This window comes from Pseudomonas sp. Pse35 (assembly GCF_024519715.1).
GTDB lineage: Bacteria > Pseudomonadota > Gammaproteobacteria > Pseudomonadales > Pseudomonadaceae > Aquipseudomonas > Aquipseudomonas paracarnis.
Genome location: NZ_JALJRP010000016.1, coordinates 52,050 through 109,720 on the forward strand (window position 1 = coordinate 52,050; position 57,671 = coordinate 109,720).

The 57,671-nt window shown below is 58.5% G+C and carries 46 protein-coding genes, 1 tRNA gene and 3 pseudogenes (1 of these 50 only partly in view); 15 read left to right on the forward strand and 35 right to left on the reverse strand.

All coding sequences use genetic code 11. From position 1 onward, the window contains the following. Positions 1-159: 159 nt before the first annotated feature. Positions 160-549, reverse strand: coding sequence for a hypothetical protein (locus OC445_RS15300; protein WP_198790646.1), 390 nt, complete (start codon positions 547-549; stop codon positions 160-162). A 3-nt stretch (positions 550-552) separates the two neighbouring features. Beyond that, a pseudogene (locus OC445_RS15305) lies at positions 553-3,858 on the reverse strand (DUF637 domain-containing protein); the annotation flags it as partial. Positions 3,859-4,289: 431 nt separating this feature from the next. On the opposite strand from OC445_RS15305, the gene OC445_RS15310 reads away from it, so the two are divergent. Then, positions 4,290-4,538: a DUF6124 family protein gene (locus tag OC445_RS15310; protein WP_181123918.1), complete on the forward strand. Its 249-nt coding sequence runs from the start codon at positions 4,290-4,292 to the stop codon at positions 4,536-4,538. A 235-nt stretch (positions 4,539-4,773) separates the two neighbouring features. On the opposite strand, the gene OC445_RS15315 is transcribed toward OC445_RS15310, so the two are convergent. The 23 genes from OC445_RS15315 to OC445_RS15435 all read right to left on the reverse strand — a co-directional run bounded on the left by OC445_RS15315 (position 4,774) and on the right by OC445_RS15435 (position 32,161). Further along, on the reverse strand, positions 4,774-5,169 hold the full coding sequence (locus OC445_RS15315) for a hypothetical protein (RefSeq protein ID WP_072447133.1): 396 nt from the start codon (positions 5,167-5,169) through the stop codon (positions 4,774-4,776). A 250-nt stretch (positions 5,170-5,419) separates the two neighbouring features. Further along, a complete protein-coding gene (locus OC445_RS15320) occupies positions 5,420-5,899 on the reverse strand; it encodes a hypothetical protein (protein WP_054897996.1) in 480 nt (159 codons plus the stop codon). A gap of 3 nt (positions 5,900-5,902) precedes the next feature. Beyond that, positions 5,903-6,052, reverse strand: coding sequence for a hypothetical protein (locus tag OC445_RS15325; RefSeq protein ID WP_164919369.1), 150 nt, complete (start codon positions 6,050-6,052; stop codon positions 5,903-5,905). 262 nt (positions 6,053-6,314) lie between these two features. Then, positions 6,315-6,557: a hypothetical protein gene (locus OC445_RS15330; RefSeq protein WP_054897997.1), complete on the reverse strand. Its 243-nt coding sequence runs from the start codon at positions 6,555-6,557 to the stop codon at positions 6,315-6,317. Then, positions 6,554-16,783, reverse strand: a complete 10,230-nt coding sequence (locus tag OC445_RS27035) for a filamentous hemagglutinin N-terminal domain-containing protein (RefSeq protein ID WP_280089495.1) — start codon at positions 16,781-16,783, stop codon at positions 6,554-6,556. Before OC445_RS27035 ends, OC445_RS15330 begins: the two co-directional genes overlap by 4 nt. Positions 16,784-16,813: 30 nt before the next feature. After that, a complete protein-coding gene (locus tag OC445_RS15345) occupies positions 16,814-18,526 on the reverse strand; it encodes a ShlB/FhaC/HecB family hemolysin secretion/activation protein (protein ID WP_054897999.1) in 1,713 nt (570 codons plus the stop codon). A 398-nt stretch (positions 18,527-18,924) separates the two neighbouring features. Then, a tRNA-Lys gene (locus tag OC445_RS15350) sits at positions 18,925-19,000 on the reverse strand. Between the two features lie 123 nt (positions 19,001-19,123). Next, positions 19,124-19,771, reverse strand: a complete 648-nt coding sequence (gene queE / locus OC445_RS15355) for a 7-carboxy-7-deazaguanine synthase QueE (protein ID WP_034128580.1) — start codon at positions 19,769-19,771, stop codon at positions 19,124-19,126. 164 nt (positions 19,772-19,935) lie between these two features. Next, positions 19,936-20,766 (reverse strand): tol-pal system protein YbgF, encoded by an 831-nt coding sequence (ybgF, locus tag OC445_RS15360; protein ID WP_054898000.1) that lies wholly within the window; start codon positions 20,764-20,766, stop codon positions 19,936-19,938. Positions 20,767-20,772: 6 nt separating this feature from the next. Next, on the reverse strand, positions 20,773-21,273 hold the full coding sequence (pal, locus tag OC445_RS15365) for a peptidoglycan-associated lipoprotein Pal (protein WP_003193861.1): 501 nt from the start codon (positions 21,271-21,273) through the stop codon (positions 20,773-20,775). 55 nt (positions 21,274-21,328) lie between these two features. Further along, complete coding sequence (gene tolB, locus OC445_RS15370) at positions 21,329-22,609, reverse strand: Tol-Pal system beta propeller repeat protein TolB (RefSeq protein WP_032874245.1); 1,281 nt, start codon at positions 22,607-22,609, stop codon at positions 21,329-21,331. 17 nt (positions 22,610-22,626) lie between these two features. After that, positions 22,627-23,700 carry a cell envelope integrity protein TolA gene (gene tolA / locus OC445_RS15375; protein ID WP_003193863.1) on the reverse strand — a complete coding sequence of 358 codons (1,074 nt, stop codon included), beginning with the start codon at positions 23,698-23,700 and terminating at the stop codon, positions 22,627-22,629. Beyond that, entirely contained in the window at positions 23,700-24,152 is a 453-nt protein-coding gene (gene tolR, locus OC445_RS15380) for a protein TolR (protein ID WP_161793227.1), read from the reverse strand. The genes tolA and tolR overlap by 1 nt, the downstream gene beginning before the upstream one ends. A gap of 23 nt (positions 24,153-24,175) precedes the next feature. Then, positions 24,176-24,871, reverse strand: coding sequence for a protein TolQ (gene tolQ, locus OC445_RS15385; RefSeq protein WP_003193865.1), 696 nt, complete (start codon positions 24,869-24,871; stop codon positions 24,176-24,178). 1 nt (position 24,872) lies between these two features. Then, on the reverse strand, positions 24,873-25,328 hold the full coding sequence (gene ybgC / locus OC445_RS15390) for a tol-pal system-associated acyl-CoA thioesterase (protein ID WP_014719714.1): 456 nt from the start codon (positions 25,326-25,328) through the stop codon (positions 24,873-24,875). A 238-nt stretch (positions 25,329-25,566) separates the two neighbouring features. Beyond that, positions 25,567-26,625: a Holliday junction branch migration DNA helicase RuvB gene (gene ruvB / locus OC445_RS15400; RefSeq protein WP_159959467.1), complete on the reverse strand. Its 1,059-nt coding sequence runs from the start codon at positions 26,623-26,625 to the stop codon at positions 25,567-25,569. Continuing rightward, the gene (gene ruvA, locus OC445_RS15405; RefSeq protein ID WP_003193868.1) at positions 26,626-27,237 is read right to left on the reverse strand and encodes a Holliday junction branch migration protein RuvA; all 612 of its coding nucleotides are present in this window, start codon (positions 27,235-27,237) and stop codon (positions 26,626-26,628) included. Between the two features lie 70 nt (positions 27,238-27,307). Beyond that, positions 27,308-27,832: a crossover junction endodeoxyribonuclease RuvC gene (ruvC, locus tag OC445_RS15410; RefSeq protein WP_019821257.1), complete on the reverse strand. Its 525-nt coding sequence runs from the start codon at positions 27,830-27,832 to the stop codon at positions 27,308-27,310. A gap of 171 nt (positions 27,833-28,003) precedes the next feature. Beyond that, the gene (locus tag OC445_RS15415) at positions 28,004-28,750 is read right to left on the reverse strand and encodes a YebC/PmpR family DNA-binding transcriptional regulator (protein WP_034128583.1); all 747 of its coding nucleotides are present in this window, start codon (positions 28,748-28,750) and stop codon (positions 28,004-28,006) included. A 135-nt stretch (positions 28,751-28,885) separates the two neighbouring features. Beyond that, positions 28,886-30,661: an aspartate--tRNA ligase gene (aspS, locus tag OC445_RS15420; protein WP_005790914.1), complete on the reverse strand. Its 1,776-nt coding sequence runs from the start codon at positions 30,659-30,661 to the stop codon at positions 28,886-28,888. A 108-nt stretch (positions 30,662-30,769) separates the two neighbouring features. Then, the gene (locus OC445_RS15425; RefSeq protein WP_003193872.1) at positions 30,770-30,991 is read right to left on the reverse strand and encodes an FmdB family zinc ribbon protein; all 222 of its coding nucleotides are present in this window, start codon (positions 30,989-30,991) and stop codon (positions 30,770-30,772) included. Positions 30,992-31,153: 162 nt separating this feature from the next. Then, positions 31,154-31,507 carry a ribbon-helix-helix domain-containing protein gene (locus tag OC445_RS15430; protein ID WP_034128584.1) on the reverse strand — a complete coding sequence of 118 codons (354 nt, stop codon included), beginning with the start codon at positions 31,505-31,507 and terminating at the stop codon, positions 31,154-31,156. Between the two features lie 180 nt (positions 31,508-31,687). Next, positions 31,688-32,161, reverse strand: coding sequence for a Dps family protein (locus OC445_RS15435; protein ID WP_003193874.1), 474 nt, complete (start codon positions 32,159-32,161; stop codon positions 31,688-31,690). 427 nt (positions 32,162-32,588) lie between these two features. On the opposite strand from OC445_RS15435, the pseudogene OC445_RS27040 reads away from it, so the two are divergent. After that, positions 32,589-32,912 (forward strand): annotated as a pseudogene (locus OC445_RS27040) (cold shock domain-containing protein membrane protein); the annotation flags it as partial. Positions 32,913-32,969: 57 nt separating this feature from the next. Continuing rightward, positions 32,970-33,191, forward strand: a complete 222-nt coding sequence (locus OC445_RS15440) for a cold shock domain-containing protein (RefSeq protein WP_262020209.1) — start codon at positions 32,970-32,972, stop codon at positions 33,189-33,191. A gap of 73 nt (positions 33,192-33,264) precedes the next feature. Here the strand turns inward: OC445_RS15440 and OC445_RS15445 are convergent, their stop codons facing one another. Further along, a complete protein-coding gene (locus tag OC445_RS15445; RefSeq protein WP_005790924.1) occupies positions 33,265-33,471 on the reverse strand; it encodes a SlyX family protein in 207 nt (68 codons plus the stop codon). Between the two features lie 3 nt (positions 33,472-33,474). Beyond that, positions 33,475-33,900, reverse strand: a complete 426-nt coding sequence (locus OC445_RS15450; RefSeq protein WP_054898003.1) for an HIT domain-containing protein — start codon at positions 33,898-33,900, stop codon at positions 33,475-33,477. A gap of 740 nt (positions 33,901-34,640) precedes the next feature. Between OC445_RS15450 and OC445_RS15455 the strand changes: the two genes are divergently transcribed. Then, positions 34,641-35,921: an OprD family porin gene (locus OC445_RS15455; RefSeq protein WP_181123925.1), complete on the forward strand. Its 1,281-nt coding sequence runs from the start codon at positions 34,641-34,643 to the stop codon at positions 35,919-35,921. A gap of 182 nt (positions 35,922-36,103) precedes the next feature. Here OC445_RS15455 and OC445_RS15460 read toward each other — a convergent pair whose 3' ends face one another. Next, positions 36,104-36,946 carry a mechanosensitive ion channel family protein gene (locus tag OC445_RS15460; RefSeq protein ID WP_054898004.1) on the reverse strand — a complete coding sequence of 281 codons (843 nt, stop codon included), beginning with the start codon at positions 36,944-36,946 and terminating at the stop codon, positions 36,104-36,106. A 137-nt stretch (positions 36,947-37,083) separates the two neighbouring features. Continuing rightward, entirely contained in the window at positions 37,084-37,569 is a 486-nt protein-coding gene (locus OC445_RS15465) for a YajQ family cyclic di-GMP-binding protein (protein WP_003193880.1), read from the reverse strand. Between the two features lie 123 nt (positions 37,570-37,692). Here OC445_RS15465 and OC445_RS15470 point away from each other — a divergent pair, with 123 nt between their 5' ends. The 3 genes from OC445_RS15470 to OC445_RS15480 are packed head-to-tail and all read left to right on the forward strand — an operon-like array spanning position 37,693 to position 41,274. Next, the gene (locus OC445_RS15470) at positions 37,693-38,610 is read left to right on the forward strand and encodes a putative 2-dehydropantoate 2-reductase (RefSeq protein ID WP_054898016.1); all 918 of its coding nucleotides are present in this window, start codon (positions 37,693-37,695) and stop codon (positions 38,608-38,610) included. 46 nt (positions 38,611-38,656) lie between these two features. Further along, complete coding sequence (locus OC445_RS15475) at positions 38,657-40,693, forward strand: sensor histidine kinase (protein ID WP_054918432.1); 2,037 nt, start codon at positions 38,657-38,659, stop codon at positions 40,691-40,693. A 2-nt stretch (positions 40,694-40,695) separates the two neighbouring features. Continuing rightward, positions 40,696-41,274 (forward strand): cob(I)yrinic acid a,c-diamide adenosyltransferase, encoded by a 579-nt coding sequence (locus OC445_RS15480; RefSeq protein WP_032895497.1) that lies wholly within the window; start codon positions 40,696-40,698, stop codon positions 41,272-41,274. Between the two features lie 110 nt (positions 41,275-41,384). On the opposite strand, the gene OC445_RS15485 is transcribed toward OC445_RS15480, so the two are convergent. The 3 genes from OC445_RS15485 to secA all read right to left on the reverse strand — a co-directional run bounded on the left by OC445_RS15485 (position 41,385) and on the right by secA (position 46,550). Next, entirely contained in the window at positions 41,385-42,329 is a 945-nt protein-coding gene (locus OC445_RS15485) for a Nudix family hydrolase (protein WP_047711674.1), read from the reverse strand. A gap of 143 nt (positions 42,330-42,472) precedes the next feature. Further along, positions 42,473-43,690 carry a bifunctional glutamate N-acetyltransferase/amino-acid acetyltransferase ArgJ gene (gene argJ / locus OC445_RS15490; RefSeq protein ID WP_054918425.1) on the reverse strand — a complete coding sequence of 406 codons (1,218 nt, stop codon included), beginning with the start codon at positions 43,688-43,690 and terminating at the stop codon, positions 42,473-42,475. 124 nt (positions 43,691-43,814) lie between these two features. After that, positions 43,815-46,550 carry a preprotein translocase subunit SecA gene (gene secA / locus OC445_RS15495; protein WP_262020205.1) on the reverse strand — a complete coding sequence of 912 codons (2,736 nt, stop codon included), beginning with the start codon at positions 46,548-46,550 and terminating at the stop codon, positions 43,815-43,817. A 306-nt stretch (positions 46,551-46,856) separates the two neighbouring features. Here secA and OC445_RS15500 point away from each other — a divergent pair, with 306 nt between their 5' ends. Beyond that, complete coding sequence (locus OC445_RS15500; protein ID WP_034128591.1) at positions 46,857-47,312, forward strand: DUF721 domain-containing protein; 456 nt, start codon at positions 46,857-46,859, stop codon at positions 47,310-47,312. Between the two features lie 4 nt (positions 47,313-47,316). Here OC445_RS15500 and OC445_RS15505 read toward each other — a convergent pair whose 3' ends face one another. Next, on the reverse strand, positions 47,317-48,795 hold the full coding sequence (locus OC445_RS15505; protein WP_054898007.1) for a helicase HerA-like domain-containing protein: 1,479 nt from the start codon (positions 48,793-48,795) through the stop codon (positions 47,317-47,319). Positions 48,796-49,000: 205 nt separating this feature from the next. Here OC445_RS15505 and OC445_RS27140 point away from each other — a divergent pair. The 5 genes and pseudogenes from OC445_RS27140 to OC445_RS15525 form a co-directional block, all read left to right on the forward strand. Further along, positions 49,001-50,032: pseudogene (locus OC445_RS27140) on the forward strand (cache domain-containing protein); the annotation flags it as partial. Positions 50,033-50,125: 93 nt separating this feature from the next. After that, positions 50,126-50,890 (forward strand): methyl-accepting chemotaxis protein, encoded by a 765-nt coding sequence (locus tag OC445_RS27145; RefSeq protein ID WP_370694806.1) that lies wholly within the window; start codon positions 50,126-50,128, stop codon positions 50,888-50,890. Positions 50,891-51,097: 207 nt separating this feature from the next. After that, complete coding sequence (locus OC445_RS15515; RefSeq protein WP_054898008.1) at positions 51,098-52,219, forward strand: glycosyltransferase family 4 protein; 1,122 nt, start codon at positions 51,098-51,100, stop codon at positions 52,217-52,219. Further along, on the forward strand, positions 52,212-52,964 hold the full coding sequence (locus OC445_RS15520; protein ID WP_054898009.1) for a DUF2334 domain-containing protein: 753 nt from the start codon (positions 52,212-52,214) through the stop codon (positions 52,962-52,964). Before OC445_RS15515 ends, OC445_RS15520 begins: the two co-directional genes overlap by 8 nt. Continuing rightward, positions 52,952-54,061 (forward strand): YbhN family protein, encoded by a 1,110-nt coding sequence (locus OC445_RS15525; RefSeq protein ID WP_054898010.1) that lies wholly within the window; start codon positions 52,952-52,954, stop codon positions 54,059-54,061. Before OC445_RS15520 ends, OC445_RS15525 begins: the two co-directional genes overlap by 13 nt. A gap of 123 nt (positions 54,062-54,184) precedes the next feature. Here OC445_RS15525 and purU read toward each other — a convergent pair whose 3' ends face one another. Beyond that, entirely contained in the window at positions 54,185-55,033 is an 849-nt protein-coding gene (gene purU, locus OC445_RS15535) for a formyltetrahydrofolate deformylase (RefSeq protein WP_019821236.1), read from the reverse strand. A 352-nt stretch (positions 55,034-55,385) separates the two neighbouring features. On the opposite strand from purU, the gene mvaT reads away from it, so the two are divergent. Then, positions 55,386-55,760 carry a histone-like nucleoid-structuring protein MvaT gene (gene mvaT / locus OC445_RS15540; protein WP_019821235.1) on the forward strand — a complete coding sequence of 125 codons (375 nt, stop codon included), beginning with the start codon at positions 55,386-55,388 and terminating at the stop codon, positions 55,758-55,760. Between the two features lie 90 nt (positions 55,761-55,850). On the opposite strand, the gene sbcB is transcribed toward mvaT, so the two are convergent. Beyond that, positions 55,851-57,278, reverse strand: coding sequence for an exodeoxyribonuclease I (gene sbcB / locus OC445_RS15545; protein WP_181123931.1), 1,428 nt, complete (start codon positions 57,276-57,278; stop codon positions 55,851-55,853). 167 nt (positions 57,279-57,445) lie between these two features. Between sbcB and OC445_RS15550 the strand changes: the two genes are divergently transcribed. Further along, positions 57,446-57,671, forward strand: partial view of an RDD family protein gene (locus OC445_RS15550; protein ID WP_054898012.1) — the start only. Its footprint extends 467 nt past the window's final position; 226 of the gene's 693 nt are visible here — the first part of the coding sequence; its start codon is at positions 57,446-57,448; its stop codon lies beyond the right edge, outside the window.

Genomic DNA, 57,671 nt, shown 5'->3' on the forward strand with positions numbered 1-57,671 from the left:
CCACTCTGGGCATAGGTAACCTCCTTCCTTAGAGAATTACAGCCTAGCAAATGGGAAAAAAATAAATCTGCCCCCTTTTTTCGTCCCCTTTTTTCTCTTTTTTTCTGTCCCCTTTTTTTCTCTACTCCTTAGCAGTGGATACTGCGCGCCTTGTATCAATTAACCATTAAGAATACGCTTTAGTTCCTTTCTTGCCAAATGTCGGTTACTTTGTGAGACAGCCTTATCTACTGATAACTTCTTCAGGTCTTCTACAAAGGAAGCGACCTCTTGAGCCGAACTTTGCGCGACCCAAGAAATGGCAAGATTTATCCAATAATCAGAATCGTGCCTCAATCCAACCCTCACAACACTCATGTAGGGAAAGTCTAGTCCTAGAGCTAATTTAACGCTTTCAAAAGGTATCTCAAGTAATGAGATAACTCTTTTGAAATCTGACAAGCTAACCAAAGGCCATGTAGCTTCATCGCTTGATAGCTTCCAGCGACCAGACTCACATCTGCAAATTACGCCCCCCCCATCCAAAATAATTCTCTCAGAATCTTTCATACATTACATTCCAGGATGATGTTTGACATTGAGATCGTACTGCTTAAGAGTCTGCTCAAACTTAGCTCTGACCTCAGGTGTCCAATTTTTCCAGTAGTGCCCGCTAAACTCATTCGTTATCACCTCCCCGTTGGGTCCTCGCCGAAACATACCACCAACTAGAGCCGATCCGTCGGACTTTATAGTTTCTGCCAGCTGTTGATGAGGAGAGCCCCCAAGGTTAGTGGTAGGCTTACCGACAGCGAAAGTGCTAGTTTTAGGATCAAAAACAAACTCAATGGAACCGTTTTTTGTACTAGGAAAATAATTCTGTATAGCTTTAGATGATACAGACCCCGGCTCCAAGCCTAAAACCCCAGGCGCAGGGCCTGACCCCTGCCAGCTTGTGGGTGTTTTTACACCGCCAGTTTCGATTTTAACCTTACTCCAGTACGCCTCTGATTTACCAGCCTGCGCACCTGCTGTCTCACCCTCTCGAAGCGTAGGTTGCCTAGGACGCACGCCTCCAGCAACACCACCAGCTATGCCTGCAATATAAGGTTCATAGGTGTTAACCAACGTATGGAGCTTATCCAGATTCTCATACGCCCTAGCCTCCAATGTCTGCTTGTAGTTAAAACACACATCTGTTTGGCAGTTGAGCGATTTAAGCGCAAACAAACCACCTTCGAGCGTTGTTATCTGAGACTTTGCCCACGCCGGGCCAGCGGTTTTCATGGCCTCTTCATAATTTCCGAGGCTGATATCGTCGTACTTACCTGCCTTCCACGTTTTCTGCTGGCATGTCACGTCTTTCCCGCAGATATTCATATCTGCTACAAAATCGGCGGCATCTTCATGATTTAAGCTGTTGTAATTGGTGGCATTCTGAGCAGCCCATGCGGCAACTTGAAGATTTTTCGTGTCGACGCCACCATCAACAACTGCTGCTGCAGCGACACCAATCAGTTGAGCGGCGGTGGTTAGAAGGACGTCCCGCTTCTCAGGGCTTATATCGGTAGCCAAGCGGCGTAGCTGATTTGCCAGTGCTTCGTTAGCTCCGGCGGCGATAGCCCCGCTAACAAAATCTCCTCCGGCCACCTCCGCGATAAATCCACCAACGAGCGCGTGGGTAGCTACTTTTTCGATACTGCCCGTCTTCAAACCTATTTCACCAACTGCGTTAAAGCTGGTGGCCGCCAATGTGTTGAATAAAACGCTGGTGAGCGCATCACCCAAATCGGCATCCTGCCCCAGCGCTTTTTTAAGCACGGCCGAGGTGCCGTTCTGTAGCGTCTGGTTGGCCGCAAACTGCCCTACGCCCTTCAGCGTATTAAGTTGTAAGTCGATTTTTCCGGAAGCTTGAGTCGTTTTACTTCCCGTCCAACCGTCAAAATATGCCGCCGTGAAACCTGCTGTGAGGCCAGATACTGCGTATCCCTTCATCGCATCAGACGAAGTGACATCTTTAAATACCGCGCCGAGGTTGCCGCGATTATTAACCGCACTCACCGTGGCATTAGTCGCAGCACCTGCGGCAATAGCGCCAGCGCCAGCAGCGACGCCAATACCAGCACCTGCGGTGGTCATTGCCCCCATAGCTGCAGGTCCAACAAATGCAGCCATCACAATCGCAATAATGATCTGCGACGCCGGCCCCAACCCCGAGTTGCTGTACTTGAAGCTGTCGTGAATCTCCTTGACCTGCCTCCAGTCCACATCCCCACGCGCTTCGGCGTCTTTGATCCAGGCCAACTGCGGATCGGCCTTGACCATCGCATCAATCGATTGGCTGACGGTTTGCTGGTTGACCTGCCTGACGTCAATCTTCAGGCCTTCCACCGCCTTGATCGCGATATTGCCCTCTGCCACCATTTGGGTCTGGCGCAGGGTCTCATCTGTATTGCCTTTACCTTTTGATGATGTCCAGAACGCATCTCCCTTGCTCTTCTCATGACTCTCCTGATGCAGATCCTTCACCGCCTCAAACTCAACCGCCCCCCCACTGACAATCGCAATATCCCCACCACTCTCAAGCTTCGCCGCCTGATACTTCTGATCCCCACCACTCTCCAGTGTCAGATCCCCCCCAGTCTTGATCTCGCTCCCGACACTCTTCACATCGGTCACTTCATCACGCTGAGTCTTCTTGCTGCCCCAATTGCCCTTCTTGCTCATGTCATACAGCGAGTAATGACTGTCCTGCGCCGCCAGCATTTGCAGTTCGTTATCCGCATGCACATAGGCTTCATTGCCTGCGCTGATCTTGCTGGCAACCAAAGTCAGGTCGGTGCCGGCGATGGCGATCAGGTCGCCGCCGGCTTTGAGTTCGGCGCTTTGTTGGGTGACGTCGTCCAGTTGAGTAGTGGTTTTGGTGCCGCCTTTTTTGCCTTTGGAGTAGTCGTGTTGTTCGTTGGCGGCGGCGGCCAGGGTCAGGTTTTCGCCGGCTTTGACGCTGAGGTCTTTGGCGGCGCTGACGGTGCTGGCGACCACGGCAATGTCGCGGCGGGCGTCGATGGCGAGGTTGCCGCCCACGTCAACACCGGAGGTATGTTGCAGGATGGTTTGCTCGGTGCCGCTGATACGGCGGCGTTGGTAGGCGTAGTCGTCCTGCTCGGTCTGGCTGGCGATCAGTACGTCGCGCCCTGCGGTCACACTGGCGTTGCCACCGGCCTTGAGGTTGCTGCCGAGGTTAAGCACGTCGCGCCCGGCGTTCAGTTTGAGCGTGTCGGTGGCTTCGAAGCGGGAGGCTTCGCTGGCCACGTCGTTGCGCAGTTGGTAGCCCTGGCCTTCCTGTTTAAAGGTGGTGACGGTGCGTTCGTTGATGATGTCGCCGATCACGGCGGTGGCGCTGATGTCGCGGCCATTGATGATGCCGCCACGGGTGTTGCGGACCGAGTCGGTGGCGAGCATTTCCAGGCGGTTGCCAGCTTGCATCAGGCCGCTGTTGTCGATGTTGTTGGCAACCATGCTCAGGTTATTGGTGGCGCGCAGGGTGCCGCTGTTGTGCAGGTCGCCGCCGGTGACCAGGCTCACGTCCTGGCCCTGGATCAGCGCGCCGTTGGGGGCCAGGCGGTTGTTGGCCTGGGCCAGGTAAAGCACGGGGGTCAGGACTTTCTGGCCGTTGATCTCGGCTTCTTCCATCCAAACGATGTCGTGGGTCAGTGCCGCGACTTGCTCGGCAGTTAGCGACAAGCCCAGTTGCAGGTTGAGCGAGTCCTTGTACGAGATGGCGTTGTCCATCAGGTAGCGGAACAGTGCGTCGTCGCTGGCGAGGCCGTTGATGTAGCGTTGGCCGGACGGTCGGAAAACTGGATCATTTTTGAAACGTATTGCCGTGATCACGAGCTTCGGACTTTTCCCACGACCTCCCGAGGTTGAGCCATAGGAAGTAACTTGGCTAGGATTCGGCGTCGCAGTAAATCCTGTGGCCGGGTGTCGCAACCTGAAGTAGTCTGAGGCGCGGTAGCGCCATAGCTCTGTAGCAGGCGCTTTTTTTATGCCTGCTTACCGCATCTATGGTGGACCGTGTGAGGCGGGCTTTTGCCCGGCCGGTACCCTCGGACACCGGTTTGCGACCCTCGCACGGTCCACCACCCACTCGTGTCGCAACGAAGGTGGTGGCCTCTTAACTGTCTGAGGATCGAGTGGATGTTTTCTACAAATCGAAACTGCCGAGTTATTGAAGTAAAAGTCGTGATGAGATGTTCGCGCTCTACCGTTAACGCTCATTCAATGTGTGGTGCATCGGAGGGTCGCTCATGAACACGCAAATAGATGATGACGATTTTCCTGCCAGTGTTTTCAATGTGCGGCCAGGCTTGAGTTCCGAAGAAGCATTAGTGAATGCGAGTGAGCTTTTGGCTTCGGCATCAGCAATGGCGAATGAACAGGCGTTTTCCTCAAACGGATCACAGCGACTTCAAACCTTCGGGTTGGCCCAGCTGATCGAAAGCGCGCACCTTCTAGTAAACGATGCTCTGAAAAAAACGAGTCCAGTAACCCTCTGATTTTTAATGGAGAAAAATAGATGAGGATAGGTTACGCAGTTTTATTCGAAATATCGTGGCCTACCCCATCTATCACTTATATTTAAACAATTGAATACTTACAAAAAAATGGTGCCTTATAGACATCCATTTTGGCTAACTATAAAGCTAGCAGGTACCAAAAAATAAAACCACGTTATTAAACAGCAAACCGCCAATAGAGCAATCAAATAAATCTGCCCCTTTTCCACTCCAACTAGACTGAAAATTTTTTTGAGTAACGCTCTTCTAATCTTTCAGCAGACCTTAGAACGCCATCCCCATCATCAGGAAAGAAAGCAGAATAAACATCTGCTGCAATTTTCATCAGGGAAACGTAGTCAGGCACTGGGATACTTGAAGTTTCCACTTCGCCCAAAAAGAAACTAACCTCATTGAAACTTTCTGGATCGTCCCAGTCCTGATCAAGGGCGTAAAAAAAACCTTCACTCACAGAGAAGCCAAATCCCTGCGAAGCGTCATAGATGAACGCTGGAAAATTAGTCCTTCCCCTCGCCATAGAAGCCTCTATCAATTCGTAAAGATCTTCATAGTCCAGACCAGTTGAAGCAAATGACTCCTTGAACCTCTTAAGCCAAGCCAAGCTATCCATTAGTTTGTCCTCGGGGGCATAGTGATAAAGGAATTTGTTATTTCTCCTGTCTTGCTATTACGTGTCACTTGGAAGTGATAGCCATCAACTTTAATACTAGCTTCTCTCAACGCTGGGTTGGTTTTAAACAAAGACTCGGCTTGGACTGCCGCTCGACTAGACATATCAGCCACCCTGCTATCCGGCAGAACCTTTGGATCGTAAGTCGTTTTCGTGGATGTAGGCTTATACTCACCCATTTTGCCACCTGTCAGCGAAAACGCGTAACCAGAGGGCCTAACATTTCGCCAGTAAAGTACCGAGTTCCTAAGTCTTTAGCAGGCTCCATCCCTCCGTAATACTCCTTCATACGAACTCTATCAGAAATCTCTTTCAGATATTTCTGCAGTAGAAGCATAACTTTATCAACATCACTAAAAACAGAATCGTCAAAACACAGCTCTACGTCAACACCGCCCCCACATTTTACAACTCTAAGTAATACAAAAAAATCGGAGGAAGCAGATACAATATCAAAACCATACAACTTAGCAGACACACAAACATCACCTTCAAAACGACAAAGCTCCGCAACCATACTTTGATCAAGGCCCAAGCAACTCGCAATACCGAGCACTTCTGAAGCTGTCACATCGTCGACGCGCTCCGAATGACTCTCCAAATCCTTCAGAAGAATAATAATATCGTCTTCAACCACACCACCTAGAACAACCTCATATAACTCTTTCATAAATTAGTCGACAAACCCTTTAAATGCCCCATCTAAATTCAACCGTATGCCACGCCCGTCGCCAAGACGTTTCTCTATAAATGGAATTCCTTTTTCTGTTGTCACCGACTTAAACTCGCCGGGAGCACGTATTATTTCACGTAACTGCTTCATAGCCTGCTCGTTCCAAGTAGCCATAGACCCTGTAGTCTTACCCCAAATATCAGGATTTCTACCCGCGTGCTTCGATAGTGCATGACCGATAACGGTGGAACCTTTGTAAGGTAATTGAACGAAAAAAAATGGACAGATTTATTTTTTCAGAGACTCATCCGCTACGTCTCAAGATCTTCACAAAGCCCAAACCTCAAAAAACCTGCCCCCTTTTCTTGTCAAGTAAGTGACGCTCAAATTTGCCCCATTTTTTCTTCTAGCCTCACCCCGACTCAACAATGAAATCTTTCGCTAGAATCATCGCCTCAAAAAAACCAGAGAATGGAACTCTCAAAGTCGCGCTACTTAAGTCAGCAAAGATCTCCACCTCTAAAGCGTCCACCCCTTTATCCTGATTAACTTGAGCAATTGGTTCGCCTTTATATTGAATCTCCGCAGTCAGCCTTTTATAGCGATTATCACTAAAGCCCAGAACTTCAAAATCCGAATTACTTTCAAGTTTCATGGTTTCGCCTTAGGGTCCAAAAACCCAGAAAATGAGCCATCATTATTGTAGCGCAGACCTCTTCCATCGGGAGCCCGGACCTCTAGCCCACCGCGACTCAAATTTGAGAATGTTGAATTTGGATTCTTGAGAACGTCATCAATAATACCGAGTGCAGTTGCATTTTGCTTTTCAATTCCACCTGTGAGTTTTGGGAACGTTCCAGTAGCTCGCTGGCCAGAAGCATGCTTTGTGAGCGCCCTAGCAGCCTCTGTCAGACCTTCCTTATTGATAGGATTTGAAGCTGCGGCAGATAGATCATCGAAAGTGCGGCCGCCGAAATTTTGCAGGGCGGAAGGCAATCCTTTTGCACCTCCCATCACAAGCCGACCTAATACTGCCGCCAGCCCAGCACCTGTGAGTTCACCGGCCATAAAATAGCCCCAAGCCTTGACGAACTCGTTAGCCGGTTGAACCCCTTCAAAACCTTGTCCTTGGGCCAGCTCCAGCTGTGCTTGGGCAATTTGGTCGTTAGTGGCACCTTTTTCCAGCATGTCCTTTGCCAGAGTAGTCGCCGCTGATCCGTATTCACTTAAGCCTGGTGGCAGATGCTCCAGAAAATTGTATTGCGTCAGGTTTTGCGCAACCCAAGCCCCTTTCTCGATCTTGGCAGCGTCCGCATCTTTCTGCCCCGCAGCCGCCAACACACCCACGATCTGCGAACTCATCGTCAGCAACTCTTCGTTGCCGTTAACCAGCGTATTCAGATGAGTAACCAGCGCCTCATTCGCCCCCGCTGCCAACGCACCGGTTTTAAAATCGCCGCCCGTAGCCTCAGCCAGCAAACCACCTACCATCGCGTGAATCGCAATCTTGGGTGCCGACCCATCGGCAACTACACCTTGGGTGTAATTTCCCACCAGATTGAAACTAGCTGCCGCCAACGTATTGAACAGCGCACTTTTTAATGCATCGCTGGCGCTACCGCCCTGCCCGAGTGCCTTGCTCAGCAGCATGGATGTGCCGCTTTGCAACGTCTGGTTGGCGGCAAATTTACCGACACCGCTCCACGTATTCAGTAGACCTGGCGTCGTGACTTTCCCAGTGATTGTGTTTGTTTGAGTCCCCGTCCAATCACCAAAATATGCAGCGGTCATGCCAGCCGTGACGCCAGCAATCACATACCCCTTCATCGCATCCGAAGAAGTCACGTCCTTGAGTACCGCGCCCAAGTTGCCACGGTTGTTAACGACACTGACCGTAGCGTTGGTCGCTGCTCCTGCAGCCACTGCTCCAGCTCCAGCTGCCACGCCAACGCCCGCCCCTGCGCTGGCAGCCGCACCCGCAGCCAACGGCCCAACCACCGCCGCCATCACAATCGCAATAATGATCTGCGACGCAGGCCCCAACCCTGAGTTGCTGTACTTGAAGCTGTCATGAATCTCCTTGACCTGCCTCCAGTCCACATCCCCACGAGCCTCTGCATCCTTAATCCAGGCCAGTTGCGGATCGGCCTTGACCATCGCCTCAATCGATTGGCTGACGGTCTGTTGATTGACCTGATTGACGTCGATCTTCAGGCCTTCCACCGCCTTGATCGCGATGTTGCCCTCGGCAACCATCTGGGTCTGGCGCAGTGTTTCGTCGGTGTTGCCTTTGCCTTTGGAGGACACCCAGAAGGCATTGTTATTGCTCTTCTCATGACTCTCCTGATGCAGATCCTTCACCGCCTCAAACTCGACGGCCCCTCCACTGACAATCGCAATATCCCCCCCACTCTCAAGCTTCGCCGCCTGATACTTCTGATCCCCCCCACTCTCCAGCGTCAAATCCCCCCCAGTCTTGATCTCGCTCCCGACATTCTTCACATCGGTCACTTCATCACGCTGAGTCTTTTTGCTGCCCCAACTGCCCTTCTTGCTCATGTCGTACAGCGAGTAGTGGCTGTCCTGCGCCGCCAGCATTTGCAGTTCGTTATCAGCGTGCACATAGGCTTCGTTGCCCGCGCTGATTTTGCTGGCGACTAGCGTGAGGTCGGTGCCGGCGATGGCGATCAGGTCGCCGCCGGCTTTGAGTTCGGCGCTTTGTTGGGTGACGTCGTCGAGTTGGGTGGTGGTTTTGGTGCCGCCTTTTTTGCCTTTGGAGTAGTCGTGTTGTTCGTTGGCGGCGGCGGCCAGGGTCAGATTTTCTCCGGCTTTGACGCTGAGGTCTTTGGCGGCGCTGACGGTGCTGGCGACCACGGCGATGTCGCGGCGGGCGTCGATGGCGAGGTTGCCACCCACGTCCACGGCAGAGGTGTGTTGCAGGATGGTTTGCTCGGTGCCGCTGATGCGACGGCGTTGGTAGGCGTAGTCGTCCTGTTCGGTCTGGCTGGCGATCAGTACGTCGCGCCCTGCCGTTACGCTGGCGTTGCCACCGGCTTTCAGGTTGCTGCCGAGGTTGAGCACGTCGCGGCCGGCGTTCAGTTTGAGCGTGTCGGTGGCTTCGAAGCGGGAGGCTTCGCTGACCACGTCGTTGCGCAGTTGATAGCCCTGGCCTTCCTGCTTGAAGGTGGTGACCGTGCGCTCGTTGATGATGTCGCCGGTCACAGCAGTGGCGCTGATGTCGCGGCCATTGATGATGCCGCCACGGCTGTTGCGGATCGAGTCGGTGGCGAGCATTTCCAGGCGGTTGCCGGCTTGCATCAGGCCGCTGTTGTCGATGTTGCCCGCGACCATACTGAGGTTGTTGGTGGCCCGCAAGGTGCCGCTGTTGTGCAAGTCGCCGCCGGTGACCAGGCTCACGTCCTGGCCCTGGATCAGCGCGCCGTTGGGCGCCAGGCGGTTGTTGGCCTGGGCCAGGTAGAGCACGGGGGTCAGGACTTTCTGGCCGTTGACCTCGGCTTCTTCCATCCACACGATGTCGTGGGTCAGTGCCGCGACTTGTTCGGCGGTGAGGGACACGCCCAGTTGCAGGTTGAGTGGGTCCTTGTAAGAGATGGCGTTGTCCATCAGGTAGCGGAACAGCGCGTCATCACTGGCAAGGCCGTTGATGTAGCGTTGGCCGGTGCGGGCCACCACGGCTTCGCGGATCAGGCGTTGCTCGTACAGGCCATCGCCTAGGCGCTTCCAGCTGGCGTCGGGGTTGTAGCCGAGTTTGCCGAGCAGGTAGTCGGAGCTCATGAACTGCTTGAGGTCGGTGAGCGCCGGGTTGGTTTCGATCAGGTATTTGTGGCTGTTATCCGCCGGGGCGATGTCCGGCATTCCTTGAACGCGGGTGACGGAGGGCGCGCGGTTGTCCAAGGCCAGCGGGCCCTGGCCGTTGACTGCACCGCTGACGGGCTGGCCATCGAGGCTGAAACCGCGTTCTTGCACGGCGTTGTAGTCGAGGGTTTTCTCGCGCTCGGCGGCGCTGATTACACGTCCACTCACGCTGAAGTCACCGCTACCGGTAGCCGCGTTACCCGCTGCACCACCCTTCGCGGCCTGGCCGCTGAGACGGAACAGGCCGTTCTGGCTGGTCGGCAAACTGAAGCCGGGCAAGGTCACCGGGTTGACCTGGCGTTGGGCCAGATCTGGCGGTAGCTGTGCGGTGATCGCCGGCTTGACGGTGGAGGCAAATACCTCGGAATTGGTGTTGCGGTTGGCCGCCGGGGTGTCGATGTGGGTAGCGTTGGGGCGGATGACGCTGTTGTCGATCCTGGAGGTCGCATTGACCGTCACCGCACCTGCGGCCTGAATAACCGCCTGTGCAATCACGCTGCCGGTGGTGGGCACTACATAGATACTGCTTTCATAGAAATTGCCAACGCCTGCCCTGACCTGGTCCATCGTCATCTGGCCCGGGCGGTAGTCGCCTGAGTTGGGATTGTTGTAGATGTTGAACTGGTTCTGGCGCTCCATGAAGGTGTTGTAGATGCCACGGTCGCGGGTATAGAGCCCGGAATTGAAGTGACGCTCTTCGCCGCCTGCCGCGCCGCGGTTGGTCAGCACATCGGTGTTGATCAGGATATTCCCGGCGGCGGATACCGAGCTGTAAAGGTTATCGAAGGTCTGGCTGCCCACAGTCAGGTCGCCACCGGCGTTGATGAACGCAGAGGCCGAGCTGCCGGTGATGACATCTTCGTATTTCTCCACCGAGTTGAAGTACAGCTCGCAGCCTTTGCCTTTGCAGTAGTCGTTCCAATAGATATTGAGGTTGCCCGACACCAGCTTCATTTCAGTGGTGAACTGGTCACGACGGTTGCTCAGGGTGTCTGCCAGCAAGCGCATGCCGGTGCCACTTTCCAGGCTGCCGGAGACGTTCTCGATCAGGCTGCTGCGCGCGCTCGCATCATCCCGGGCGATGTCCAGGGCGCCGAGGCTGTAGACGTCGCCATAGCGGTTGCTGAAATCATTGACGCGCAACGCCATGTCGTTGCCGCTGAAGAGCAAGCCCTTGTCATTGACCAGGTGCGTGGCGTTCAGCCGGACTTTTCCGGCGCCGCCCAGGGTGCCGTAGTTGTTCAGGGTGGTGGCATTGACTGTCAGGTCGCCGATGGCAGTCAGGCGCCCGTGGTTATTCAGGCTCGTGCTAGTGACCTGGTTGAGTGCGCCGCCGGCAATGCGGGCGTTCTCGCCCAGGTCCATGCTGGCGCTGGTGAGGCTCATGTTGCCCAGGCTGCTGACGCGGCCGTTGCCGCTGTAGCCACCGGTGAGCGTCACACTGAGGGTGCCATCACTGGCCAGAAGGCCGTCGTTGGTCCAGGTGTCGCCAATGCCGACCAGGCTTTGTGCAGCGAGCAACTGGCCGCTGGCGGTCTGGGTGAACTGGCCGATGTCGAGGTTCAGGCGCCCGGCCTGGATCACGCTGCTGTTGGTCCAACTGGCAGCCTTGATGTCCAACTGGCCGTTGGTGACGAAGCTGCCGCCGGCCCGGGTGACTTGGTCGGAGGTCAGGTCGAACGTACCGGTGCCGGTGTGTACGATGCGCCCGCCGTTATTGTCCAGGCCGGCGGCTTGCAGGTTCAGGTGTTCGTTGGCGCTTTCAAGCACGCCGAAGCGGTTATCGAACAGGCCGGAAACATCGATGTCGGTCGTGCCCGTACGGCCCATGGCCCGCAGGTTACCGCCGACGTTGTTGATGGTTTGCGCAGCAAGGCGCAGGACGTCGTCGCTTTCAATCAGGCCATAGCCATTGCTCAGGGCGCCAGTGAGGCCAAAGTCGATATTGCGTGCACCGACCTTGCCGCCCTTACCGGCCGCCGTGCCCTGGTTATCGAAAGCCTGGGCAGTGACCTTGAGCAAGGTATCGGCGTAGACACCGCCGCCCTGGTTATTGAAGGTCGTGGTGACGATGCGGCTGTCACCGCCGAGTGCGGATAAATGCCCCATTTGGTTGAGCAGCCCGCCCTTGGCTTGGATATCCAGCGACTGCGCCTGAGTGATGCCGTTGCTGTTAGTGAACAACCCAGTGACCAGTTTGACCCAGCCCTTGCTGCTGTTGAGTACGCCACCGGCCGTGTTGGCTACACTGGCGGTTTCCAGGTCCAGGTTGCCACTGAGGCTGTCGACGCGGCCGCCCTGGTTACTCAGGGCGCCGCTGAGGCGCAGGCGGTTATCGGTCTGGCTTTGCAGCGTGCCTTGATCGTTGGTGAGGGTGCGGGCGGTAAGGTCGAGCTTGCCCTTCTGGCTGAACATCAGGCCGTCTTGCTGGTTTTGAACGTCACCGGCCAACAGCTTGATCACCAGGTCTTTCTGGCTGGCGAGGGTGCCTTTGGCGCTGTTATCCAGATCGCCATTGGCGAGGGTCAGGTCAAGGCGATCCTGGCTGACCAGTTGGCCGCCTCGGTTGCCCAGGCTGGCGGCGTTCAGCAACAGGGCTGCGCCACTGGCCAGGCGCGCATTGTTGGCGTTGATCAGCGCACCACTGAGGGTGCCGTCCAAGGTGCCCTGGCTGATCAGTTGGCCAGCACTGTTGTCGAGACTCTCGCCGATAAAGGTGATGTTGGCGGCGTTGATACGCCCACCACGGTTGAGAATTTGACTCTGGGCATTATTGAAGCCCAGGTGTTGAGCTGCGGAAATCAGGCCGTTGTTGCTGTTATCCAGGCGACCGGCAACGTTGAGGTCGACATCGGCCTGGCCGGAGATGATCCCCTGATCATTGTTCAGGCTGCCCGCGATGAGCGTTTGTTTGCCCATGCTGACCAGGGCGCCCGCCGCGTGGTTATCCAATACACCGGTGAGGTCAGTGTGCAGGGTGCCACTCTTGCTCGACAACGTGCCCTCGGCGCTGTTGTCGAGGCCATTGCCGACCACCGTCAGACCGTTCCAGCCGGAGATCAAGCCCTTGTTGGCGTTGACCACGGTATCCGCTTCAAGGCGCAATTGATCGGCACTGAGGATGACCCCGCGATCACCGTTATCGATGCGTTTGGCGGCGATGGTGAACGCCGTCTGGCTGGAGATTTCGCCTTGTTCTCGGTTGGTCAGGTTAACCAGGCGCGCGAAGGTCAGCGGGCCTTTGGCGCTGATCAAGCCTGCGCTGTTATCGAGATTGCCGCCTTGCAGATCGAGGCTCACAGTGCGTTCGCCGATCAAGCGGCCCTGGCGCTGGATCAGCTGTTGGACGATGAGTTTCAAGTCGCCCCTGGCTGAGATTTCGCCATCCAGGCTTGAGTCGACTGTTTGCCCGGTCAGAGTCAAATCAGCCTGGCTGTTGATCAACCCGGCAGTGTTATCGAGGTTGGCAGTGGTCAGGTTCAACGCCTGTTGACTGCCGATCACACCCGCGCGGTTATCCACATTGGCGGCGGTGACCGTCTGGCTACCATCGCTGACGATTCGCCCGCCCTGGTGATTGTCCAGCGCGCCGGTGTTGAGCGTCTGTAGCGTGCCGGCCGAGAGGCTGCCCTTGTCGCTGTTGTTCAAGGAGCCTGAGGTGGTCGTCAAAACCGTAGCGGCAAAGATCTGCCCCTGGTTATGGTTATCCAGCACGCCGGTGACCTTCAGCTCCAGCGCACCACGGCTGGCGAGCGCGCCACCGGCCTGGTTGTCCAGGCTGTCAGCTGCCACCTGCAGAACGCTCTTGGCGGACAGTACACCTTCCACACTGTTATCCAGCGCCTTGGCGATACGTACCTGCAGGCTGTCGCCACTGATGACTTTACCGCCGCGGTTATTCAGCGCATCGGCCATCAACAGGAATGATTGGGTGCTGGAGATTTCACCGCCCTGACTGTTGTCGACGGTGCCCAGGTTGTTCAGCAGCAGTTGGCCCGGTGTCGCGATCAGGCCGTGGTCACGGTTGATCAGTTGCCCATGGCTCAAGTCCAGGTCGATGCTGGTATTGCTGATCAGCTCGCCACGATCATGTTGGTCCAGCCCGGTCAGGGTTGCCTTGACCGTGGACTTGGCGAAGATCGAACCTTGTTGGCTGTTGTCCAGTCGCCCTGCGTTGAGGGTGATGCCAGCGTCACTGCTGATGCTGCCGCGCTGGCTGTTGTCCAGGCCGGCGCTGCGCACGTCCACCTGTTGCTTGGCGCTGATCACGCCGCCCTGGCTGTTGTTCAGCACAGTGCTGACCAGCGTGGCGGTGCCATCGGCCAGCAGCTTGCCAGCCTGATTGTTCAGTTGGCCCTGGATGGTGATCGACAGCGCATTGGCCGCAGAAAGAATACCGCCCCGGCTGTTATCCAGGGTGCCAGCCCTGACGGTCAGTCCGCCCTCGCTCAGCAGCGTGCCCTGCCCTTGGTTGAGCAAGTCTCCGGTCAGGCTAATGGTCAGGTCTTTTTGGCTGGTAACGCGGCCACCCAAGCTGTTATCCAGTTGGTCGCCATTCAATACCAGGCTCTCACGCCCCGCCAGCAAGCCCTTGCTCTGGTTGAGCAGGCGCTGCACCGTGAGCGTCAGGCCGCTGTCGCCGATGACCTTGCCGGTGGTGTTGTTCAGTTGATCGGCGACCACCAACACCTTGGCCTGGCTGGAGATCTCGCCTTGCTGATTGAGGATGGTCTGGCTGCGCAGGTCCACGCCCTTGGTGGCAGCGATAAGGCCGCCGTTGCGGTTATCCAGGGACGCGCCGGTCAGGTTCAGCGCACCGTCGCTGACGAGTTCGCCCGCTTGTTGATTGAGCACACCGACGGTTGCCTGCAGGTCGCCCTTGGCGCTGATGCGACCGGCGCCGTTTTCGAGCTGGTTGGCGTTGAGGGTCAGCGCACCATCGCTGCCCAACTTGCCGCCATTGCTGTTGTTCAACTGGTTCAGTTGCACATGCGCGGCGGCCTTGGTGCTGATCACGCCCGCTTGGCTGTTATCCAGATCGCCGCCGGTGAGGGTCAGCGCGCCGTCGGCAATGACCAAGCCCCCCTGGTTGATCAGGCTGTCGCCGTGCAACGCCAGGGTGGTTTTGCTGGACATCAGGCCGCCCTGGCTGTTGTTCAACTGCCCTGCGGTTATTTGTTGAGCCCCCTGGCTGACGAGGTTGCCTTCATTGCGATTGTCCAGCAGCCCGGCGACGGTCAGGTTCATCACGCCTTGGGCGGCGATGGAACCTTTGTCGCGGTTATCCAGGCTGGCCGCCTGTACTGTCAGGCTGGTCGCAGAGAAAATCCCCAGGCGGTTATCGATGGCACCGCTGGCGGTTACGTTGAGGTTGCTGCCCAGCAATTTGCCTGAACGGTTATCTAGGTTCGTGGCAATCACGGTTGTGTGGCTGGCAGAGATTTCACCCGCCTGGTTACTCAGTTGCCCTGCGGTTACACGGGCCTGCGCCTGGCTGGCGACCAGGCCGTTATCGTTAGTCAGTTGGCCGGCGTTGAGCGTCAGGTTCTTGAGGCCGATCACGCGACCGTTCTGGTTATCCAGCGCAGCGGTCACCGTAACGTCGGTGCTGTTTTCACTGTGCAGCAGACCGTTGGTGCGGTTATCCAGACCGGTGGCCGTGACCTTGAGCGAGTCCGTACCCAGTACACGACCGCCACGGTTGTCGAGTTGACCGGCGTTAATCACGGCGGTGGTACCGCTCAGAGTGCCGCCTTGATTGTTCAAGGTTTGGTTGGCCGTGGCGGTAAGGGTTCGGCTGGCAACCACGCTGCCGCTATTGCTCAGGTTTGCCGCGCGCAGACTGACATCGCCACCAGCATTGCGGCTTTCATCGGCGTTGACACCGGCTTCGATGATGCCGCTGTTGACCAGCGCCCCACCGCTGGTCACGGTGATGCTGTCGCGGGCCGCCAGGCTTTTCTGGTTGCTCAGGCCTGTCGTAGTTTGTACATCGACTCGCGTGCCGGCATACACCGCACCCGCAGCGTCCAATTGACCGGCCTTGATCACCACCGCTTCGCTGGCTTTGGCATTAGCCAAACTCAGTCGTCCATTGGCATCGAGCTGAATATCACCGCCACTGGCCATTAACGTACCGTCGAGCTTCACGCCCACCCCGGCCTCGGTGCCCACCAGTTTGATCGCCCCGGCATACATCCCACCCAACGCCGTCGAATCAATCGCCAGCTTGGGCTTAGCGCTGCCGTCGTCGGCGCGGGCAGTGGCTTGCAGGCTTTTAGCATCGACGTCATTGCGCCCGGCAACCACACTTAAGTTGCGCGCATTGATCTGTGCGTTAATCCTGGCCGAGCGGGTGATGATTTCAAAGCGGTCGACGTTATCGGCATTCAAGCCCTGGCCGTCGATGGTCACGGCGCCGCCATCAACCTGGTAACGTTGCAGTTGCCCGCTTGCGTCGAGTATCGGTTTGCCGGTGGTCAGGGTGACGTTGGGGGTGTTGATGAAGCCGCAGCCGCTGCAAGTAATGCCATAGGGGTTGGCGACGATGACCTTGGCCGACTGGCCCGCCACTTCGGTGTAGCCGCGCAGTTGGCTGGGACTGCCGCCGTTGACTTCGTTGAGGATGATGTTGGCGGCGCGGCCTTGCAGGTTCGGGTTGCCGAGGATGATGCCGCCCAGTTGCGTCGATTGGGTACGGTCGGTGGCGTTGTTGAGTATCACGCCGTTGGCGCCGACGTTGTAGTCCTTGAACTGGTTGTGGGACAGGCCACTGCCATTGGGGGCGGCGATGTTTACCACCGGCACGCCATTGCCCGCCTGGCCGACCGTGGTGCCCGGCGCGCTGACCACGATGCCTTCGGCCTGGGCCAGCAGCGGTTGCCAGAACAGCGCGTTGGCCAGGATCAGCGCCACGCCACGTTTGGGCAGGCCCAGGAACGCGTCACGGCTTTTCAGGGCAGCAGAAGGCTGGCGAACCAGGAAGGCAAATTGGCGAACATCCATTTCAAATTCTCGTTGCAACTGGGCGTTGAATTACAGGAAGAAATCCATGCGGAAGTAGATCGGTGCTTCGCGCTCAAGCAGCGCGGCCGGTCGTTCCAGCGAGTGGGCAAAGGTCACGCTGGTGCTCACGTGTTGGCCGCGGGCGAACAGCTCAAGGGAGTTGCTCGAGACGCGGCCGTGCACTTCGCCGTTGTAGCGACCATTGCGGATCACGCCTTGGTCGTAGCCCACGCTGGCACCGTACTCGCCGAACACCGGGCGCAGCCAACCGAGGGTCACCGGGCGGCTCCAGCGCAGGTCATTGCGCCAGTAACCGCCGCTGTCGCCGGTCAGTTGCTGATCCTTATAGCCGCGTACCGACGCCGAGCCACCGAGGCTCATGCGCTGGGGGCTGAACAGCACGTCTTCGCTGCGTTGGCCAGTGGCCAGGCTGGTGAAACTGAACGACTCGCCCCACAGCGTGAAGGGTTGCAGGTAGCTGACGGTGGCGGTGTATTTGCGGTAGCGCGCATCCGGCACGCCAGGCAGGGGGTTGTGATTGCCTTGGGCGTCGAAGGCGCCGGTGCCGTTTTGCATGCCCACATCGACGTTGACGAACGCACTGCCGATACGACGACCATGGTTGATGCCCAACTGCAGTTCACTGAGGCGGTTGCTGCTCTCTTTGAGGCGGCTGCTATCGATGTAGTTGTTGGTGCGCAGGTGGGACAGGCCGACGTTGAGCGACGTCTTGCTCACGGCATCACGGTGGATCACCCGCTCAGCGCGTAACTGATGGTTTTCACTGTCACCGGTTTGCTTGAAGTCGAAACCGTCGCCCTGGACGACCGAACGGTAATCGCTCTGGTTGTAGCTGTAGCTGAAGTTCCACCAGCCCCAGGGCACGTTGTAGTAGAGCATCGCATTCTTGGAGGTTTTCTGATGGTCGCTGACCGCGTCATGGCCGCCACGCAGAATCAGCTGATCGGCCAGGCCCAGCGGGCTGTCCCACTCAAAGCCGGTGCCCCACTGCTGTTCGCCGGTGCTTTTCTGGCCATCGTTATTACGTGAAAGACTGGCGCGCCATGGCTTTTGCGGGGTGTTTTTGACCAATACCGAGCTGCCGCCCACGGCCTCGCCCGGGGTCAGCTCCATTTGGGCTTGATTGGACGGCAAGCGATTGAGTTGGTCGACGGCCTGCTCGATTTCTCGCAGGTTCAATATCTCGCCGCTTTTGCCGGGAAAGGCCATGGCCAGCTCGCGGTCCGTCAACTTGCTGTTGTCGGCGCCCTTCAAGCCTTCGAGTTTGCCCTCCACCACCAGCACTTGCAGATGCCCCTTGGACATGTCCTGTTGCGGCAAGTAGGCGCGACTCGTCATCAGGCCCTTGTCGATGTAGAAGTCGGTGAGGTCTTTGAGCAGGGCGTTGAGTTGTGAGACGCCCAGGCATTGACCGGTGTACGGTTTGAGCAGACGCTCGCGTTCAGGGGCAGGCAGGTGGTCGGCCCCCTGGAGTTCAATGGTTTGGATCGGGAAGCAACGGCTGTCCACCGGGGCTGCTGGCGCTTCGGGCCTGGCCTCTTTGCCGGGCAGTTCCTTGAGTTGTTCAAGGCGGCGTTGCTGATCTTCCAACAGGCGGTTTTGCCGGTCGCGGATCAGGTCCTGATCACCCGGAAGGGTTGCCGCCATCACGCTGGGGGAGGCGAGGCAGACAAGCAGGGCAATGCTCAGTGAATACCGAGTCCGTGGCGGTTGGGAATTCATGTTCGATCCATCGAATTTACGAAGGGTGGCAAACTAACATCGACCGCGTTTCTCGCCAATAAACTGACCCACCTTTAGGTAACGCCCTAAAAAAACTGTAACTAGCTGACGAATAAAGAAAATAATCGAATAAGAATGGATATTGCTTGAAGTTATTGGTTGTTTTCCGACCAGCGGTATCAGATTTGATACACATTGAGCACCCACACGAACGCCCGGACTATTGGGTCAGCACCGGTCCGCATATGAATATTTGAATTTAAGGAATTTTTGGACGACAACGGAAATTTGCGCAGACGTTGACCCAACGTCGACTCGGGCAGGCCAAATCACAGGCAAAAAAAAACCCGGAAATCCTCACTTGCGTGGGCCTTCCGGATTTTCTAAACCGCCAAAAATGGTGGGTCGTGTGGGATTCGAACCTACGACCAATTGGTTAAAAGCCAACTGCTCTACCAACTGAGCTAACGACCCGCTGTGTGGTGGCGCGTATAATACTGATTTCTAAGGATTATTCAACACCTTATTTTAAATAAATCAGAAAAAACGCATTTGAACGGTAATTCGGTGGGTAGAACGCCTATCGCAGCAGCCGGATCAGCGCCCCGGCTCGTCGTTCCACAGGTACTTGTGCAGCTGCAATTGCAGGCGTACCGGCAGGTTGTCCGCCACTACCCAATCCGCCAGGTCACGGGCATTCAGGTCGTGATGGCTTGGCGAGAACAGCACCTCGCCCGCTCGACGCTCCAGGCCATACTGGATCAGCTTGGAGGTGGCCCAGTCATAATCGTCACGGGAACAGATGACGAACTTGACCTGATCGTTGGCCGTCAGCAAGTCCATGTTCTCGTAGCGATTGCGGTGGGCTTCCTTGGAGTCCGGGGTCTTGAGGTCAACCACTCGGCTGACGCGCGGGTCGACCGCGGAGATGTCCAGGGCGCCACTGGTTTCCAGGGAGACCTCGTAACCGGCATCACACAGCTGTTTGAGCAACGGAATGGCGTTGGGTTGCGCCAGAGGCTCACCGCCCGTCACGCAGACGTAGCGCGGCCGGTAACCGGCAACCTGCTCCAGGATGTCGTCGAGGGTGCGCACAGTGCCGCCGCTGAAGGCGTAGGCGCTGTCACAGTATTGGCAACGCAACGGGCAGCCGGTCAACCGTACAAAGACAGTGGGCAGGCCAGCAGTGCGCGTTTCACCCTGCAACGAGTAAAAGACTTCGGTAATACGTAATGTGTCTTGCATAGTCGCCACGGGCGTAACAGCTAAACAGGCTGTCCGCCTCCGTCAGGCACTTCAAGGGATTGCGCCAACGCGTCAACCCCAGGAAGCGTGTTTCATAAAAGGGCGTGGATTCTAACGAAAAAACCCGCGACAAGCGCGGGTTTCTTCTGAACGGGCTGCATTGCTTACAAGCGTTGCAGGTCCCGCTGGGCCAACTGCGCCGCGGAGGTACCCGGATACTGGGCAACCACCTGCTGCAGAATACCTTTGACCTTGTCGGTGTGACCCAGGCGGCGTTCTACGTCAGCTAGTTTGTACAGCGAATCCGGAACCTTGGCGTGCTTGGGGTACAGCTGGCTGACCTTGGCAAAAGCCTGGCCCGCGCCCTGCAAATCACCCTTTGCCAGGTTGACCTCACCCAACCAGTACTGGGCATTGCCCGCGTACTGGCTGTTGGGGTACTTGCGCAGGAAAGCGGTGAAGGCCTGACTGGCCTTATCGAAATCCTTGGCCTTGATCAGGTCGAAGGCTGCATCGTAATACAGTTTTTCCTTCGCCGGATCACCCGGTTCACTGCTGGCGGCAGGGGCAGCCGCGGCGGCCCCCGCTGCTGCGCCACCGGCAGCGGCACTGGGTGCGCCACCGGTAGAAGAATTATCAGGAGTAGCGGCAGGTGCAACACCGGCTCCAATACGACGGTCAAGATCCTGGTAACGCTCCAGGCCTTCTTGCTTCAGCTGGTTCACTTGGTTCTGCAGAACTTCAATGGCGCCTTGTTGCTGGGCCAACTGATCCTGCATGCGTTGCAGCTGGTTGAACAGTTCGCCCTGTGCCGAGGGAGCGGACGTAGCCGCTCCCCCCGCATAGGCGCCGTTCGTGCCATAACCCGCTGGCGGATAACTGCTCCCGCTATTGTTATAGCCTGAGTTGCTATCCGTTACAGGAACCGCAGCCCACACCGCAAGCGGTGCGAAGCTGAGAGCCAATACAGTTAGAGCACGACGGCACGTTCGCATGACGAATTACTTACGCAGTTCGACGCGACGGTTCTGAGCCCACGACTGTTCGTCGTTGCCAGTTGCAACTGGACGCTCTTTACCGTAGGAAACCAGTTCCAGTTGGCCTGGAGCAACACCTTGCAGTACCAGGTAGCGCTGAACGGCTTTCGCACGACGCTCGCCCAGTGCCATGTTGTACTCACGAGTACCACGGGCGTCAGTGTTACCTTCCAGAACAACGCGAGCGCCGTTAGCTTTCAGGTCCTTGGCGTGAACGTCCAGAGCGCGCATGGCTTCTGGCTTCAGGTCCGAACTGTCGTATTCGAAGTAGAAAGTGGTGATAGCGCGCAGAGCAGCTTCTTCGCTCAGGGAGCCGTCGACCGCACCAGTGTTGGCGCCGTAACCAGCGTTTGGATCAACAGCTGCGCCTTCACCGGCATTGTCGCCGCCTTTAGAGGAGCAACCAACGGCTACGGACAGAGCCAGAGCCAGAGCAGCAAACTTACCAAACTTCAGCATTTCCATCGTGAAACTCCTAATGAACCCCAGTGTGTTAAGTACTTCTTTTTGTAGCGCCGCGTCAGTTCAGGTAAGGGGACCAGGATGGTTCTCTGACTTCGCCTTGTGCGGTAGGAAGTGGGAGCCTTACGCGTCCGTTGATGGACACGAGCATCAAGACTCCCCGGCCCTGCTGGCGGGTGGCGTAGATTACCATGGTGCCGTTGGGCGCAACAGTGGCTGACTCATCAAGGTTGGTATCTGTAAGGATTTTTACGGTTCCGCGCTGCAAATCCTGGGCCGCAACCCGGAAATTAGTGAAACCATCCTGACGGTGAATCATCACCAACGTCTTTTCATCGGCCGAAAGCTTGGGGTTGGCGTTGTAGTTACCAATAAAGGTCACACGTTCCGCACCGCCGCCGTTCACATTTGCCTTGTAGACCTGAGGCTTGCCGCCACGGTCAGAGGTGAAGTAGATGGTCGAGCCATCCTTGCCCCAGAACGGTTCGGTGTTGATGCCCGGGCCGCTGGTCACACGCGAGAGTTGACGCGAGGCCATGTTCATCACGTAGATATCCGGGTTGCCGTCCTTGGACAGCACGAAAGCCAGGCGCGAACCGTCCGGCGACCAGGCTGGCGCACCGTTGAGGCCTTCGAAGTTGGTGATCTGCTCACGACGGCCAGTATCGATGTGCTGCACAAAGATACGCGGGCGACGCTGTTCGAACGATACGTAGGCAATACGCTTGCCGTCCGGCGCGAAGCGCGGCGACAGGATTGGCTCACGGGACTGCAGCAAGGTCACTGCACGAGCACCGTCGTAGTCCGAACGCTGCAGGGTGTAGCGGGTATTGTCTACAGAGAAACGCTCAGCCGTGACATACAGTAGGCGCGTCGAGAACGCCCCCTTGATACCGGTGAGTTTTTCAAACGACTGGTCCGAGATGTAGTGAGCCATGTCGCGCAGTTGTTCGGCGGTACCCGATACGCTGCCGGTCAAGACCTGCTGCTCGGTGGCCACGTTGAACAACGTGTACTGGATCTGCAGGCGACCGCCGGCCGGCGTGATGCTGCCGACCATCAGGTACTGGGCACCCACCGCCTTCCAGTCACGGAAGATGACTTCGCTGGCCTGGGTTGGCTGGCTGATCATGTTGCCTTTTGGAATCGGCGCGTAGTAACCGGAGTTACGCAGGTCGTCGCTGACGATCTGGGCCATGTCGTCCGGCAGCACGCTGCCGCCCTGCCAACCGAACGGCACGACTGCAATCGGGGTGGCCCGATCACTGCCGCTGGTTACCAGGATGTTCTTTTCATCCGCCGCCGCTATCCCTGCCATACAGCAAATAACGACAAGCATTCCTCGAAGAAGGTTTCTCACAAGGCTAGATCCTCAGGTGTGAATGTCATCTTGAATGAACGATAGGGAGCGAAGTCACTTGGTTTCATTCCCTGCATCTCGGTCAACCGGCCAATATTCTTGACCGCGGCAACCGCCGAACTGTCGAACGAACCGTCACCACTGGACTTGGCCACGCTGACCGAAGTCACCGTACCGTCCGGCAACATGCCGATCTGCAGCACTACTGTCATGCCTTTACGTGCCGAAGGTGGACGTGTCCAACCTTCCGCTGCCCGCGCCCGAATCAGGTCGTCGAAACTGCCCGCGACTTCATCGCCACGCTCATCGGCCAAGGCTTGCTGACGCTGCGGCGTGTCGGAAAGCAAATCTGCCAGGGCCTGGGCCTTTTTCTCTTCGGCGGATTTGCGTGCTGCTTCCTGGGCCTTTTTCTTGGAGGCGTCGGCGGCAGCTTTCTTCTTCGCTTCGTCGGCGACTTTCTTCTTCGCCTCGTCTGCTTCAGCTTTTTTCTTGGCGTCTTCGGCGGCTTTCTTTTTCGCGTCTTCGACTATCTTTTTCTTGGCTTCTTCAGCGGCCTTTTTCTTGGCCTCTTCTTCGGCAGCCTTCTTGGCTTCTTCTTCCGATTTCTTCTTGGCTATATCAGCCAATTGTTTCTCTTCGGCCTTTTTCGCTTCGGCAGCTTTCTCGGCTTTCTTGGCTTCATCAGCCTTTTTCGCCTCGTCGGCCTTCTTGGCTTCGTCAGCCTTTTTCGATTCCTCGGCCTTTTGAGCCGCCTCTTCTTTCTTTTGTTCCGCAGCAGCCTTCACCGCTTCCTGCTCGACCTTCTTCTGTTCCATCTGCTCGACTTCAGTCTGGCGCGCGGCCGACTTCTGGGCCTCACCCGCAATCTTCTGATTGGTCTGGGTGGTGGCCTGGCTTTTCGATTTCAGCTGATACAGGGTCGCCTGCACGATCGGCTTGGCTGGCGGCAAATCCGGGGTCATGGCAAAGCTGACGAACAGCATGCCGAACACCAGGACGTGCAGGGCAATTGCCCACACGCCAGGCCAGAAGTAGCTTTCCGAGGCGGACGGCTCTCGCTGTTGCTGCATCAGGGCGCCTCGGTAATCAAGCCAACGTTACCGACGCCGGCCTTCTGCAGCCCGCCCATGGCACCCATGACGGAACCGTAGTCGACCGATTTGTCACCCCGGATAAACACCTGGGTGTGCTTGCCGCCTTCGTTGCCGGAGCGAATGATCTTGGTCACCGCATCGGTCATGGCCGGCAAGGTCAGGGCCTTGTCCTGCTGCTTTTGCGTGTCGACTTCGCTGCCAAGGTTCCAGTAATAGGTCTTGTCAGCCTTGATCGAAATGGTCAGGACCTGAGTGTTGTTGTCCTGCGGCAAGGCTTCACTGGAAACCTTGGGCAGATCAACTTTCACGCCCTGGTTGAGCATCGGCGCGGTCACCATGAAGATCACCAGCAGCACCAGCATCACGTCGATGTAGGGCACTACGTTCATCTCGGCGACCGGCTTGCGCTTTTTGCGAGCTCGAGCGATTAAAGCCATTGGGAATTACCTGCTTATTCTTCGCTGGTGTGCACTTTACGGTGCAGGATCGCCTGGAATTCATCGGCGAAGGTGTAGTAACGGCCGATCAAGGTTTCGCTGGTTGCGGCAAAACGGTTGTAGGCGATTACTGCGGGGATAGCGGCGAACAGGCCGATCGCGGTGGCGATCAGTGCTTCGGCAATACCCGGGGCCACGGTGGCCAGTGTGGCTTGCTGCGCCTGGGCCAGGCCACGGAAGGAGTTCATGATGCCCCATACGGTACCGAACAGGCCGATGTACGGGCTGACGGAACCGACGGTGGCAAGGAACGGCAGGCCCTGCTCGAGTTTCTCTTCTTCGCGGGAGATGGCCACGCGCATGGCACGGGCCACACCTTCCATCACCGCTTCAGGATCGACACCTGGCTGCTGGCGCAGGCGCGAGAACTCCTTGAAGCCAGCACGGAAGATCTGCTCGACGCCCGAATCCGGATCCGGGTTGCTGCCGGCCTGGCGGTACAGTTTGGACAGGTCGATACCCGACCAGAAGCGCTCTTCAAAGCTCTCCAGGGCACGTCGACCGGCGCGCAACATGTTGCTGCGCTGAAAAATCATGACCCAAGAGGTAACCGATGCGGCTACCAGGGTCAGCATGACCAGTTGAACCACGACACTGGCATTGCTGACCAGGCTCCACATGGAGGAATGGTCGACGACGGTAGGTTCCACGCTAAATCTCCTGCTTTGATTGTTGACCCGCGCCGCTCACGGCGGCAAAGGCCGCGCGTAGAGTTTCGGGAATGGCCCGAGGTTTCAAGCTGTTGGTGCGCACACACGCCACCAGGAACTGCCCCTCACAGAGCAGCGTTGCATCCGTGGCCCGCCTGACCTGCTGTTTGAAACGCAGGCTGGCACGGTTCAATTCGATGACTTCAGCACTGACCAGCAACTCATCGTCCAGTCGCGCCGGCGCGTAATACCGCGCCTCGCTGGAATGCACGACGAATAACAGGTCCTCGCCTACCAGCTCGGACTGGGCAAAACCCAACTCCCGCAGCCGCTCGGTTCGAGCCCGTTCCATGAATTTCAGGTAATTGACGTAATAAACGATGCCGCCGGCATCGGTGTCCTCGTAATAAACGCGACAGCGATGTGCGAACGACTGATCCCCGTTTTGCGCGCGCATACTCTAGTGCTTACTCCTCAGGTTGCCAATTGGCTGGGCAACTGTTTTTTCATTCCTGAACGCTTTCAAATGACGACGCCAGACACTGGGACAGCACAAAGCTCAGATAAATCACCCCACATGACAAATACCCTGTAGGAGCGAGCTTGCTCGCGAAGAACCTGAGCACGCCGCGTATAACCAGACATACCGCGTTATCGTTGGCGTTTTTCGCGAGCAAGCTCGCTCCTGCAATTTTTTAATCGTCCACTGCATCGAGGAATTCGTCTACCACGGGTATCTCTCCCAATCGTGACGGAATGTTTAGCCCGAAGTGCAAATAGGCATGACGCGTCACCACCCTGCCCCGCGGGGTTCGCATGATGTAGCCCTGCTGAATCAGGTACGGTTCCAGCACATCCTCAATGGTATGGCGCTCCTCACTGATGGCTGCGGCCAGGCTGTCCACGCCGACCGGGCCACCGTCGAATTTCTCGATCATGGTCAAAAGTAGGCGTCGATCTTGGTGATCAAAACCATGTTCGTCCACATCCAGCAGGTTCAAGGCCAGGTCCGCCACGGCCTTGGTGATGTGGCCCTTGGCACGCACCTCGGCAAAGTCTCGCACGCGGCGCAGCAAACGGTTGGCAATTCGTGGCGTACCGCGAGCGCGTCGAGCGATTTCAAAGGCGCCTTCCGGGTCCAGGGGCAAGCCGAGGATACTCGCCGACCGGCTGACAATGGTCGCCAGATCGGCGGTGCTATAGAACTCTAGACGTTGAACAATGCCGAAACGGTCTCGCAGCGGGTTGGTCAACATGCCCGCGCGGGTGGTCGCGCCCACCAGGGTAAAGGGCGGCAGGTCGAGTTTGATCGAACGGGCCGCCGGGCCTTCGCCGATCATGATGTCGAGCTGGAAGTCTTCCATGGCTGGGTACAGCACTTCTTCGACAATCGGCGACAAGCGATGGATTTCGTCGATAAACAGCACGTCATGGGGTTCAAGATTGGTCAGCAACGCGGCCAAGTCGCCAGGACGCTCAAGCACCGGGCCGGAGGTGGACTTGATCGACACGCCCATTTCCTGGGCGATGATATTGGCCAGAGTGGTCTTGCCCAAACCCGGCGGGCCGAAGATCAGGGTGTGGTCCAGGGACTCACTGCGCCCGCGAGCGGCCTGGATAAACAGCTCCATCTGCTCGCGCACGGTGGGCTGGCCGATGTATTCGGCCAGGCTCAACGGGCGGATGGCCCGGTCCTGGACTTCTTCACGGTCACGCGGGCCGGTGGCCGCGATCAGACGATCGGCTTCAATCACTTAAATCATTCCCTTCAGGGCACGGCGAATCATGTCTTCAGCGCTCAGGTTCTTGTCCTTGATGGCCGATACGGCCTTGCTGGCTTCCTGAGGCTTGTAGCCCAGGGAGATCAGCGCATTGACGGCATCGCTTTCCGCGCTGGCGACCTGGGCCGCCGGCATATCCGGCTGGTTCGGTACCAGGGCGAACATGCTCGGCACCACCTCCCAGGCTTTGAAGCGGTCCTTGAGCTCGACCAACAAGCGCTCGGCGGTCTTCTTGCCCACCCCCGGCACCTTGGTCAGGGCCGAGGTATCCTGGGCCGATACAGCCCGGACCAATTCATCCACTTCCAGGCTCGACATCAAGGCCAGGGCCAATTTGGGCCCCACGCCATTGAGACGAATCAGCTCGCGGAAGAAATCGCGGTCACGCTTGCCGATGAAACCATAGAGTAGTTGCGCGTCTTCGCGCACCACTAAATGAGTGTGCAAGGTTATCGGCTCGCCGACCGACGGCAGGCGATACAGGGTGGTCATGGGCACTTCCAGCTCATAACCCAACCCATTCACATCCAGAATCAGGTGCGGCGGCTGTTTCTCAGCCAGGGTGCCGCGCAAGCGTCCAATCACGGTTCAGATCCTTAAAGCTTGGGGGTCAGATCGGAGCCTGACCGCAAAAATAACGATTGCGCTGATGCTATCAGAGACGCAGCCGCCCGCCACGACTACGTGCTGCGCCCAAGCCGTGAGGCAACAGGCTGGAGCGGGTATGGGCATGGCAAATGGCGATGGCCAGGGCATCCGAGGCGTCGATCTGCGGCTTTGACGTAAGCTTGAGCATGTGCATGACCATCATTTGCACCTGCTCCTTGTTGGCGCCACCGGTGCCGACCACGGCCTGCTTGACCTGGGTCGCGGTGTATTCAGCGATCTCCATGCCCTCCTCGGCACCTGCCACGATGGCAGCGCCCCGGGCCTGCCCGAGCTTCAACGCCGAGTCGGCATTCTTGGCCATGAAGACTTTCTCTATGCCCATGGTGACCGGGCCGTAGGTCTGGATGACTTCACGTACGCCGCGATAGACGATCTGCAGCCGCTCGGCCAATTCCCCTGCGCCAGTGCGGATGCAGCCCGAGGCGACGTACACACAGCCGCGTGGGGTCTGCTGCACCACGCCAAAACCGGTGATGCGCGAACCGGGGTCGATACCTAGGATTAAAGTCATAACGCCTGCGGGTTGGATTTACAACGGTATGTGCCAGGCACACATTTGTGTAACAGCATAGAAGCCCTGTGGGAGCTGGCTTGCCTGCAATGCGGGCACCTCGGTGCTTCTGTCAAATCGAGGTGATGCTATCGCAGGCAAGCCAGCTCCCACAGCGGATATTCATCGTTCTTAAGCGAGCTGTTCGGCCACAGACTCAGGGATGTCGGCATTCGAATACACATTCTGCACGTCATCCAGATCTTCAAGCATGTCCAGCAGCTTCAGCACCTTCTGGGCACCGTCCAGGTCCAGTTCGGCACTGGTGGTCGGCAGCATCACGATCTCCGCGTCGGTACCGCTGAAACCAGCGGCTTCCAGGGCATTACGCACGGCGTAGAAGCTGGCGAACGAGGTGAACACATCGATGGAGCCGTCTTCGTTGGTGACCACGTCATCGGCATCCGCTTCCATCGCGGCTTCCATCAGCGCGTCTTCATCAGTGCCCGGTGCGAAGGTGATCTGCCCCTTGCGCTCGAACAGGTAGGCCACCGAGCCGTCCGTGCCAAGGTTGCCGCCACACTTGCTGAACGCATGGCGCACGGCTGCCGCGGTACGGTTGCGGTTGTCGGTCATGCATTCGACCATCACTGCCACACCGCCCGGGCCGTAGCCTTCATAGGTCAGCTCGACCATATCGTCGGTGTCGGCCGCACCGGCACCACGGGCCACGGCGCGGTCGATGATGTCGCGGCTCATGTTGGCGCCCAGCGCCTTGTCCAGCGCCAGGCGCAGACGCGGGTTGGAGCCCGGGTCACCGCCACCCTGACGGGCAGCGACGGTCAGTTCGCGAATCCACTTGGTGAAGATCTTGCCTTTCTTGGCATCCTGACGCTCTTTGCGGTGCTTGATGTTCGCCCACTTGGAATGGCCAGCCATAACACAACTCCGAATTCTCTAGAAACCTTATCAATCCCGCCCCAGGCGAGATTTCCCTCTTTTAAACGCAAAGGCGCATCCGAAGATGCGCCTTTTTGACTGCGTACAACCTTATCGCGCTTTCACGCTGCAGCCTTACTCAGCCTTCGGCGTCTCGCGCAGGCGGATGTGCAGCTCGCGCAGTGCCTTGGCATCAACCACACCCGGAGCCTGGGTCATGACGTCCGCAGCGCTCTGGGTTTTCGGGAAGGCGATCACTTCACGGATCGACTGGGCGCCGGTCATCAGCATCACCAGACGGTCCAGGCCGAACGCCAGGCCACCGTGCGGCGGCGCGCCGTATTTCAGGGCGTCGAGCAGGAAGCCGAATTTCTCTTCCTGTTCCGCTTCGTTGATGCCCAGCAGGCGGAAGACCGCTTGTTGCATCTCTTTGCGGTGGATACGGATCGAACCGCCACCCAGTTCAGTACCGTTCAACACCATGTCGTAGGCACGGGACAGCGCGCCTGCAGGGTTGGCTTCCAGCTCTTGCGGGGAGCACTTCGGTGCGGTGAACGGGTGGTGCAAGGCGCTGAAGCTGCCGTCGTCGTTCTCTTCGAACATCGGGAAGTCCACAACCCACATCGGCGCCCATTCGCAGGTCAGCAGGTTCAGGTCGTGACCGAGCTTGATACGCAGCGCGCCCAGGGCCTCGCTGACGATCTTGGCCTTGTCGGCACCGAAGAACACGATGTCGCCGTCAACCGCACCGACGCGATCGAGGATCGTGTTCAGGTTGGCTTCAGGGATGTTTTTCACGATCGGCGATTGCAGGCCGTCGACACCGTTGGCGCGCTCGTTGACCTTGATGTACGCCAGGCCCTTGGCACCGTAGATGCCGACGAACTTGGTGTAGTCGTCGATCTGCTTGCGCGGCATGCTCGCGCCGCCAGGCACACGCAGGGCGGCGATGCGGCATTTAGGATCGTTGGCCGGGCCGCTGAACACCTTGAAGTCGACGTCCTTGAGCTGGTCGGCCACGTCCACCAGCTCCAGCGGGTTACGCAGGTCTGGCTTGTCGGAACCGTAGCGGCGCATGGCTTCTTCGAAGGTCATGTGCGGGAATTCGCCGAACTCCAGGTCCAGGACTTCCTTGAACAGGTTGCGGATCATCTGCTCGGTCAGGCCCATGATCTCTTTTTCATCGAGGAAGCTGGTCTCGATGTCGATCTGGGTGAATTCCGGCTGGCGATCGGCACGCAGGTCTTCGTCACGGAAGCACTTGGCGATCTGGTAGTAGCGGTCGAAACCAGCCACCATCAGCAGTTGCTTGAACAGCTGCGGCGATTGCGGCAAGGCGAAGAAGCTGCCGGCATGGGTACGGCTCGGTACCAGGTAGTCGCGCGCGCCTTCCGGGGTGGCCCGGGTGAGGATCGGGGTTTCGACGTCGAGGAAGCCGTTTTCATCCAGGAAGCGGCGGATGCTGGTGGTCATGCGCGAGCGCAGGCGCAGCTTCTCGGCCATTTCCGGACGACGCAGGTCCAGGAAACGGTAGCGCAGGCGAGTTTCTTCGCCCACGTCGGAGTATTCGTTGAGCGGGAACGGCGGGGTTTCCGACTCGTTCAGCACTTCCAGCTCATAGCCCAGCACTTCGATGCCGCCGGACGCCATGTTCTTGTTCACGGCACCGGCCGGACGCAGGCGTACCTTGCCGGTGATCTTCACTACGTATTCGCTGCGCACGCGGTCGGCGGCGGCGAAGCTTTCGGCGCGGTCCGGGTCGAACACTACCTGGGCCAGACCATCACGGTCGCGGATATCGAGGAAGATTACCCCGCCGTGGTCGCGGCGACGGTGAACCCATCCGCAAAGGGTGATTTCCTGACCTTCCAGGGTCTCGTTCAGTTGGCCGCAATAGTGGCTGCGCATCATGGTCGTGGTTTCACTTCTCGTAATTCGAAATTCGGTGGCAGGCCCGCCTCGTCACCGCACATTAAAGCAGGGGACGGATAATGCAGGAGCCTGCGCGTAGAGTTCAACTCAGTCTGCTTTGTCGCCGCCGGCCAGGTTCTTCTTGGCACCGGTCTTGAAATCAGTCTCGTACCAGCCGCTGCCGCTCAGGCGGAAGCCCGGCATGGACAACATCTTCTTCAACTCAGGTGCCTGGCAGGCAGGGCAATCGACCAGCGGCGCGGCGCTGATCTTCTGAATGGCTTCCAACTGATGACCACAGGAAGCGCATTGATAGTCGTACATGGGCATGGAGATGTCTCGGCGATCAGATCGTTACAGCGCCACGCCCTGCCCTGTGCATAAAGCCCGGCATGCGCAGCAAAGCGCGGGATTATATCTGGTAAATCAATACAGCGCAGCCGGCTTTGTGCCCAGGACCCGGCCCGTCGGGCTGAAGGCCCGGCCATCGGACTACTGCGCGAGCGTATCCCCGGACGTGAGGGCGCCCCGACCTTTGAGGACGTGAACCACGCACACCACCCTCACCAGCCCACTGAAGTTCTTCACGCCTCCGTAACGCAAATGCACTTCCCGATCGACATAGGACAACAGCGCACTGACCGAACAGGTATTGAGCCTGGCGATTTCCGTCAGGATATTCCAATAGATCTGTTCAAGCCGCAGGCAGGTAGAAAACCCATTGAGCCTGACCGAACGGGACAGTGGCTTGGCCAGCCCCATATCAAAACCCTTGGTAAAAGGGTCGACCTTTATCTTGTGAAAACCACAGGCTTCCATCATTCCCTTACCCACTCCACGTGACATACACCTGACACTCCATTGCCAAACAGCAGCCAATGGGCTTCTCCCATTGGACGATGGCCTATAAAACAGCAGCCAGCGCAGAGCAGCCAGAAGACGGGGAGTTGTTAGTTGTAGGACAACGCCAGGAAGCGCAGGGAAACCAGCAGGCGGCGCCGAAAAGGCGCCGCCTGGGTTCGACAGTTACTGGTTTTCAAGCAGGGAGCGCAGCATCCACGCGGTTTTCTCATGAACCTGCATACGCTGGGTCAAGAGGTCCGCCGTCGGCTCATCACTGACTTTGTCGAGCAATGGGAAGATGCCTCGCGCGGTACGCGTGACTGCTTCCTGACCGGCCACCAACTGCTTGATCATCTCTTCGGCGCTCGGCACCCCCTCTTCTTCCTTGATGGAAGACAGGCGGGCGTAAATCGAATAGGCACCCGGCGCCGGGAAGCCCAGGGCACGGATACGCTCGGCGATGGAGTCCACTGCCAGCGCAAGCTCGTTGTACTGCTCTTCGAACATCAGGTGCAGCGTACGAAACATGGGGCCTGTGACGTTCCAATGGAAATTGTGGGTCTTCAGATACAGAACATAGGTATCGGAGAGTAGGCGGGAAAGTCCGTCGACGATGGATTTACGGTCTTCTTCACTGATACCAATATCGATTGCCATGTGTTTCCCCTTCAATTGACGAGCATTCATTGATCAGGTGCAGTTCCACTCTAGCAAGAGAGTGCGCCACGTGCAGCCCGACACACTCGGGCTGCATGCGGCAAATCGCCCCGCACCGACTGCGGGATCTGACTTGGCAAGCCTATTTACCTGTAGGAAGGGTCTAGGCCACCACTGAAAAAATCCCGCACCTGTCTAGGACAAGCGTTTGACGCAGAAATGCCTTGGCCGTGGCAACACCCCGAAATGCTTGATTTGAGTAGGCACAGCCTTTGCTGTTAAATAGACGCGGTGTGGCTGCCGTTTATTCCTGCGGCACGTCACATAGGCTGATACCCGCGCACGTGCTCAACGCCTCCCATTGTTCAGAAGCGAACCGTGCCAGTCAGCTCTTCCTTGTGATCCGTCTTAACGTGAGTTAACCAAAATGTTGAAAATCGTCCACCTGCTAACGGGCGTCGCAGCCTTGCTGCTGTCCTTTATTCCGAGCCTGCAGCCTGAAAGCCTGCCCTACCTGGAACAACACGACGCCCTGTACCTGGCCTTGTTCGGCCTTCTTAACCTGACGCTCGCGCCGGTAATCCCTTACTGGAACAAAGGCACGCGTCATCAACTGCAAAACCTGGTCAGTGCGCTGCTGGTGCTGACTGTTGTCGTACAAACCCTCACCCTCCTGGCGCCCATGCCTGAAGTCGGGGGCCATCCGGCCATCCTGCTCAGCCTGGTGATCGCTGTGGTCGCCATCGTTCTTCACCTGGCCATCAGCTTCTACCGCTCGTCTCCAGCGGCCGCGTCGCAAAACTATGACATGACCGACCGGGATACCGGGACCGTCAAGTGGTTCAACACCTCCAAGGGCTTCGGCTTCATTTCCCGCGACTCGGGCGACGATATCTTCGTCCACTTCCGAGCCATTCGTGGCGAAGGCCATCGCGTCCTGGTCGAAGGCCAGCGCGTAGAGTTCTCGGTGATGAACCGTGACAAGGGCCTGCAAGCCGAAGATGTCATCGCTGCCCTGCCGCGTCGCTGATCCCAGCCCTCGCAGCAAAAAAAAACCGCGATCCAGCCTTGGCTGGGTCGCGGTTTTTTTATTGCTTGCGCACTCAATAGTGTGGCGGCGGCGCTTCCTCTTCGGATGACTCGAACTGCCCGCCCATTTCTTCCTGGCGCTTGAGCAGTGCAGTCATTTGCAATTGCAGACGTTCGACGGCCCGCTGCTGGGTGACCAGGATGTCGTTGAGGGTCTCAATGGTGTCGTCCTGGAAGGCCAGGCGGCTTTCCAGGTCGGTGACGCGTTCTTGCAGGTCCATGGTTCAGTCCTGGGTAAAGATGAAGTCGGCAGGCAATAGCTCTCGCAATCGGCTGCGAGTCGCGGCCACCTGCTCTTCGGTGTAGGGCCGGGCCGGGTGCTTGCCCCACACCGGGGCTGGCCAGGCGGCGTCGTCGCGCTTGCGCACAATCACATGCACATGCAACTGGCTGACCACGTTACCCAGCGCGCCGATGTTCATCTTGTCGGCCGCCAGCCCGTCGTTAAGCAGCTGCGCCAGGGCCGTCGTTTCTTGCCACAAGGTTTGTTGATCTGCGACATCCAGTTGAAACACTTCGCTGATACCTTCGATGCGCGGCACCAGGATGAACCAGGGGTAATTGGCGTCATTGGACAGCAGCAGGCGACAGAGCGGGAAGTCCCCAATGGCCAAGGTATCTTGTTGCAGGCGTTGATCTAAGGCGAACACGTGGCACTCCGTTCGGCAGGTCGGTAACAGGTGCCCAGCATACCTTCGAATGCCCAAGGCTTCACGGGCAATGCTGGCGGCCTTGAGGCAACCAGGCAAAAAGATGCACCCTTTAGAGGCAACAGCCCAGGTGAGCAACGCTAGGCCGGGCCTCAACGGGATGCACCAAAATAACCCACCTGTGCCTCAAAGGGATCCGCCGATTACCCACTGATAAGGGTCAACCGGTAACGTTTTACCCAGGTACAGGATTCAGGTACCACCGAACCGGGGTAACACCCTGGCGTCAAGCCCAACCGAAATGGCGTAAAACCCCCGTGCTTATGCGGTTTTTACAGGTTCATCACACTTTTCACGAAAAAATGACATTCGGTAAGTGGTTTGAGCACGCTTGTTGCATTCACCCCCATATCGTCGGCAACGACACCCGTTTGGACACAGGTGTTTCGCGATAAAAATAGTGGCGTTTCAATGTGTATCAGGGATGCGTTCAAACTTTGAAAGAAGTCTGAAAACAGCATTGAAGTTGTCAGCCTGGATACATTTCAGGCTGTGAATTTGCGACATGGATCTAGCGATTTACGACAGCCTCGTAAAGAAGCTGAAAGGATAATTGAGTAAGTATCGTCAATAGGGTCTGCGTGAGATAACTTTGCGCCGACACAAAAAGAAAGAGCCGCCCAGATAAAAATACAGGTGGGACGGCAGTACTCTTCCTAAAACCAAAGGAGCAAATCACGATGCGCGTGATGAAGTGGAGCATGATCGCCCTGGCTGTTTCAGCAGGCACCTCGCAGTTCGCAATGGCGTCCGCCCAGGACGATTCCAAGGGCTTTGTTGAAGACAGTACGTTCAGCATCAATACTCGCGCGCTGTACTTCAGCCGTGACTTCCGTAACAACCCGTCGGGCCCAGGCTCCAAGAGCCGTGCTGAAGAAACCGGCCTGGGCTTCAATGCCCTGTACGAATCGGGCTTCACCCAAGGCACCATTGGTGTCGGTGTCGACGTGATCGGCCTGATGGGCGTCAAGCTCGACAGCGGCAAGGGCCGCGCCGGCACCGGCCTGTTCCCAACCGGTTCCGACGGTCGCTCGCAAGATGACTATTCCAAAGGCGGCGGCGCGGTGAAGTTCCGCATCTCCAACACTGTGCTGAAAGTCGGTGACCAATACACCACAGCCCCAGTGTTTGCCTCCGACGACAGCCGCCTGCTGCCAGAGCTGCCGCAAGGTATCTCCATCACCAGCAACGAAATCAAGGGCCTGAAGCTTGAAGGCGGTCACTTCACTTCCAGCGTCGCGCAGAACCAGACCTACCACGACAGCCTGGGCCTGACCAAAACCGACTTCGTCGGCGGTGTGTATGCCTTCACTCCAGAAGTCACCGGCAGCCTGTACTACGCGAAAACCGAAGATTACTTCCGCAAGTACTACAGCAACCTGAACTGGACCCACGCCCTGAGCAATGATCAGTCGTTCGCCCTGGACTTCAACATCTACGACACCAAGAGCGACGGCGCCGGCCTGCAACGCGCAGAGAAAGATGGCGTGACCAAGCTCGACAACCGCGCCTTCAGCTTGCAGGGCGCGTACACCATCGGTGCTCACACCTTCACCCTGGCAGCCCAGAAAGTCACCGGTGACGGCGACTACGGTTACGGCGTAGACGGCGGCGGCACTGTGTTCCTGGCCAACTCCATCGCCCGTTCCGACTTCAACGCCGAAGGCGAAAAGTCCTACCAGGCGCGTTATGACATCAACATGGCAACCTTCGGCATTCCGGGCCTGAGCTTCATGACCCGTTATGTAACCGGTAGCGGCGCCAATACGGGCACCACCTCGAATGGCAAAGAGTGGGAACGCGACATCGAAGCCAAGTACGTGATCCAGAGCGGCCCGGCAAAAGACCTGAGCCTGCGCCTGCGTCAAGCGACTTACCGTTCCGGTGATGGCGTGTACTACGGTTCGCCATCGATCGACGAGCTGCGTCTGATCGCCAACTACCCGCTGAACATCTTGTAATTGCCGGTTCAATTACAACGATGACTTGAGGCCTCGGCCTTAAACAAAAAGCCGCTCCTCTGTTTAAACAGGGAGCGGCTTTTTTATTGCAGTTTTATTTCAACCAACAAAACAACTAGCAAGCTAAGTAACTAGTTTTTCAAAGCTGACCTTTCGGCCAACTTCGATAGCATCACGCCAAGTTACTTCGGCGCACTTTCCTGCATCACTCGAATAACCCGTTGCGGAAACGGAATATCAATCCCGGCCGCTTTCAAACGGTCACGCGCCAGCTCATTGAACATAAACATCACGTCCCAATAATCCGGTGTGTTGGTCCAGCAACGCAGGGAGACGGTGATGGAACTGTCGCCCAAGGTCGACACCACCGCCACGGCGGCAGGGTCCTTCAGTACACGCGGGTCTTCAGCCAAAGCCAGCAGCACTTCACGGGCCTTCTGCAGGTCCGCCTCATAGTCCACACCCACGTCAAACACAACCTTGCGGGTCGGCTGGCGGTTGGTGTTGGTGATAAGGCCGTTGGACAGGCTGCCGTTGGGAATGATCACCGTCTTGTTGTCGCCGGTGCGCAGCACCGTGTGGAAGATCTGGATGCTGTCGACGGTACCCGAGGTACCCTGGGCTTCGATCCAGTCACCGATACGGAACGGGCGGAACAACAGAATCAACACGCCGCCGGCAAAGTTCGCCAGGCTGCCTTGCAAGGCCAGGCCGATTGCCAGGGTAGCGGCACCGATCGCCGCAACGAACGAGGTGGTGGCCACACCAATCATCGAGGCCACGTTGACCACCAGCATGACTTTGAGCGCGATGTTAGCAAGGCTGGTGATGAAGTGTTGCAGTGCCAAGTCAGCGTTACGCATGGCCAGCAGACGGCCCACGCGGTGAGTCAAGACGTTGATCAGCCACCAGCCGATGGCCAGGGTGACCAACGCCAGCAATACGCGGCTGCCATATTCCATGATCATGGGGAGCCAAGACTGGGAGGTCTTGATCAGGTGATCCATTTCAGCGTTCAAATCCATCTACTTTCTCCTGTTGTGCGGCGATAAGGCTGTATTGACTGCCTGAAAACGCAATTGAGCCCCGAAGGGCTCAATTGTAGGCAATGATGCTTGGGGCGTGGGACGTCAAAAGTGCCCACAGGTTCCCCAAAGTGCCATCAGTCGCGGAAGTTATTGAACTGCAGCGGCATGTCAAATGTCTTGGCGCGCAGGGCCGCGATGGCCTCTTGCAGGTCGTCACGCTTCTTGCCGGTGACACGAACCTGCTCGCCCTGGATGGCGGCCTGGACCTTGAGCTTGGCGTCCTTGATGTGCGCCACGATCTTCTTGGCCAGCTCTTTGTCGATGCCTTCCTTGAGCACGGCTTCCTGCTTCATCAGTTTGCCTGAGGCGTAGGCGTCCTTGACTTCCAGGCACTGCACGTCGATCTTGCGCTTGACCAGGGCCAGCTTGAGGATCTCGATCATCGCTTCCAGCTGGAAATCGGCTTCAGCGGTCAGGTTGACGGTCAGTTCCTTTTCCTTGAATTCGAAGCTGCCCTTGCCTTTCAAGTCATAGCGACGGTCCAGTTCCTTGACGGCGTTCTCGACGGCGTTGGTGACTTCGTGTTTGTCCAGTTCAGATACCACGTCGAACGAAGGCATGTGATTTCTCCAATATAAGGGGCGGGCTCAGTAGAGATGGAGCGCGCCCGAGCTAAAATGCCGGGGCATTATAGCGGTTCTTTCGCGCCGTTCACCGCTGGCGACCTTATGGAGTACACACTGATGTCGACCCCGTGGCATATTCTTGGCGCCGGCAGCCTGGGCACCCTCTGGGCCACGCGGCTGGCACGTGCGGGGGTGCCCGTCAGGCTGATTCTGCGCAATGAGGCGCGCCTGGCCGACTATCGAGCCGGCCAAGGGCTGACCCTGGTCGAGCAGGGTGTGGAACAGACTTACCCGGTAGTCGGTGAAACGCCTGACAGCCCGGAGCCGATTCATCGCCTGCTGGTCGCGTGCAAAGCCTACGATGCTCAAAGCGCTATCGCCCAGTTGCACCCTAGACTTGCGCCCGACGCCGAACTGATCCTGCTGCAAAACGGCCTTGGCAGCCAGGACGCAGTGGCTGCACAAGTGCCGTTGGCCCGTTGCATCTATGCCTCAAGTACCGAAGGCGCGTTTCGCGAAGGCGACTGGCGGGTGGTATTTGCCGGCCATGGTTACACCTGGCTGGGGGATGCGAGCCACCCCACGCCACCGCTGTGGCTGAACGACCTGCAAGCGGCCGGCATTCCCCACGATTGGGCCAGTGATATCCTCACACGCCTGTGGCGCAAGCTGGCGCTCAATTGCGCCATCAACCCGCTGACCGTGCTTTACCAGTGCCGCAACGGCGGTTTGCAAGCCCACGCGTGTGAAGTGGCAACCTTGTGCGCTGAATTGGCCGAGCTGCTGGAATGCTGCGGCCAACCTGCTGCCGCACAGGACCTGCACAGCGAAGTGCAGCGGGTGATCCAGGCCACGGCGGCCAATTACTCGTCCATGCACCAGGACGTGGCCAACCACCGACGTACCGAGATCAGCTACCTGCTGGGCTATGCCTGCCAGGCGGCGGCCCGCCATCAATTGGTGTTGCCGCACCTGCAACAGTTGCAAGCGCGCCTGGTCGAATATCTGCGCACACGCGGATTGGCCAGCGACTGAGGCACGCGCTACCCTGCCTACCTGTCTATCACCTGGGAAACCCCTGATGCCATTGCGCCAGCGTCTTGAAAATCTACCGGTAGGGCAGAAACTGCTGGCGGCCCTGCTGGTGTTGTTGACCACCGTATTGCTGGTGGCCAACCTGACGTTTATCAGCGCCGCCTACTGGATCTCCCAGGAAAGCATGGCCCCCCAGGCCTTGCAGTCCATTGGTCGACTGGTGTCCAACCCCGCGCTTGCCGCCGAGGCCCTTGAGTCTCCGACCAAGGCCGAGGCGCTGCTCAATGAGCTGACCAGCTATTCACCGTTGCGCGCCGCCGCTTTGTACGATGGCGAAGGCAACCGCCTGGCGCAGATGCAGCACGGCGACCGCCTGCACCTGCCGGACCACTACCGGCATATCGAAGCGTGGCGCCTCACTGAATTTCGCAGCAACCAGGTCATCACCCTGCCCCGTGGCACTCAGCCTTCGGGGCATTTGTTGCTGGTGGCCAGCAGTGAGCTGCCGGTGGCGTTCTATACCGGCACGCTGACCGCCAGCCTGGGCATCCTGATTTTCAGTGTGTTGTTGTGGCTGGTCATCGCCCGGCAGATCAAACGCCTGATCACACGGCCGATTCATGAACTTGAAGAACTGTCCCGCCAGGTGACCCGCGAGGAGAACTACGCTTTACGCGCCGGGCGTGGCAACCGTGATGAAATCGGCAGCCTGGCCGAAGCGTTCAACACCATGTTGTCGCGCATCGAAGCCCGTGAGCAGCAGCTCAAACGCGCGCGCGACGACTCCCAGGCTGCGTATGACCAGGCTCAGGGCCTGGCCGAAGAAACCCGGCATACCAACCGCAAGCTGGAACTGGAAGTCCAGGTACGCAGCAAGATCGAGAAAAAGCTCACGGGCTTCCAGAACTACCTGAACAGCATTATCGACTCGATGCCCTCGGCGCTGATCGCCCTGGATGAACAACTCTACGTTACCCAGTGGAACCAGGAAGCCACCGCCCTATCCGGCACTCGCCTGGACGAAGCCCTGAACCAGCCGGTTTTCCTGGCCTTCCAGCCGCTCAAGCCGTACCTGCCACAGATCAAGGCCACCGTGGAGCAACACACGGTGGAGCGGATTGAGCGGGTCACCTGGATCAAGGACGACGAGCCCAAGCATTACGCGCTGACGTTCTACCCGTTGATGGGCGGCGCCGGGCGCGGAGTGGTAATCCGAATCGACGACATCACCCAGCGCCTGTCCCTGGAAGAAATGATGGTGCAATCGGAAAAAATGCTCTCCGTGGGCGGCCTGGCCGCAGGTATGGCCCATGAGATCAACAACCCGCTGGGCGCGATCCTGCATAACGTGCAGAACATTCGCCGGCGCCTGTCTCCCGAGCTGCCCAAGAACCTGGAACTTGCCGAACAGGTGGGTATCGAGCTGGAGACGGTCAACCGATACCTGCAAGGCCGCGAAGTCCCGCAATTGCTCGACGGCATTCAGCAGGCCGGGGCGCGTGCCGCGAAAATCGTTACCCATATGCTCAGTTTCAGCCGCCGCAGCAATCGCCAGATGGCGCCCTGCGATTTGCCGGCGCTGATCGACCAGGCGGTGGAAATCGCTGGCAACGACTTTGATCTGACCATTGGTTTCGACTTCAAGGGTCAGGCGATCATCCGCCAGTTCGATCCGCAACTGGGCCCGGTACCCGGCACCGCCAACGAGCTGGAACAAGTGCTGCTCAACCTGTTGAAGAACGCCGCCCAGGCCATTCACCTGCGTGAAGACGACAGCGAACCTGGGCGCATTATCCTGCGCACCCGTCTGAACCCGCCGTGGGCAGAAATCCAGGTAGAAGACAACGGCATAGGCATGAGCGAAAACGTGCGCAAGCGCACGTTCGAACCCTTCTTTACCACCAAGGAAATCGGCCAGGGCACCGGGCTAGGCCTGTCGGTGTCGTACTTCATCATCACCAACAACCACAAGGGCCAGATGGAGGTGCATTCCACCCTGGGCCAGGGCACCTGCTTTACCTTGCGCCTGCCTTTGGCCGGCAGCCAATTGCCCCCCACTGAACTTACCCAACTGGAGCACTGACCATGGGCTTTCGCCTGTCGAAGATCTACACCCGTACCGGCGACAAAGGCGAGACCGGCCTCGGCGACGGCCGCCGCGTGCCCAAGGACCATCCACGCGTGGAAGCGATTGGCGAGGTGGATACCCTGAACAGCCAACTGGGCCTGCTGCTGGCCAACCTTGAAGAACAAAGCGGCAAGCACCCGGCGTTGAAGGACGTGATTGAAGTGCTCACGCCTTGCCAGCACCGTCTGTTTGACTTGGGCGGTGAACTGGCAATGCCGGTATACAAGGCGCTGAATGCGGCGGAAGTGGATCGGCTGGAAGCAGCGATTGATCGCTGGAACGAGGAAGTCGGGCCGCTTGAGAATTTCATCCTGCCCGGCGGCTCAGCCTTGATTGCCCAGGCCCATGTGTGCCGCAGCCTGGCGCGCAGCGCCGAGCGCCGCTGTCAGCACTTGAATGCGGTGGAGCCACTGGAGGGTGTGGGGTTGGCGTACATCAATCGGTTGTCGGATTTGCTGTTTGTGGCGGCCAGGGTGATTGCCAAGCGCCAAGGCGTTGCGGAAGTGTTGTGGCAGGCGGCGGCCAAGCCACACTGACCTGATCGCTCCCACGCTCTGCGTGGGAATGTATCAAGGGACGCTCCGCGTCCAAAACATGACGCAGAGCGTCACAGGAGGCATTCCCACGCAGAGCGTGGGAATGATCATCACACCTGCGGCCAGAACGCTCGAATACCTGCCACACCTTGCGCACCAGCCTCCCAGGCCTGCTCCCGCTGCGCCGGCCCAACCCCGCCCAACAGAAACACCGGCTTGCTGAACCCGGCGATCAACTGCTGCGCCTGCTCCCACCCCAACGGCTGGGCATCCGGATGGGTCTGGGTCGGCTGCACCGGCGACAGGGTGACGAAATCCACGTCCATCATTTCTGCCAGGGCCAGCTCTTCCGCGTTGTGGCACGAAGCCGCCAGCCAACGGTCTTTGGGCAGTGGGCGGCCCTTACTGGCGTATTTGCGCAACTGCGCCGAGGTCATGTGCCAGCCGGCAGCTGGGAAATCCCCCAGCCACTCGAACGGCCCCTTGAGCATCAATTGCGCCTTGCCGGCACACAGGCCCACCGCATCTACCGCCAGGTCACGGTATTTGGGGTCATAGCCGTTGGGCGCACGCAGTTGAACCAGCTTGATGCCACCAGCAATAGCCTTTTGGATACCGCGCAACAGCGTCGGGGTCTCCAGCTCGCCAGGGGTGATCAGGTACTCGGCGGGCAAGCGTGCCGCGGCGACAATCGGCGCATTCGCCGCCGGAAATTCATAGTTGACCAGGTCCCGCGGTGCCACCCACGCCAACGGCTGCCCTTCAGCGCCATGGGGCTCGCCGGTAAAAGCCGAGACTTCCCAGACATCCAGCAATACCTGCTTGTCCGGATAGTCATGTTGCACCTTGATCAGCGGCCGCGCCGTGGTGACCTGGATGCCCAGCTCTTCCTGCAATTCACGGGACAAAGCCGTGGCAACCGACTCATCAGCCTCCACCTTGCCGCCGGGAAACTCCCAGAGCCCGCCTTGATGCTGAGTATCGGCACGGCGCGCCAGCAGGATCCTGCCATCGACACCGCGGATCACCGCTGCTGCTACATGCACTCGTTTCACGCCACTGCTTCCTCTCGTCGTAGCCCTTTGTAGGAGCGAGCTTGCTCGCGAAGAACGTCAACGATAACGCGTGCATCCAGGATAACCGCGATGGCATTGAGTTTTTCGCGAGCAAGCTCGCTCCTACAGGGGGAGGGTCATTTTCAGGTACGGTATTCCGCGTTGATCTTCACGTACTCGTGGGACAGGTCGGTGGTCCAGATGGTTTCGCTGCAGTCACCACGACCCAGTTCGATACGGATGGTGATTTCTTCCTGCTGCATCACCGCCGAGCCCTGGGCTTCGGTGTAGGTTTCGGCGCGGGCGCCACGGCTGGCGATGCACACGTCACCCAGGAACACGTCGATCTTGCTCACGTCCAGGTCCGGCACGCCAGCACGGCCGACAGCCGCGAGGATACGGCCCCAGTTCGGGTCCGAAGCAAACAGCGCGGTCTTGATCAGCGGCGAGTGCGCCACGGTGTAGCCCACATCCAGGCATTCCTGATGGTTGCCGCCACCGTTGACTTCAACAGTGACGAACTTGGTCGCGCCCTCGCCGTCACGCACGATGGCCTGGGCCACGTCCATGCACACTTCAAACACTGCCTGTTTCAACGCCGCGAACAATGGACCTTCGGTGGAAGTGATTTCCGGCAGGTTGGCCTGGCCGGTGGCGATCAGCATGCAGCAGTCGTTGGTGGAGGTATCACCGTCGATGGTGATGCGGTTGAACGACTTGTTGGCGCCGTCCAGCATCAGGCGTTGCAGCACATCACGGGAGACTTTGGCGTCGGTGGCGATATAACCGAGCATGGTGGCCATGTTCGGACGGATCATGCCTGCGCCCTTGCTGATACCGGTGACGGTGATAGTCACGCCCTCATGCACGAACTGACGGCTCGCTCCTTTTGGCAAGGTATCGGTGGTCATGATGCCGGTAGCCGCAGCCGCCCAGTTATCCACAGACAGATCATCGAGCGCGGCTTGCAGGGCGCCTTCGATTTTTTCCACCGGCAGCGGCTCACCGATCACACCGGTGGAGTACGGCAGCACCTGGCTGGCATCGACGCCGGTCAACTGGGCCAGCTTGGCGCAGGTGCGCGCCGCCGCCACCAGGCCGGGCTCGCCGGTGCCCGCGTTGGCGTTGCCGGTATTGGTCAGCAGGTAGCGAATCGACCCGGCCACGCGCTGCTTGGCCAGAATCACCGGCGCGGCGCAGAAGGCATTGAGGGTGAACACGCCCGCCACGGTCGAGCCTTCCGCACAACGCATCACCACCACATCCTTGCGCCCCGGGCGCTTGATGCCCGCCGAAGCGATACCGAGTTCAAAACCGGCAACCGGGTGCAACGTGGGCAAAGGACCAAGACCAACAGCCATGAATGCGCTCCTCAAAAATAGGTGATGTCTGTGCCGTCGCTATCGACGGTGGGAATTAATGGCAAAACGCCGCGACGGCAAAGGCCGGTCGCGGCGCGGGGTGTTGCAGCGTCAGGCGAAAATCTTATTCGATCTGGCCGTGGCAGTGTTTGAATTTCTTGCCCGAACCGCAGTAGCACAGCTCGTTGCGGCCCAGCTTCTGGTCATTCCGAACCGGGGTCTGGGCCAGGGCCACATCGACCTCTTCACCCAATGCTTCAGGCTCATCCAGGCCCGGCGCTTCGTCATGCTGGAACTGCATGCGCGCCGCCAGTGCTTCGGCTTCCTGACGCAGGCGTGCTTCTTCCTCGATCGGGTCTTCGCGACGCACCTGAACGTGGGACAGCACGCGGATCGAATCGCGCTTGATCGAATCCAGCAATTCGGAGAACAGCGTGAACGACTCGCGCTTGTACTCCTGCTTCGGGTTCTTCTGGGCGTAGCCACGCAGGTGGATACCGTGGCGCAGGTGGTCCATGGTCGACAGGTGGTCTTTCCACAGGTCATCCAGCACGCGCAATACGATCTGTTTCTCGAAGGTGCGCAGAGCTTCGGCACTCGCCTGCTCTTCTTTCTCGTTGTACGCCGCCAGCAACTCGGCCATCAGTTTTTCGCGCAGGGTTTCTTCATACAGGTGGTCGTCTTCGTCCAGCCATTGCTGAACCGGCAAGTCCACACCGAAGTCGCTCTTCAATGCCGCTTCCAGGCCGGCAACATCCCACTGCTCAGGCAGCGACTGTGGCGGAATATGGGCGCTGACAGTGGCGTTGAGCACGTCCTGACGGAAATCAGCGATGGTCTCGCCAATGTTGTCGGCGGCCAGCAACGTGTTACGCATGTGATAGATCACTTTACGCTGTTCGTTGTTGACGTCGTCGAACTCGAGCAGTTGCTTGCGAATATCGAAGTTGCGGCCTTCTACTTTGCGCTGGGCCTTCTCGATGGCGTTGGTCACCATGCGGTGCTCGATCGCTTCACCGGACTGCATGCCCAGGGCTTTCATGAAGCTCTTCACCCGGTCCGATGCGAAGATACGCATCAGGCTGTCTTCCAGCGACAGGTAGAAACGGCTGGAACCGGCATCACCCTGGCGGCCGGCACGGCCACGCAGTTGGTTGTCGATACGACGCGATTCGTGACGCTCGGACGCGATCACCTGCAAGCCACCGGATTCCAGCACAGCCTGGTGACGCTTCTGCCAGTCGGCCTTGATCTGGGCGATCTGCTCAGGCGTCGGGTTGTCGAGCGAGGCCACTTCCACTTCCCAGTTGCCGCCCAACAGGATGTCGGTACCACGACCGGCCATGTTGGTGGCGATGGTCAGTGCGCCTGGGCGACCGGCCTGGGCAATGATCTCGGCTTCTTTTTCGTGGAACTTGGCGTTCAGTACCTTGTGCTCGATGCCTTCCTTGTTGAGCAGGTTGGACACGTGCTCGGAGGTCTCGATGGTGGCGGTACCCACCAGGATCGGACGGCCCTTGGCCATGCCGTCCTTGATGTCGTTGATGATCGCCGCGTATTTCTCTTCGGCGGTCAGGAACACCAGGTCGTTGTAGTCTTTACGCGCCAACGGTTTGTTCGGCGGAATGACCATCACGGCCAGGTTGTAGATCTGGTGGAATTCGAACGCTTCGGTGTCGGCCGTACCGGTCATGCCGGACAGCTTGTTGTACAGACGGAAGTAGTTCTGGAAGGTGGTGGACGCCAACGTCTGGCTTTCGGCCTGGATGTTGAGGTGTTCCTTGGCTTCGATGGCCTGGTGCAGGCCTTCGGACAGACGACGACCGGGCATGGTACGACCGGTGTGCTCGTCAACCAGTACCACCTGGCCGTCCTGCACGATGTATTCGACGTTGCGATGGAACAGCTTGTGGGCGCGCAGGCCAGCGTACACGTGGGTCAACAGGCCCAGGTTGTGCGCCGAGTACAGGCTTTCGCCTTCGGCCAGTTCGCCGATCTGGGTCAGCATTTCTTCGACAAACTGGTGACCGGCTTCGTTGAGTTCGACCTGGCGGGTCTTCTCGTCGATGGTGAAGTGACCTTCTTTGGTCACCACGCCTTCCACTTCCTCGATGTGCTGCTCAAGACGCGGGATCAACTTGTTGATCTCGGTGTACAGGCGCGAGCTGTCTTCGGCCTGGCCGGAGATGATCAGCGGGGTACGGGCTTCGTCGATGAGGATGGAGTCGACTTCGTCGATCACGGCAAAGTTGAGTTCACGCTGGAATTTTTCATCCATGCTGAACGCCATGTTGTCGCGCAGGTAATCGAAACCGAATTCGTTGTTGGTACCGTAGGTGATGTCGCAGGCGTACGCGGCGCGCTTCTCTTCCGGCGGCTGGAACGGCGTTACCACGCCGACGGTCAGGCCGAGGAATTCATACAACGGGCGCATCCAGTTGGCGTCCCGGCGAGCCAGGTAGTCGTTCACCGTCACAACGTGCACGCCCTTGCCGGACAGTGCGTTGAGGTAAACGCCCAGGGTTGCCACCAGGGTCTTGCCTTCACCGGTGCGCATTTCGGCAATCATGCCTTCATGCAAGGTCATGCCGCCGATCAACTGGACGTCGAAGTGGCGCATGCCCATGACGCGCTTACCGGCTTCACGGGCAACCGCGAAGGCTTCGGGCAGCAGCTTGTCGAGGGTTTCACCTTTGGCTATGCGGGCCTTGAACTCTTGGGTCTTGGCGCGCAATTGCTCGTCCGACAGAGCAACCATCTGCTCTTCGAAGGCATTGACCAGCTGCACCGTCTTGAGCATGCGTTTGACTTCGCGCTCATTCTTGCTTCCAAAAAGTTTCTTTAACAAAGGCGCAAACATATCGGCAGGTTCTTCCACACATAGGGATGGAGGGCGCACCGTGAGTGGCCCGAGCAGCCCTCACGGCCGCATTGCGAACGCGCATTCTACCCGGAATCGTGGGTGAGGAAAGTGGCGTTGTTCCCTGAGACAGGCACGGCATAGTGAGAGGGCATGTTTAAAATAAGGGCTTTTGCTGGAACTTCAACCCACCAGGCGCAGAAGTTACTTATTGATTTGACGGAGAAAGCCCTGCCGACGCAGAGCCTCAGGGCATACAGGCGCTTTCTGCTAAGATAGCCGCTCTGTTACCTAAGGTGTCTAAACATGGCATTTCGCCCTCTCACAGCCCGCGCGCCCGGCGCGTTGCTCCGCGAAGCCAAACCGCTGAAAGCTATCTTCGGCCAGGCGCAACGCTTGGGCCATCTGCAACGCCTGCTGGAAAGCCAACTGCAGCCGGCCGCCCGGGAACATTGTCACGTCGCCTCCTGGCGTGAAGGCAACCTGCTATTAATTGTCACCGATGGGCATTGGGCGACCCGCTTGCGCTACCAACAGAAGCGCTTGCAGCGCCAGTTGATGGCGTTCGACGAATTTGCCAATTTGACGCGCATTCAGTTCAAGGTACAGCCACCCACCGTGCCGCAAGGCGCAGTGGGGCATACCATGGACCTGTCGGAAACGGCCGCCGAAACCCTTCAGGCCACTGCTGAAGGGATCAACGACCCGGGGTTGCGCGCTGCCCTGGAACGGCTGGCCGCCCATGCCCGGCCCAAAGCCTGAAGCGCTATTTGCGTTTGCTGCCGCCCAGCAACGAACCCAGCAACCCCCGCACCAACTGGCGCCCCATCTGATTGGCGGCCTGCTGCATGGCTGATTTCAACGCCTTGCCCGCCGTGGTCCCCAGGAATGCACCCGCCTTGTCGGTGAAGCTCGGCTCTTCGGCGGCCGGAGCAGCCTGCTCGGCAGGCCCAAGCTCCTTGCGGGCCATCAGCACCTCATAGGCAGACTCACGATCCACTGGTTTGTCATAGCGCCCCAACAGCGGCGAACTGGCAACCAACGCTTTACGTTCGGCTTCGGTGAGCGGCCCGATCCGCGATTGCGGGGGAGCAACCAGTACGCGCTGGACGACTTCCGGCGTGCCCTTTTCCTGCAAGGTTCCCACCAATGCCTCACCAGTGCCCAATTCTGTAAGCACTGACAAGGTATCGAATGTCGGGTTGGGCCGAAAACCGTCCGCCACCGCTCGCAAGGATTTCTGCTCTTTGGCGGTGAATGCGCGCAAACCGTGCTGGATGCGCAGGCCCAGTTGCGCCAGTACCGTATCCGGCAGGTCGCCCGGCGACTGGGTGACGAAGTACACGCCAACCCCTTTGGAACGGATCAGGCGCACCACTTGCTCCAGGCGCTCCTGCAAGGCTTTTGGCGTATCGGCGAACAACAAGTGCGCTTCATCGAAAAACAACGCCAGCAACGGTTTGTCGGCATCGCCGCGTTCCGGCAATTGTTCGAACAACTCTGCCAGCAGCCATAACAGGAAGGTCGCGTAGACCTTCGGCGCTTCATGCACCAGGCGGCTGGCGTCCAGCAGGTGGATGCGACCACGCCCATCACTGGCGGGCTGCAAAATATCCTCCAGTTGCAGGGCCGGCTCGCCAAACAAGGCTTCGGCGCCCTGCTGCTCCAGCACCGCCAGGCGTCGTAACAAGGCCTGGCTGGAACCGGTGGTCATCAAGGCGGCGTCTTCGCCCAGCAGTTCCGGGTGATAGCGCAGGTGATTGAGCAGTGCCTTGAGGTCCTTGAGGTCCAGCAGCAACAGGCCTTCGCGGTCGGCCACTTTGAACGCCGCATAGAGCGCCGACTGCTGGCTGTCGGTGAGTTCCAACAGGCTGCCGAGCAAGAGCGGGCCCATTTCACTGATGGTGGTGCGCAACGGATGACCGGATTGGCCGTGGATATCCCACAGGGTGACCGGGTACGCCTGGGCCGTGTAATCAAGGAAGGGCATACCGGCGATGCGCTCGGCCACTTTGCCCTGGGGGTTGGCGGCGGCGCCCAGGCCGCAGAGGTCGCCTTTGATGTCGGCAGCGAACACCGCCACGCCCGCATCACTGAAGGCTTCCGCCAGGCGCTGCAAGGTGACGGTCTTGCCGGTGCCTGTGGCGCCGGCGATCAACCCATGACGGTTGGCCAGGCGCATGGACTGGGCGATGGGCTGGCCGTCAAGGCCTGCACCGATAAGCAGTTGTGTGGAGTCAGGCATTTCGTCACCTATGGTTAATCTTTAGTGCCGCGAGGTCGATATAGACGGATGTAAGCCCGACAAAGACTAAAAAACGGTCAGATAATTCCGATACGGACCAACGGAGCTATCACCAGAAATACCACACCTTTTTTAACGCTGCCATTTCGCGCCTCCCGCATTGGATGCGCCTCGGATATTAAGACCTTAGCGGACCCTTCAAGCCATGAACAAAAATCTGCGCTTCAGCCACAAGATCCTGCTTGCAGCCTCCCTTATCGTCATCGCCGCCTTTGCGTTGTTTACCCTCTACAACGACTATCTGCAGCGCAACGCGATTCGCGACGACCTCAACAATTACCTGCACGAGATGGGCGACGTTACCGCCAGCAACATCCAGACCTGGCTCACCGGGCGTATCGCCCTGGTGGAAAACGCCGCACAGAACATCGCCATCAACCCTGAAAAAGCCGTCGTCGCCAGCCTGCTGGAGCAGAAAGCGCTGACCTCGTCATTCATGGCGACCTACGTCGGTGACAGCCAGGGCACGTTCACCATCCGCCCTGACACCAAGATGCCCGACGGCTTCGACCCGCGTGTTCGCCCCTGGTACAAGGGCGCCCAGGCCAGTAATGGCTCGACCCTGACCGAACCCTATATCGACGCGGCGACCGGGCAACTGATCATCTCCGTTGCCACGCCCAGTACCAAGGGCGGCCAGAGCATCGGCGTAGTCGGCGGCGACCTGAGCCTGCAGACCCTGGTGGACAACATCGGCGCGCTGGATTTTGGCGGCATGGGCTATGCGTTCCTAGTCAGCGCCGACGGCAAAGTGCTGGTGCACCCCGATAAAGCCCTGGTGATGAAGACCCTGTCGGACGTTTATCCAAAAGACACGCCGAAGATCAGCGGCGACTTCAGCGAAGTGCAAGCCAATGGCAAGACCAATATCGTGACGTTCACACCGATCAAGGGCCTGCCATCGGTGAACTGGTACCTGGGCGTTTCGGTGGACAAGGACAAGTCTTTCGCCATGCTCAGTGAGTTCCGCACCTCGGCGGTGATCGCCACGATCATCGCGGTGGTGATCATCATCGCCCTGCTCGGCATGCTGATCCGCGTCTTGCTGCAACCTTTGCACCTGATGACCCGCGCCATGCAAGACATTGCCGACGGTGAAGGCGACCTGACCCGCCGCCTGACCATCCAGAACAATGATGAATTCGGCACCCTGGGCAATGCTTTCAACCGCTTCGTCGAGCGCATTCATACCTCGATTCGCGAAGTGTCTTCAGCCACCGAGCACGTCAATGAAGTGGCCCTGCGGGTGGTCAGCGCCTCCAACTCGTCGATGGTCAACTCTGACGAACAGGCCAACCGCACCAACAGCGTCGCTGCCGCCATCAATCAACTGGGGGCCGCAGCCCAGGAGATCGCACGCAACGCCGCCCAAGCCTCCAGTCAGGCCAGCGATGCCAGGCACTTGGCCGAAGACGGCCAGCAGGTGGTTGAACGCAATATCAAGGCGATGACGCAGTTATCCAGCATGATCAGCACCTCAAGCACCAATATCGAAGCACTTAACAGCAAAACGGTGAATATCGGCCAGATTCTTGAGGTGATCACCAGCATTTCCCAGCAAACCAATCTGCTGGCGCTCAATGCGGCGATCGAAGCGGCGCGCGCGGGGGAAGCCGGGCGTGGATTTGCGGTCGTGGCCGATGAAGTGCGCAACCTCGCTCATCGCACTCAGGAGTCGGCGCAACAGGTGCAGACGATGATCGAAGAGCTACAGGTGGGTGCCCGGGACTCGGTGACTACCATGAGCGAAAGCCAACGCCACAGCCTGGACAGCGTGGAAATCGCCAACCTGGCCGGCGAGCGCCTTAACAGCGTGACCCAGCGCATTGGCGAGATCGACGGCATGAACCAGTCGGTCGCCACCGCAACGGAAGAACAAACCTCGGTGGTGGAGTCGATCAATATGGACATCACCGAGATCAACACCCTCAACCAGGAAGGGGTGGAAAACCTGCAATCGACCCTTCGCGCCTGCTCGGACCTGGAACAACAGGCCTCGCGCTTGAAGCAATTGGTGGGCAGCTTCCGGATTTGAAATTCACCCGTAGGAGCGAGCTTGCTCGCGAAAAACGTCAACGATAACGCGGGCTGCCTGAAGAAACGCGGCGTCTGCGAGTTTTTCGCGAGCAAGCTCGCTCCTACAGCGTGCATTTGTCCGCTCCCGCCACCGTTATGCTGCGAATCTAAACCGAACATCTATCCTTACCTCAGGTCCATCTAGGGAGAGCAATGGATCGGAGGGATGTTCATCGTGCATATCGCTGACATAACCATGTTCTACGCCCCGGCCAGCGGTGGCGTACGCACTTACCTTGACGCCAAGCACCGGCGTCTGGCGCTCAAGCCGGGCATTCGCCACAGCCTGTTGATTCCTGGCGCACACTTGAGCGAGCAGGACGGCATCTTCAAAGTACCGGCGCCCGCCCTGCCCTTCGGCAAAGGCTATCGCTTCCCCCTTCGTTTGGCGCCTTGGCGAAATGTCCTGCACGATTTACAGCCCGACCTGATCGAAGTGGGCGACCCTTACCTGACCGCCTGGGCCGCGCTGGATGCCCGACGCCAATTGGATGTGCCGGTCATCGGCTTTTACCACTCCGACCTGCCACTGTTGGTGAGCAACCGCATGGGGCCTTGGTTTACCCCCAATGTTGAAGCCTATGTGCGCAAACTCTATGGGAATTTTGACCGAGTGCTCGCCCCCAGCCAGGTAATGGCCGACAAGCTCATCGGGCTTGGCGTCAGAAATGTCTTCGTTCAACCCCTGGGCGTAGACCTGCAAACCTTCACCCCTGAGGTACGTGACCCCGGCCTGCGCGCCGAACTGGGGATTGGCGAAGACACTCGGCTACTGATCTTCGCCGGGCGCGGCTCCAAGGAGAAAAACCTGCCGGTGCTGCTCAACTGCATGAAACGCCTGGGGGAAGGCTACCACTTGCTGCTGGTGGGCTCCGGCATGCCGGCCAGCGTGCCAGACAATGTCACCGTGATTGACGGATTCCGGCCCGCCCAACATGTAGCTCGGCTGATGGCCAGCGCCGACGCCTTACTGCATGGTGGTGACCAGGAGACCTTCGGCCTGGTGATCCTGGAAGCCATGGCCTGCGGTATTCCAGTGGTCGCCGTGGCGGCCGGGGCCTTTACCGAGATTGTCGACGAGCGTTGTGGCCTGCTGTGCGCGCCAAACAACCCCAAGGCCATGGCCGAGGCGGTGCGCGAGCTGTTCAGTACCGACAGCCGACGCCTGGGTGCTCAGGCTCGGCGCCATGTCGAGCAGCATTATGCGTGGGACACGGTAGTCGACAGCCTGCTGGGGCATTACTGCGCCGTGCTGGGCAGCCATGAACCGATGCTCGCCCATGGCTGAGCGCGCGCTGATGCTGGTACTGCACGACGTGGCTCCGCACACCTGGGCCGACTACCGGCCGTTCGTCGAGGCCGTCGATGCACTGGGCCACGTGCCCATCACTTGGCTGGTGGTGCCAGACTTCCATCACCATGACGACTTGGCCGCCCACCGCGATTTTCGGCGCCTGCTCGACAGCCGTGTCGCCAAGGGCGATGAGCTCACCTTGCACGGTTACTACCATTGCGACGACCAACCTCGGCCGCGTACGCCAAAAGAATGGTTTATGCGACGCATCTATACCCACGAAGGCGAGTTTTACCAGCTGTCCGAAGCCGAGGCGTTGCGGCGGTTGACCGCCGGCATTGAGGTATTTGAGCGCAATGGCTGGCCGCTGCATGGCTTTGTTGCGCCCGCCTGGTTGATGAGCGACGGCACCCGGCAGGCATTGCGCCAGTTGCCGCTGAGCTACACCAGCGACCCACAACATCTTTATCGCCTGCCGGACTTCACGCCTATCAACGCCCCCGGCCTGGTGTGGAGCGCCCGCAGCGGCTGGCGCCGGGGATTGTCCAAAATCCTCAGTGATCGCCGTGAACAGCGGTGGCAGGAGGCCCCGCTGATCCGACTGGGTTTGCACCCGGTGGACATGCGCCACAGGTTTTCCCGCGATTATTGGCTAGACACCCTGCAACGCCTGCTCAACACGGGGCGCGTCCCCCAAACCAAGGCCGCCTGGCTGGCGACGCAGCCATGGGCCGACTGATCTGGTTAGTGTTGGCGCTCTTGGTGGCGCTGGTGATCCCATTGTGGCTGGGCGGCGGCGAAAGCATTGCGCGCCTGCGCCAGTTTCCCTTGCCCCAGTTACTGGGGATGTTCGCCATGATCATTGGCTGCTGGCTGATCAACAGTCTGCGTATCCGCCTACTGCTTGGCGAGCATCGCGGCGAGTTAGGCCCGCTTAAAAGCCTTGGCGTGGTGATATCCACCGAGTTCGCCATGTGTGCAACACCCGGCGGCAGCGGCGGGCCGTTGACCCTGATGGCCCTGCTGGCACGCAATGGCATCCGCCCCGCCCAAGGCAGCGCGGTGTTTGCCATGGACCAGTTGAGCGACCTAGTGTTTTTTCTCTGCGCACTGGTGGGGATCTTGCTATATGCGCTGTTCCATAGCCTCAGCCCGCGCCTGGAGTGGTTGCTGGGGCTCAGCGCCGTGTCGATGGTGGGTGGGGTAATCAGTGGCTGGGCCGTGGTGCATTTTCACCGACGGCTGATTCGCCTGGCGGGTTTGGTACTCAAGGCCATGAAGGTCAGTGCTATCACCCGCCGACGCTGGGCACGCCGGTTGCTGCGTTTTCTTGCGGCGTTCAGCGCCACCCTGAAACTACCCCGCAGCACCTTGCTTGGGGTCTTTGCGCTGACCAGCCTGCATTGGCTGCTGCGTTACAGCGTGCTGTACCTGGCGCTGCGCGGGTTGGGGGGCGAGGTGCAGTGGGCCTGGAGCTTTCTGATCCAGATGTTATCCCTGACTGCCGGGCAGTTCAGCCTGGCGCCAGGCGGGGCCGGCGCTGCGGAGTTGACGTCAGCCGCACTGCTGGCGCCCATGGTGGGCACATCCACAGCGGCTGCGGCGATTCTGATCTGGCGCGCGGTGACCTACTACTTCTATTTGCTGGCCGGTGCGCCAGTGTTTCTATTGATGGTCGGCAAACCGCTGCTCAAGCGTCTTTTTCAGGGGCGGCAGGCTGCTCATCCTGCGCCTGTGTCTGTTCCCATAAACGCGCCGCGCCTGGAAAATCAGTATCATCCTCGGCATCCAGCGCGTCCGGGTCGTAACGACTCAAACAGCCCTCGCCCAAGGTAGCAGGCGCCCGTGAGGTGGCTTTATCGAGCGGGTCGCTCATGGGAATCTCCTGAAACAGAAATAAAAAAGGGCCTGGAGAGTTTTACCTCCAGGCCCCGGTGTCTTTCAATCAAAACCGCTGGGTCAGAAGACCACGGTCTTGTTGCCGTGCACCAACACGCGATCTTCCAGGTGGTAGCGCAAGCCACGGGCCAACACCATCTTCTCGACATCACGGCCGAAACGCACCATGTCTTCAATACTGTCGCTGTGGCTGACGCGCACCACGTCCTGCTCGATGATCGGGCCGGCGTCCAGCTCTTCGGTCACGTAGTGGCAGGTTGCACCAATCAGCTTCACGCCACGCAGGGAAGCCTGGTGATAAGGCTTGGCACCAACAAAGGACGGCAAGAAGCTGTGGTGGATGTTGATCACCTTGCCAGCGTATTCGCGGCACAGCTCCGGTGGCAGGATCTGCATGTAGCGCGCCAGCACCACTACATCCGCGTCATGCTGCTTGACCAGGCGCGACACTTCGGCGAATGCCGGCTCCTTGTCCTGTGGGTTGACCGGCACATGGTAATAAGGGATGCCATGCCATTCGACCATGCTGCGCAGGTCGTCATGGTTGGAGATCACGCAGGCAATCTCGCAATCGAGTTCGTCGCTGTGCCAGCGGTGCAGCAGGTCTGCCAGGCAGTGGGATTCGCGGCTGGCCATCAGCACCACGCGTTTCTTCTGCTCTGTATCGGTGATGTGCCAGGTCATCGAAAACTCTTCGGCAATCGGCGCAAACGCCTCGCGGAAGGCTTCCAGGCCAAAGGGCAACGTATCGGCACGGATTTCGTGACGCATGAAAAACCAACCACTGAGATCGTCCGAGTGATGGCTCGCCTCGGTGATCCAGCCATTATGGGAAGCCAGAAAGTTACTGACCTTGGCAACGATGCCAACCCGGTCCGGGCAAGCAATCACCAGCCGAAAAGTGCGCATTAGGGGGAAACTCCAGAACTTCACAAAGGCCGCTATTCTAGCGATTACGCAGAAAAACTGCAGTATTCCCTTGCACCTTATCTTGAGGCATGGCCGTGGTAACACCCCTTAATCGTGTAAGGTTTTACCAGCGCTATATGACGATACAACGGCATGCTCAGGCCGATAGCAAAAAATTAAGGTGATTATCTTTTGCGCATAACGCTTACTAATTAACTCATCGGCCAGGTTTTCTCCCACACATTCAATGTCATTCGCCTAAATACCGTCTTAAATGTTTACTTGATGAAATTGCCTGACTATTATTAGGCCACTCACCCTGTCAATCAGCGTTCTACATAAGGTAGTCCACATGTCACTGATCAACGAATACCGCGCCACCGAAGAAGCTATCAAAGAGCTGCAAGCCCGTTTGAAGAACCTGTCCGAAGACGACAAGCTGAAAACCGAGCTGGAATTCGAAGGCAAATTGCGCACCCTGATGGGTGAATACTCCAAATCCCTGCGTGACATCATCGCGCTGCTGGATCCAGAGTCGAAAGTTAAAGCACCGCGTGGCGCTGTGAAAACTACCGGCACCAAGCGTGCTCGCAAGGTCAAGCAGTACAAAAACCCGCACAACGGCGAAGTGATTGAAACCAAAGGTGGCAACCACAAAACTCTGAAAGAGTGGAAAGCCAAGTGGGGCGGTGACGTAGTTGAAGGTTGGGCAACCCTGCTGGGCTAAGCCCGGTCGGACGTTCACCCGATACGTCACACATGAAAAACGCCAGCTTGCTGGCGTTTTTTATTGTCTGAATATTCTGTAGTTATGCACCTACAGATTCAGGCGCGCCGCTAAGGAATCCACATAGTCCTGCCATTGCGCCAGTACCTGGCACTGAAACGATGTAGCACTAACCGCCAACTCCTCACGCGCCTGCTTAAATGCCAAGAGGGTATTCGGCGCCCCCCACTGTGCATCCGACAAACGTTGCTGACAGAAAAGTTTCCAGCGTTGTTGCTCCTCATTGTTCAAGGTTTCAGGAAAGTTACGCGCCCGGTAGCGAAATAATAATTCCGGCAAACGATGATCATCGAACGGCCACTGCTGACGGGCTAATTGCGCGGGCTCTGCCATGCGAACTTGCTCACATAAACGGCGGTCACGGTCACCAATAAAACCCTCGTAGAGCTGCTGCTCCGGGTCCGAGTTTGACGCAAAGTCTTCCTCGGCATAAATGGCCGCTAACTTGTCCCGCCAAACTTCATGTGCGTCAGTTAGCCGCAGCGCCCGCGCGAGGCAAGCTTCCTTATCCAATTGAAGGCGCTCGAGGTCTTGAGGGCGCAGCACCTTCAACGGCGCAACCACCGGGCAGCGGTTGATATGCAGCAACTTGAGCGGAACCGGCAGTTCACCTTCGGCTAGCTCATCGCGGCGCGTGTAAAGACGCTGACGCAGCGTCGTCGCATCCAGGTCCAACAGCCCTTGTGGATCGAGCCCCAGGTCACAGACGATCAAGGCATTGCGATTGCGCGGGTGCCACGCCAGGGGCAAGACCACGCCCAGATAATGGCGCTCGGCGGAAAAACGCCCCGAGATATGCACCATCGGTTGCAGCAACCGCACCTGATCCATGACCCGCTGCTTGCTGCGCAATTGAAACAACCATTCATACAACTTCGGTTGTTTCTCCCGGACCAACCGCGCCAGGGCGATGGTTGCACGCACATCCGACAACGCATCATGGGCCTGGCCATGGTCAATGCCGTTGGCCTCGGTCAAGCGTTCGAGCTTGAGGGTCACACGCCCATCCTGCTCGGGCCAGTTGATGCCCTCCGGCCGCAGGGCGTAGGCAGTGCGCATCACATCGATCAAGTCCCACCGGCTGTTGCCGCCCTGCCACTCGCGCGCATACGGGTCGAAAAAATTGCGGTACAGACTGTAGCGCGTCATTTCATCGTCGAATCGCAGGGTGTTGTAGCCGGCGCCGCAGGTACCTGGCGCGGCCAGTTCGGCGTGCACCCGAGTCATGAAATCGGCTTCGGCAAGGCCCTTCTCGGCGAGGACACCCGGCGTGATGCCCGTGATCGCGCACGCTGCCGGGTGAGGCAGGATATCGTCGCTGGGCTGGCAATAAAGATTGATCGGCGCACCGACCTCATTGAGCTCAAGGTCGGTGCGGATCCCGGCTACCTGGAGCGGGCGATCGTTGCGCGGGTTGATGCCAGTGGTTTCATAGTCGTACCAGAAAATCGAGGTCACGGGCTATTCCTGTGCTGAAGACCGACAAAGTCTAGGCGCTGCAAGGCGTTGGGGGCCAGCGATACCTGACTGTATAAATACCCAGAAAAACCTCGGGTGGTTGCTTCCACCGTCGACACTGTTAGCATCCGTGTCTCTCAAGTCGCCTCGCACTGCCAAGGATCGCAATGCCATCAACGCCTTTGGATACCCACTATCAGATAGAAACGCCGGAGGGCATCGACCTGCTCCTGCGCCCTGCTGGCCTGCCCTCTCGGGCATTGGCCTTTGCATTCGACCTGGGCGTGCGAGGGATCATCATGGGGATCCTGCTAGTGCCGCTGGCGCTGCTCGGCAATGTGGGGATCGGGCTGGGTTCGCTGCTGCTGTTCGTGGTGAGCTGGTGGTACATGG

Bases quoted from the DNA above. Each gene is read 5' to 3' on its own strand.
- OC445_RS15300 (WP_198790646.1), bottom strand. From the start codon at position 549: ATGAAAGATTCTGAGAGAATTATTTTGGATGGGGGGGGCGTAATTTGC.
- OC445_RS15310 (WP_181123918.1), top strand. From the start codon at position 4,290: ATGAACACGCAAATAGATGATGACGATTTTCCTGCCAGTGTTTTCAAT.
- OC445_RS15315 (WP_072447133.1), bottom strand. From the start codon at position 5,169: ATGGATAGCTTGGCTTGGCTTAAGAGGTTCAAGGAGTCATTTGCTTCA.
- OC445_RS15320 (WP_054897996.1), bottom strand. From the start codon at position 5,899: ATGAAAGAGTTATATGAGGTTGTTCTAGGTGGTGTGGTTGAAGACGAT.
- OC445_RS15325 (WP_164919369.1), bottom strand. From the start codon at position 6,052: ATGAAGCAGTTACGTGAAATAATACGTGCTCCCGGCGAGTTTAAGTCG.
- OC445_RS15330 (WP_054897997.1), bottom strand. From the start codon at position 6,557: ATGAAACTTGAAAGTAATTCGGATTTTGAAGTTCTGGGCTTTAGTGAT.
- OC445_RS27035 (WP_280089495.1), bottom strand. From the start codon at position 16,783: ATGGATGTTCGCCAATTTGCCTTCCTGGTTCGCCAGCCTTCTGCTGCC.
- OC445_RS15345 (WP_054897999.1), bottom strand. From the start codon at position 18,526: ATGAATTCCCAACCGCCACGGACTCGGTATTCACTGAGCATTGCCCTG.
- queE (WP_034128580.1), bottom strand. From the start codon at position 19,771: ATGCAAGACACATTACGTATTACCGAAGTCTTTTACTCGTTGCAGGGT.
- ybgF (WP_054898000.1), bottom strand. From the start codon at position 20,766: ATGCGAACGTGCCGTCGTGCTCTAACTGTATTGGCTCTCAGCTTCGCA.
- pal (WP_003193861.1), bottom strand. From the start codon at position 21,273: ATGGAAATGCTGAAGTTTGGTAAGTTTGCTGCTCTGGCTCTGGCTCTG.
- tolB (WP_032874245.1), bottom strand. From the start codon at position 22,609: ATGCTTGTCGTTATTTGCTGTATGGCAGGGATAGCGGCGGCGGATGAA.
- tolA (WP_003193863.1), bottom strand. From the start codon at position 23,700: ATGCAGCAACAGCGAGAGCCGTCCGCCTCGGAAAGCTACTTCTGGCCT.
- ybgC (WP_014719714.1), bottom strand. From the start codon at position 25,328: ATGCGCGCGCAAAACGGGGATCAGTCGTTCGCACATCGCTGTCGCGTT.
- ruvC (WP_019821257.1), bottom strand. From the start codon at position 27,832: ATGACTTTAATCCTAGGTATCGACCCCGGTTCGCGCATCACCGGTTTT.
- OC445_RS15415 (WP_034128583.1), bottom strand. From the start codon at position 28,750: ATGGCTGGCCATTCCAAGTGGGCGAACATCAAGCACCGCAAAGAGCGT.
- aspS (WP_005790914.1), bottom strand. From the start codon at position 30,661: ATGATGCGCAGCCACTATTGCGGCCAACTGAACGAGACCCTGGAAGGT.
- OC445_RS15425 (WP_003193872.1), bottom strand. From the start codon at position 30,991: ATGCCCATGTACGACTATCAATGCGCTTCCTGTGGTCATCAGTTGGAA.
- OC445_RS15430 (WP_034128584.1), bottom strand. From the start codon at position 31,507: ATGTCACGTGGAGTGGGTAAGGGAATGATGGAAGCCTGTGGTTTTCAC.
- OC445_RS15435 (WP_003193874.1), bottom strand. From the start codon at position 32,161: ATGGCAATCGATATTGGTATCAGTGAAGAAGACCGTAAATCCATCGTC.
- OC445_RS15440 (WP_262020209.1), top strand. From the start codon at position 32,970: ATGACCGACCGGGATACCGGGACCGTCAAGTGGTTCAACACCTCCAAG.
- OC445_RS15445 (WP_005790924.1), bottom strand. From the start codon at position 33,471: ATGGACCTGCAAGAACGCGTCACCGACCTGGAAAGCCGCCTGGCCTTC.
- OC445_RS15455 (WP_181123925.1), top strand. From the start codon at position 34,641: ATGCGCGTGATGAAGTGGAGCATGATCGCCCTGGCTGTTTCAGCAGGC.
- OC445_RS15460 (WP_054898004.1), bottom strand. From the start codon at position 36,946: ATGGATTTGAACGCTGAAATGGATCACCTGATCAAGACCTCCCAGTCT.
- OC445_RS15465 (WP_003193880.1), bottom strand. From the start codon at position 37,569: ATGCCTTCGTTCGACGTGGTATCTGAACTGGACAAACACGAAGTCACC.
- OC445_RS15470 (WP_054898016.1), top strand. From the start codon at position 37,693: ATGTCGACCCCGTGGCATATTCTTGGCGCCGGCAGCCTGGGCACCCTC.
- OC445_RS15475 (WP_054918432.1), top strand. From the start codon at position 38,657: ATGCCATTGCGCCAGCGTCTTGAAAATCTACCGGTAGGGCAGAAACTG.
- OC445_RS15480 (WP_032895497.1), top strand. From the start codon at position 40,696: ATGGGCTTTCGCCTGTCGAAGATCTACACCCGTACCGGCGACAAAGGC.
- argJ (WP_054918425.1), bottom strand. From the start codon at position 43,690: ATGGCTGTTGGTCTTGGTCCTTTGCCCACGTTGCACCCGGTTGCCGGT.
- secA (WP_262020205.1), bottom strand. From the start codon at position 46,550: ATGTTTGCGCCTTTGTTAAAGAAACTTTTTGGAAGCAAGAATGAGCGC.
- OC445_RS15500 (WP_034128591.1), top strand. From the start codon at position 46,857: ATGGCATTTCGCCCTCTCACAGCCCGCGCGCCCGGCGCGTTGCTCCGC.
- OC445_RS15505 (WP_054898007.1), bottom strand. From the start codon at position 48,795: ATGCCTGACTCCACACAACTGCTTATCGGTGCAGGCCTTGACGGCCAG.
- OC445_RS27145 (WP_370694806.1), top strand. From the start codon at position 50,126: ATGGTCAACTCTGACGAACAGGCCAACCGCACCAACAGCGTCGCTGCC.
- OC445_RS15515 (WP_054898008.1), top strand. From the start codon at position 51,098: ATGTTCATCGTGCATATCGCTGACATAACCATGTTCTACGCCCCGGCC.
- OC445_RS15520 (WP_054898009.1), top strand. From the start codon at position 52,212: ATGGCTGAGCGCGCGCTGATGCTGGTACTGCACGACGTGGCTCCGCAC.
- OC445_RS15525 (WP_054898010.1), top strand. From the start codon at position 52,952: ATGGGCCGACTGATCTGGTTAGTGTTGGCGCTCTTGGTGGCGCTGGTG.
- purU (WP_019821236.1), bottom strand. From the start codon at position 55,033: ATGCGCACTTTTCGGCTGGTGATTGCTTGCCCGGACCGGGTTGGCATC.
- mvaT (WP_019821235.1), top strand. From the start codon at position 55,386: ATGTCACTGATCAACGAATACCGCGCCACCGAAGAAGCTATCAAAGAG.